This is a genomic window from Xanthomonas sp. SS (assembly GCF_014236835.1).
Classification (GTDB): domain Bacteria; phylum Pseudomonadota; class Gammaproteobacteria; order Xanthomonadales; family Xanthomonadaceae; genus Xanthomonas_A.
In genome coordinates, this window is sequence record NZ_CP051190.1 from 1,486,627 (window position 1) to 1,543,874 (window position 57,248).

The following is a 57,248-nucleotide window of genomic DNA, read 5'->3' on the forward strand; positions in this document are numbered from 1 at the left end:
AGTGCCGACTTGCCGTGCGGCCTGGTTGACTGATCCTGCTTCTCCACCGGGACCACGCGCCGCTTTCCGGGGAAGGTGGTGCGCAGGGTCGGGTCAGGCGGCGTGCGTAGTGATGGGTCCTGTGGCGAGGTGAGGTGCATCGCCATGAGTACTCATGGCCGTGAGGCTGCCTAGAACCTTGCAGCAACTTGTTGCCGCGAGACTCGCCCGAACCCTCGCAGCAACTTCCTGTCGCTAGGCTTCGCCTGGACTCTCGCAAAACCTCTTGTCGCGAGGCTTCGCCCGTACCCTCACCCCAACCCCTCTCCCGATGGGAGAGGGGCTTTATTCGCTTGATGGACTTGTACGCGAGTGTCGGCAGCTGATCCGACGGCTGGTTGTCTTGGTGACAGACGACGGCCAAATCGCCAGTGACTTGTCGATCGATGGCTTCAAGCAGCGCTTCGACGTGGCGGAGCCGCTACCGCGCGCCGCCCCCTGTAGGAGCGGCTTCAGCCGCGACCCTAGCGCCTGGATTCCATCAACGTCGGATCAGGGCGCAATTGCTGGCTTGCGCAACCCAGTAGATTTTGTCGCGCTGAAGCCCAGTTCCCGCGAAGCCACCACGCAAACAGCAGAAAGGCGGCTCGCGCCGCCTTCCGCCGACTCCATCAGCAGACCGCCCGCGTCAGTGCGGCGACGCGGTCGACTTTGACGCGGAGGCGCCCTTCTTGTCCTTCGGATCCGGACGCTCGGCCATCATGTTGTCGCTGCCGAAGTCGGTGTCCACGTCCAGCCAGCGCTGCGTCGGCAGGCCGATCGCGCGGTCGAGGATGGTCGGCAGCAGGCCGGAGGGCAGGCCGCTCTCGCCGTTCCACAGGATCGCCACGCCCAGGTCGCGTTCGGGCACCAGCGCGACCAAGCCGCGATAGCCCTGCACCGCGCCGGCATGGAACACCACCTGGTGGCCGGAGTAATCGAAGATGCGCCAGCCCAGCGCGTAGCTGGCCGAGTTGACCCGCTCGCGGCGCCAGCCCGAGCGCATCTCGCCGGGCGTGGTGATCAGCGGCGCGTGCAGCGTGGCCAGCAGCGGCGCCGGCAACACGTCCGGACGGTGCCCGGTCTGCGCGATCAGCCACTGCGCCATGTCGCTGATGCTGGCGTTGACGCCGGCGGCCGGGGCCAGCCGGTAGTAGGTGGGCTTGGGCATCAGCGACACCCAGCCGTTGCGGCTGCGCACGTGCGGACGCGCCCAGCGCGGGCTGGCCTGGATCCCGGCCAGGCCCATGCTGGCGTCGTTCATGCCCAGCGGCTTGAAGATGCGGCGCTCCACCGACTGCTCGTAGAAGCTGCCGGAGGCGGCGAACACCACGTCGCCGATCAGGCTGAAGGCGACGTTCTGGTAGGCGTAGCAGTCGCCCGGCGCGCACTTGAGCGGCGCGTAGGCGAGCTTGTGGCTGAGCGTGTAGTAGTCGGTATTGGATTCGACGTCGCGGTCGTAGGCGTTGTAGGTCAGGCCGACGCGATGGCTGAGCAGGTCGGCCACGTTCAACTGGCCGGTGGCGACCGGATCGCTGAGCTGGAAGCCGGGCACGTAGTCGACGACCTTGCTGTCCCAGCGCAGCGTGCCGTCGTTGACCAGCAGGCCGGCCATGGTGCCGGCGAAGGCCTTGGACAGCGAGGCCAGGCGGAACACGGTGTGCGCATCGACCGGCTCGGGGCGGTTGACGTCGGTGACGCCGTAGCCGCGCGCGCTGATCACCTGGCCGTTGTGCACGATCGCCACCGCCAGGCCGGGCACGCGTTCGCCGTAGGTGAGCTGCTCGGCCATCGCTTCCAGGCTGGCGACATCGAAGTCCCTGGCCAGCGGCAGCACCTTGCTGTCCGGCAGCGACGCGCGGTACGGCAGCGGCTGGGTCGGCGAGGTGTAGCGCGTGGCTTCGGTGTAGATCGGCGGCGGCAGCGGCTGCGAGGGCGCCGGCGTCTGCGCGGTGGAGGACATTGCAAAGGGCAGCAATACCCCGAGCATCCCGGTTGCCACCGGTCGAAGGAGCCGGTGCCTGCTGTTCTGTTTCATCGCGCGTGTGGCCTGTGAGGTGCTGCCGAAACCGATTCTAGCGCCGCTTTTCGCCATTGCACAAACCGGGAGAAGATGAATGGGCATCGTCTTGATCCTGCTGGTGATTTTGCCGGGCCGACAAGGCCGGCAAGGCGGCGTCCGGAGCGGTTGCCGCAACGGCGCGGCAGGTGCCTGAAACGCATGCAATCGATGTGCCGAAGCCGCTGCGCTCGCCGCGGACAGGCTGAACCGTTGCCGGCGCAGTGACGGCGCGGTAGCGCTGCGGGATCATGGCGCATGCCCGATCCCGACCTTTCCTCGATCCCCGCCGCGCGTACCGCGCCTGCCGCCGCGACCTGGCTGGGCCTGGCCTTCGTGCTGGTCTGGTGCACCGGCTACATCGCTGGCAAGCAGGTGGTGGCGCATGCGGCGCCGTTCACCGCGCTGCTGTGGCGCTTCGGCCTGACCGCGTTGTGCTTCGCGCTGGCCGCCGGTCCCGCACGCTTGAAGGCGCTGCCGTGGCAGGAACTGGCGCGCAGCGCGGTGGCCGGGGTGCTGATGCTGGCCTTGCAGTTCGGCGGGGTCTACGCCGCCTTCGCGCTGGGCACCGGTTCCGGCGTGGCCGCGCTGGTGATCGGGGCGATGCCGCTGCTGGTGGCCTGGGCCAGTCCATGGTGGGGCGGCCAGCGCTTGCGCGCCGCGCAGTGGCTGGGCATGGCGCTGGGTTTCGCCGGCGTCGCCACGGTCGCCGCCGACCGTATCGACGGGGCGACGCCGTGGGGCGGCTGGCTGGCCTTGCTGGTGGGCCTGTTCGGCATCGCCGCCGGCACCCTGTACCAGAAGCGGCATGCCGCGCAGCTCGACCTGCGCGTCGGGCTGGCGGTGCAGAACGCGGCGGCGACGCTGGTGCTGCTGCCGCTGGCGGCGTGGGAAGGCTTCCGCTTCCAGGCCAGCGGCGGTTTCGTCGCGGCGATGGCGTGGCTGGTGCTGGTCAATTCGATCGGCGGCTTCGCGTTGCTGTTCCTGCTGTTGCGGCGCGGCGCCGCCACCCAGGTGGCGAGCCTGTTCTTCCTGATGCCACCGGTGACCGCGGTGTTCGGCCACGTGCTGCTCGGCGAGCACCTGACCGCACTGAAGCTGTGCGGCTTCGCGCTGGCGGCGCTGGGCGTGTGGCTGGCGGGCCGCGCGCGGTGAAGCGCGGGTAGGCCGCCCGCCCGCTGCGCCGGCCGCGCCTCAGCCGTCGCGCAGCGCGCTGTGGCCGCGGATCAGGTCGGCGGCGCGCTCGGCGATCATCATCGTCGGGCCGTTGGTGTTGCCGCTGACCAGGCGCGGCATCACCGATGCATCGACCACGCGCAGGCCTTCCAGCCCGCGCAGGCGCAGCTGCGGATCGACCACGGACCACGCATCGTTGCCCATGCGGCAGGTGCCGATCGGGTGGTAGATGGTCTCGGCCTTGGCGCGGATGTAGGCGACCAGGCCGGCTTCGTCCAGGTCGTCGCGTGCCGGCAGCAGCGGCGCGCCGCGCCAGGGATCGAACGCCGGCTGCTGCAGGATGCGCCGCGCCAGGCGCGCGCATTCCACCAGCATGCGCAGGTCGAAGCCGTCTGGATCGCTGAGGTAGTTCGCCTGGATCCGCGCCGGCGTGCGCGGGTCGGCGTCGTTGAGCGACAGGCGGCCGCGGCTGCGCGGCTGCAGGTGGCAGGCGTGCAGGGTGAAGCCGTCGCCGGGCAGCCGGTTGCGGCCGTGGTCGTCGAGCATCGCCGGCACGAAATGCAGCTGGATGTCGGCGCGCGCATCCGGCGCCAGCGGCGAGCGGATGAAGCCGCCGGCCTCGGCGATGTTGCTGCTGCCGGCGCCGCGGTGGCCGCGCAGGAAATAGTCGAAGGCGATCTTCAACTGGTTGCGGCGGTCGTAGCTGATGCCCGGGCGGGTGCGGTACAGCGTGCACACGTCCAGATGGTCCTGCAGGTTGGCGCCGATCTGCGGCTGGTCCAGGCGCACGGTGATGCCATGGCGCTGCAGTTCGTCGGCCGGGCCGATGCCCGAGAGCATCAGCAATTGCGGCGAGTTCACCGCGCCGGCGCTGAGCAGCACTTCGCGCGCGGCCCGCGCCTGCACTTCGGCTCCGCGTTGCGCGTAGGCCACGCCGACCACGCGTTCGCCCTCGACCAGCAAGCGCAACACCAGCGCGTCGGTGATCACCTGCAGGTTGGCGCGCGCCTGCGCCGGCGCCAGGTAGGCGACCGCCGCCGAGCAGCGCGCGCCGTCCTTCTGGGTGACCTGGTACAGGCCCACGCCCTGTTGCTGCGGGCCGTTGAAATCGCGGTTGTGGGCGAAACCGGCCTGCTCTCCGGCAGCGATGAACACGTCCGAAAGCGGGTTGTGGTAGCGCAGATCGGACACGTGCAGCGGCCCGTCGTCGCCGTGCAGCGCATCGCCGCCGCGGCTGTTGCGTTCGCTGCGCCGGAAATACGGCAACACGCCCTGCCAGTCCCAACCCTCGGCGCCGGCGGCGGCCCAGTCGTCGTAGTCGGCGGGCACGCCGCGCACGTAGCACATCGCATTGATCGAACTGGAGCCGCCCAGCACCTTGCCGCGCGGCCACCACAGGCGCCGATCGTTCAAGGCCGGCTCCGGCGCGGTGAGGTAGTTCCAGTTGATGCGGCGGTTGCCGGCCAGTCGCGCCAGGCCGGCCGGCATGTGGATGAAGGGATTGCGGTCGCGCGGCCCGGCCTCGATCAGCAGCACCTTGCAATCGCGATCCTCGCTGAGCCGGTTGGCCAACACGCAGCCTGCCGAGCCTGCGCCGATGATGATGTAGTCGTACACCCGCGGTCCCCCTGTTTCGTGGCGCCGACGCTAGTCGCCGTGGATAGAGCATATGCTCGGCCGCGCCGCGGGGTGCAGACGCCGCGATGCACATGGGTCTGCGCGTGTCGGCGACGCTGGCGATGTTGCAGTGCATCGGCTACCGTGCGCGCAACCACACGGCGAACGGCGGGCCGATGCAAGCGGAAAACAAGCGCGTCCAGACCGGCGAGCTGCGCGCGGTGCTGCTGTCCTTCGTCTACTTCTTCTGCGTGCTGGCGGCGTACTACGTGATCCGGCCGGTGCGCGAACAGCTGTCGGCCGCGGTGGGCTCGACCCAGCTGCCCTGGTTCTTCATGGCCACCTTCGTCGCCACCTTGCTGCTGACCCCGCTGTTCGCGTGGATGGCGGCGCGCTGGCCACGGCGGATCGTGGTGCCGGCGGTGTACGTGTTCTTTGCGCTGTGCCTGCTCGGCTTCGTGCCGCTGTTCAGCGGCTACGGCGGGCTCAGTCCGCGTGCGCTGGGCATCGTGTTCTTCGTCTGGGTCAGCGTGTTCAACCTGTTCGTGGTGTCGGTGTTCTGGAGTTTCATGGCCGACATCTGGAGCAACGAACAGGCGCGGCGGCTGTTCCCGTTGATCGGCCTGGGCGGCACCGCCGGTGCGGTGGCCGGCCCGCTGCTGACCCGTGGCTTGGTCGGCGTGATCGGCGTGGCGCCGCTGCTGGTGGTGTCGGCGGCGCTGCTGGGCGTGGCGCTGGTGTGCGTGATCCTGCTCGGGCGCTGGGCGCGGGTGCATGGCGCGCGCCGCCACGACGTCGGCCACGAGGCGGCGGTCGGCGGCGGCATGTTCGACGGCCTCAAGCAGATCCTGGCCAATCCGTTCATGCGCGGCATGGCGCTGCTGATGCTGCTGGGCGATTGCATCGGCACGGTCGGCTACATGCTGATGATCGATTACTCCGGCGCCACCTTCCACGACGCGGTCGAGCGCACCCAGTTCGCGGCCAACATCGACACGCTGACCAACGTGTTGCAGGTCGCGGTGCAGATAACCGTGACCCGCTGGCTGCTGATGAAGAAGGGCGCCGGCGCGGTGATCGCGCTGTGGGCGCTGGTCAGCGTGGGCACGCTGGTGGCCACCGCGTTGTCGCCCGATCCGTATGCCTTGGCGGTGTGGATCGTGCCCTGGGTGGTGCTGCCGCTGGTGATCACCCGTTCGCTGACCTACGGCATGGTCGGGCCGGCGCGCGAATCGCTGTACACGCGGGTGCCGCGGCAGCTGCGCTACCAGGGCAAGAATGCGGTGGATACGGCGGTGTGGCGCGCCGGCGACGTGGCCGTGGCCTCGGCAATGAACGGCCTGCGTGCGCTGGGCATGGGCGTGCCCGGTTTCGCCGCGTTTGCCGCGCTGGCGGCGACGGTCTCCGGCGTCATCGGTTGGCGCCTGGCACGTGCGGTCGAAAGCGCCGCGCCCGCTGCAGCGGCAGAGATGCCCCCGACGCGCTGAGCCTGCGCGCAGCAGGCCGCGCGGCCGCGGTGCCGGCCGCTGCGGCAACCGCTATGCTGTGCATCCTCTTTCGCCGATGGACGCGCGCATGACCCTGCTGGCCTCGATCCTGGTATGCCTGGTGGCCTTGCTGCACGTCTACATCCTGGTGCTGGAGATGTTCCTGTGGACCCGGCCGCTGGGCATGAAGGTGTTCCGCAACACGCCGGACAAGGCGCAGCTGACCAAGGTGCTGGCCGCCAACCAGGGCCTGTACAACGGCTTCCTTGCCGCCGGCCTAGGCTGGGGCGCGGCGACGCAGCGCGTGGACGTGATGCTGTTCTTCCTGGGCTGCGTGGTCGTGGCCGGCCTGTACGGCGCGTGGAGCGTCAGCCGCCGCATCCTGTTCGTGCAGGCGCTGCCGGCGGCGCTGGCGATCGCGGCGGTGCTGCTGGCCTATTGAGCCGGCTGCGTGAGCCGGCTGCGCGCCGGCATCGCGGTGCGGCGTCAGCCGTTCGCCGCCTTCGCGCGCGGCGACACCCACATGGCGATGCTGGCGAAGAACACCACCTGTTCGCGCGCGTCGCGGATCTCCACGCTGACCGGCAGTTCGTAGCCGCTGTCGGCGGCCACGATCGCCACGTCCGGCGTCGCCACCGCGTGCATCGTGCCGTTGGCCTTGCTGCGGTATTCGACGCGCATGCCTTTCGGGATCCAGCGCATCGACGGCGGCAGGCTGGCATCGACCATGACCCCGCCGGCCAACTCGGCCAGGTTGCACAGCGCGATCGCATGCACGGTGCCAATGTGGTTGCTGACCCGCCGCCGATGCGCGATGTGCGCCTCGCAGCGGCCCGGCTGCAACACGGTGATGCGCGGGGCGATGCTGGCGAAGTAGGGCGCCTTGAAGCAGACCGCGCGCGCGAACAGCCACTGCCCACCCGGCCAGCGTTGCATACGTTGGTACAGCGACAGCAATCGGCTCATGGTGTGTCCCTCAAATGACGACGGCGGACCGAAGTCCGCCGTCGTGGTGAGCGTGTTACCGAGTGGGTCTCAGGCCGCTTCGCGCGAATGGTCGTCGCCGGCCGTGGCGCGGTGGTAGTAGCTGGCCGAGCGCAGCTCGTCGGCGTCGAAATCGTCCACGCTGATCGTGTCCATGGTGATCTCGCGCAGTTCCTCCAGCTGGCGGCGCTCGTCGGCCGACAGCACGCCTTCGCGCACCGCCTCGTCCAGCTGCGAGGCGAAGTCCAGCGCCTCGATGCCCTTGCTCTTGAGCGCCTTCAGGAACTTGCGCTCGACCGGCTCGGCCAGCACCGCCTTGGTCAGGTAGCTGGCGATGCGGCCGCCCGGGTTGTTCTCGCACGGGGTCAGGAACACGCCCTGGCCGAGGCGGTCGCGGGCTTCGTTCGGCGTCATCAGCAGCGCGGCGACGCGGTGGCCCAGGCGGTCGCCCGGGGCTTCGGCGCGGCGGCCCCACGGGAAGATCAGCGCCCACATCAGCCAGCCCACCGGACGGATCGGGAAGTTGCGCAGCGCCGCCGACAGCGCCAGTTCGATCTTGTGCACGCTGTCGTGGAACGCCCATGCCAGCAGCGGCTGGTCGGTCGCCGGCGCGCCGTCGTCGTGGTAGCGCTTGAGCATCGCGCTGGTCATGTAGATGTGGCTCAGCACGTCGCCCAGGCGGCCGGACAGCGATTCCTTGAACTTCAGCTTGCCGCCGAGCATCAGCATCGACACGTCGGCCATCAGCGCCAGGTTCGCCGAATAGCGGTCCAGCTTGCGGAAGAAGCGGCGGGTGTAGGCGTCGCCGGGCGCGGCGCCGATGCGTGCGGCGGTCAGGCCGAACCACAGCGAGCGCACCGCGTTGGAGATCGCGAAGCCGATATGGCCGAACAGGTTGCGGTCGAACTCGTCGACGCCGGCCTTGTGGTCCGGATTGCCGGCGGCCTTCATTTCCTTCATCACCCACGGATGGCACAGGATCGCGCCCTGGCCGAAGATCAGCAGGCTGCGGGTCATGATGTTGGCGCCTTCCACGGTGATCGCGATCGGCGCGGCCTGCCAACTGCGGCCGGCGAAGTTGCGCGGGCCGAGGATGATGCCCTTGCCGCCGACCACGTCCATCACGTCGCTGATGACTTCGCGGCTCATCGTGGTGCAGTGGTACTTGGCGATCGCCGACGGCACCGACGGCACGTCGCCGCGGTCCACCGCCGCGGCGGTCGCCTGCGCCAGCGCACTGATCGCATAGGCCTTGCCGCCGATCCGCGCCAGCGCCTCTTCCACGCCCTCAAAGCGGCCGACCGACAGGCCGAACTGCTTGCGGATGCGCGCGTAGGCGCCGGTGACGATCGCGCCGTACTTGGCGCCGCCGCTGGCGGTGGAGGGCAGGGTGATCGAACGGCCGACGGCCAGGCACTCGTTGAGCATGTTCCAGCCCTTGCCGACCATGTCCACGCCGCCGATCAGCTGGCTGAGCGGGATGAACACCTCACGGCCGTGGATCGGGCCGTTCTGGAACGGCGAGTTCAGCGGGAAGTGGCGGCGGCCGATCTCCACGCCGGGGGTTTCGCGCGGCAGCAGCGCCAGGGTGATGCCGATGTCCTTGGTGTCGCCGATCAGGCCTTCAGGGTCGTACATGCGGAACGCCAGGCCGACCAGCGTCGCCACCGGCGCCAGGGTGATGTAGCGCTTGTCGAAGGTCAGCTTGACGCCGAGCACATTGGCGCCGTTCCACTCGCCCTTGCAGACGATGCCGTAGTCGGGAATCGAGGTCGCGTCGGAGCCGGCGAACGGGCCGGTCAGGCCGAAGCATGGCACTTCCTGACCCACTGCCAGACGCGGCAGGTAATAGTCCTTCTGTTCCTTGGAACCGTAGTGCAGCAGCAGTTCGCCCGGGCCCAGCGAGTTGGGCACGCCGACGGTGGAGCTGACAACGCTCGAGACCGAGGCGATCTTCTGGATCACCTTGTGGTGGGCCAGCGCGGAGAAACCCAGGCCGCCGTATTCCTTGGGAATGATCATGCCGAAGAACTTGTGCTTCTTGACGAAGCTCCACAGCTCCGGCGGCAGGTCGGCATGGACGTGGGTGATTTCCCAATCGTTGGTCATCCGGCACAGCTCTTCCACCGGGCCGTCGAGGAAGGCCTGCTCCTCGGCGGTCAGCTGCGGCTTCGGATAGTCGAGCAGCTTCTGCCAGTCCGGGTCGCCGGTGAACAGTTCGCCTTCGAAGCCGACCGAGCCGGTTTCCAGCGCGATCCGCTCGGTCTGCGACAGCGGCGGCAGCACCTTGCGGAACACCTTCAGCATCGGCGCGGTGAGCAGCGGCTTGCGCACGAACGGCAACAGCAGCGGCACCGCGACCAGCGCCAGCAGCACGGCGGCGACGATGGTGGCGACGTGGTGGGCGCCGAGCAGCCAGCATGCGACCAGCAGCGTGGCGCTCAGCGCGGCCCAGACGGCGAGCCGCATGCGGTGATAGGCGGCGAAGGCGCCTGCCAGCAACAACACGAGGAAGGGTGCGACGATGCTCATGGGCTTGCTCCGGGGACTTGCTCGGTGACGGCGGACGGTGCGCCGGCGTTAGCCGGTGGCAGTGCATCCAGATAATGCAACACAGTGGCGGTAAACGCGGCGTTGTCGTCGCCGGCCAGCATATGCGTGGCCTCGGGAAGGTGCACATGCTGCGCATGCGGCACCAACGACAGGAATTCTTCGATGGTCTGCGGCGTGACCAGATCGCTGCGCCCGCCGCTGATCAGCAGCACCGGGCAGTGCACCTTGCGCGCGGCCTGCGCGATCGCGTCCTGGTGCTGCTCGCCGTCGCGCGCCAGCTCCTCGACCAGGCGCGGGTCCCAGTGCCAGTACCAGCGGCCGTCGGCGTGCCGACGCAGGACGCTGCGCAGCGCGTCGGGCGACTTGCGCGCGCGCTGCGGCAGATAGGCGGCGATGGCATCGCCGGCGTCGTCCAGCGTGGCGAAGCCGTGCGGATGCGCGGTCATGAAGGCGAGGATGCGTTCGACCCCGGCCGGTTGCCAGCGCGGGGTGATGTCGACCAGCACCATCGCCCGGAACAGGCCCGGCCAGCGCGCCTCGGCCATCAGCCCGAACAGTCCGCCCATCGAGGCGGCGACCAGCACCGGCGCCGGCGCCATTTCGCCGGCGACCACGATCAGGTCGTCGGTGAACTGTTCGCCGCGGTAGGGCAGGGCGGCGGGATTGCGGGTGGAGTCGCCATGGCCGCGCGCGTCGTAGGCGACGCTGCGATAGCCGTGAGCCTGCAATGCCGCGGCGCTGGCCATCCAGGCGTGCCGGGTCTGCCCGAAACCGTGCGCGAACAACAGGCTGCCCGCAGCGCCCGGCTCGGTGACAGTCGCGGCCAGCTGCATGTCGTCCGCGCCAGCGAGCAGGGCGGAGGCCGCAATCGGCATGCTGGAAGGAGAGGAAACCATACGAGCTAGTATGGATGAGCCGGCGGCGATGTCAATACGATGCAGTATGGAAACGAAAAGCCAATGCTGCCGGGCATTTGCGTGCGATTCATCGAGGGCACATACTGCAACCGACTTCCCCGTATGGTTAAATCGACGGATGAACAATGCCTCCGTGTCTACCACCGACGATGCCGCCGCTCCCAGCGGTGGCCGCAACAACCGACTCAGCGCCGAAGATTGGGCGCAGGCCGCACTGGACCTGATCGCCGAACAGGGCGTCAACTCGGTAGCGGTGGAACCGCTGGCACGGCGTCTGGGCGTGACCAAGGGCAGCTTCTACTGGCACTTCCCCTCGCGCGATGCGTTGCTGCAGGCGGCGCTGGAGCGCTGGGAACTGGTCGAGCAGCAACAGGTGTTCGGCAGCCTGGAAGAGGTGCCGGATCCGCGCACCCGGTTGCGCGCGCTGTTCCAGCTGGTCGCGCACGAGGTCAAGCCGCACATCATCTACAGCGAATTGCTGAAGGCGCTGGACCATCCGGCGGTGCGTCCGGTCATCGACCGGGTCTCGCAGCGGCGCATGGAGTACCTGATCGCCTCGTTCCGCCAGGCCGGCCTCAGCCGCACCGATGCCCAGCACCGCGCCCGCCTGGCCTACGCGGCCTACGTCGGTTTCCTGCAGTTGTCGCTGCAGTTGCACCAGCCCAAGCAGGCGCGCGAGGAGTTCGAGGCCTATGTCGAACACGTGATCGTGACCCTGATCCCCGGCTGATGTTCCAGGAACTGACCCGCTCCAGCGTGCACGAGCAAGTGCGCCGGCATCTCGCCCAGGGCGACTATCGGCGTGCCGATGCGCTGTGCGAACAGGTACTGGCCACGGCGGCGGACGATGTGACGCTGCGGCGCATGCACGCGACGCTGCTGACGGAGAGCGGCGAGATCGCGCGCGCGGCCGAGGCCTGGGCGCTAGTTGTCGCCGCCGAACCGAACCTGGAGGCGTGCAGCCGGCTGGGCATCTGCCTGGCCCACCTGGGCGAGCATGCGCAGGCGTTGCCGGCGTTCGAACAGGCCTTGCGGCTGTCGGCGGACGCGTTCCTGGTGCGGCTGTGCTACGCCGAGAGCCTGGATGCAGTGGGACGCGGCGACGACGCCTTGCCGATGTACTTCGCCGCGGTGCATGCCGCGCAGGCCAAGGGCCGCTGGCTCAATCAGCACAGCACCGCGCCGGAGTTGCGGCCGCGGGTGATCGCGGCGATGGCGCGGATCGACCAGGGACGGCACGCCTTGTTCGCGGCGGCGGTACAGCCGCTGATCGACCGTTTCGGCGAAGCGGCGCTGCGCCGGGTGACGGCCGCGCTGCGGATCTATCTGGGGCTGCAGCCGCGCCCTGCCGACGACGGCCAGCGCCCCACCTTCCTGTATGTGCCCGATCTGGATCCCTCGCCGTATCTGGACGCGTCGCGTTTCCCCTGGTACGCGCGGCTGCAGGCCGCCACCGAGGGCATCTGCAACGAACTGCGGCAGGTGCTGGCCTCGCGCCAGGCGGTGCAACCGTTCCTGGATTTCAGCAACGGCGCCACGCCGCAGGACTACCTCAGCGCCAAGCACGGCGATGGCGCCTGGGATGCCTATTTCTTCTACCGGCACGGCGTTGCGCATGCCGAGAACCTGCAGCGTTGCCCGGTCACCACGGCGGCGCTGGCGCATGTGCCGTTGACCAAGATCGATCTGCACGCGCCGGAGGTGCTGTTCTCGATCCTGGCGCCAGGCACCACGATCAAGCCGCACTACGGGGTCAGCAACTCGCGCGTTGTCACCCATCTGCCGCTGATCGTGCCGCCGGAGTGCGCGCTGGAGGTCGCCGGCATCACCCACCACTGGCAAGTCGGGCAGCTGGTCACCTTCAACGACACCTGCCTGCACCAGGCCTGGAACCACAGCGAGCAGCTGCGGGTGGTGATGATCCTGGACACTTGGCATCCGGACCTGGAAGAGGCCGAGACGCTGGCGCTGCGGCAGCTGATCGAGACGATCGGCGCGTTCAACCTGCGCGCGGGCCTGTAGCCGGCGCAGCCGTCCAGCCGCGTGCGGCCCGGTTCGCGCACGCACTACCGGGCCGGCGCGTGCCGCTCAGCGCTTGAACATCAGGTAGGTGGACAGGATGTACTTGTCGTTGGAGACCGGCGGATTGCCGACGTGCTGGTACATCCAGTAAGGCGGGAACATCAGCAGCCTGCCGGTGCGCGGCACGGTCTCCACGTCCAGGTCGCAGAAGCGCGTGGTGCCGCCTTCGGCGACGTCGTTGAGGTACCACAGGAACACCAGGTAGCGTTCGGACACCTCGTCGATCGAATCGAAGTGCGGCTGGAAACGGTCGCTGCCGCCGACCTGGTATTTCTTCAGGATCAGCCGGTCGATGGTGGGGCGGTACGGGATCGACAGGGTCAGCCCGAGGTCCTGGTTGTAGCGCGCCAGGTAGTGCTCGATCTTGTCCAGGAAGAATCCCAGGAACGCCGGGTCGGCGAGCTTGCCGACATCCAGTTCGGTCCAGTTGCTGTCGCCGAGCACCGCACGGCTGTTGCTGCCGTTGCGCTGGTGATGCGCGCGCGAGGCCTCGAAGCCGTCGATCAGCTGGCGGCAGAACGCCTCGGGCAGCGCATCGTCGTAGCTGCGGATGTAGTCGCTCAGCGCTTTCATGGCGCAGGCATCTCCAGGTCGTAGTTCCAATGCGCGGCCACCGGTTGCAGGATCGGCAGCGCGCCGGCCAGCCACGGCGCGTAGGCGTGCCAGCGGTCCACCGCGCGCCGGTTCACCGGTTCCACCACCTGCGAATAGCTGGGCGTGCTGATGTAGCCCTTGCGCGCGGCGTGCTCGCTGAAGCCGGCCAGGAATTCGGGTTGCGCGATGCCGAGGAAGCCGCCGATGCGCTGCACCTGCGCGGGGAAATCGGCAACCGTTTCCTCGTACTTGAGGACCAACAGGTCCGGCTGCAGCAGCGCCTGATGGTGGATCCAGAAACGCATCGCGTTGACGTAGCTCTTGGCCAGGCGCTCCAGGCTGGAGCACAGCACCATGAACGCCGGGGAGCGGAAGTTCTGCATGTAGCAGCTCAGCAGCACGTCGCAAGGGTGGCGCAGGGCGAGGATGATCTTGGCGTTCGGGAACAGGCGCACGATCATCGGCAGGCGCAGCATGTTGAGCGGATTCTTGTCGACCAACTGCTGGCCCGGCGCCAGCGCGATGACCTTGGCGATCTCCGACCAGTACACCTGGCGCATCGCCTCCACCTGCGCCGCGTCCAGCGCGCCCAGATCGTAGGGGTAGCGCTTGCCCTGCGCTTCCATCCACTCGATGCAGCGCTGCAAGGTGGCGCGTTCGTCCATCGATGCGTAACCCGGGTGCGCGTCGAGCATCTGCTCGAGCATGGTGGTGCCCGAGCGCGGGAAGCCGACGATGAACACCGGCGAGGCGTCGCTGCCGGGCGCATCGCCGCGCGCGTCGGCATAGCGCGCCTGTGCGTCGTCCAGCCACAGGCTGGAGACCTGCAGCGGTTCTTCGTTGGAGTAGGCGATCTCCGGCACGCTATCGGCTGCGAGCTTGAAGTGGATGGCGTGCGCTTTCTCCAGCATGGCCATCGCGGCGGCGGGATGGCCTTGCTTGTCCTCGATGCCGGCGAGCGCGAAATAGGCGATGGCCTGGACCTGGATTTGCGGCTGCAGCTCTAGCAGGTTCTCGATTGCATGGCGTGCCGCGGCATAGTCCTTGCGGCGCTGCGCCAGCGACGCTTCCAGTTGCAGGATCTCCACGCGCGTCTGCCGGTCGTGCTGTTGCTGCGGCATGGATGCGGCCTGCGCCAACAGCGCAGTGGCCTGCTCGACGCGGTTGGTGCGTTCGTGCAACTGCGCCAGGCGGATGACGTTGGACAGCGACGGGGCCTGTCCGGGCCGGCTCTGCGTGAGCAGCGCTTCGGCTTCGTCGGTCCGGCCGACCTGGATCAAGGCGGTGGCCAGTTCCTCGCGCAGGTTGTCCGGCAGTTGCGGCCAGATCGCCGGCGGCGGCAGCAACGCCGCCGCGCGCTGGGCGTCGCCGCACTCGAAGCAGGCGATCGCGGCATAGATGCGTGCCTCGGGCTGGCTGGGGTCCAGGTCCACGGCATCCAGAAATCGGTGGCGGGCATGGGCGATGTCACCCTTGTCCAGCAATACCAGGCCGTAATCGACCAGGTAGTGATATGTCTGCGGCGCAAGCGCCAGGGCTTGCCGATAGGCGTGTTCGGCCGGGGCGTGCTCGCCGAGCGTACGCAGGGTCAGGCCGAGATTGGCCCAATGCGCGGATTCGTGCGGCTGCAGTTCGGTCAATCGCTGGTAGATGGAGGCAGCGCCGGCGGTATCGCCCGCATGCTGCAGCGACATCGCCAACAGCGTGTTCCAGGAAGGATCGCCAGGAGCGTTGGCCAGCGCCTTGTGACAGAGGTCGGCGGCCATGTCGGCCTGACCCTGGTCGATCAATTGGATGGCGTATTGCAGTTGCGGTGAGTTCATTCGGATCTGCCAATGAAAAGGGCCGCGCGAATGGTTCGCGCGGCCCCGTCTTCAAATCAAGAGCGTCGTTGCCGTGCTCAGAAGTTCATGCTGTAGCGAGCCCACAGGTAGCGGCCCACAGTGTCGAAGCTGTTGACGTCCGTGTTCGCGTTGAGCACGTTGTTCTGGTACATCATCGGCGGCTGCTTGTCGAACACGTTGTCCAGGCCCACTTCCACCTTCGAATTGAACCACGGCAGCGCGTAATTCATGCTGACGCTGTGCAGGAAGTAAGAGCCGAAGTTGGTCACAACACCACAATACTGAGGTGCGTTTACGGGGTCGCAAGCAGCGTCAGAACTCTGAATGTTGAAAGGACCAACGTAACGGATACGCCAGCTAGCGCCCAGATCGCCCTTCTGCCAATTGACGAACAAGCGGCCGCGCACCCGCGAATACAGGCCGTAGCTCTTGTTATAGGTGCCGGCGATGTGAGTCACGTCGCCACTCGGATCAGCCGGATTGGTCTTGTTATCGTAGCGTGCGATATAGGTGCCATCCAGGCCGAAGGTGTAGCTACCCGACGCGGTATCCGGCAGGCGGTAGCGCAGCGCCAGATCCCAACCCTTGGTGTCCAGGCGGCCCAGGTTGACGATGGGTTCGCGGATGAAGTTGACCTGGCCATCCGAGAAGCGGTTGATGAAACCGCAGAAGGGGCTGTTGCCGTCGGCGTAACAGATGTCGGTCACGATCTGCGCATCCGCACGGTTGATCGTGTCGTTCAGATACAGGCGCCAGTAGTCAAGGCTGGCAGAGAAGCCCGGGAGCCATTCCGGGTCATACACGACGCCCCAGTCGAACGATTTGCCTTGTTCCGGCTTGAGATCGAAGCCGGCAGCCGCCGAGCCAGACCACACGCCATTGCTCTGCGAGTTCGGGGGAGGCGCGATGCCAGTGCCGGGGATCGCCGTCGCACCGGTGGGCGCGCCGCATGCGGCTTCGTGGTCGCGTGGCGCGCCCGCGGCGCCATAGCCCGTGCACTTGTCGGCGAGGTTCGGCGCATCACCGCTCGGACCTGCATACAGGTTGTCGATGGTCGGGGCGCGGAACACTTCGGCCACCGTGCCGCGCAGCAGCAGGTTCTCGATCGGGCGCCACTCCAGCTGGATCTTGCTGTTGGTGGTGTTGCCGAAGGTGTTGTAGTCCGAATAGCGCGTACCCAGGGTCAGCGCCAGCAGGTGCGCGAACGGGACTTCCGACAACAGCGGGACGTACAGTTCGCCGTAGACTTCCTTGACGTTGTACTTGCCGCTCAGCGGGGTGCCGCAGGCCTCTTGCGAGATGAAGCAGCTGCCGTCCGGATTGGCGAGCGCAATGTAGTCCACCGAGTTCTTCTGGTACTCCTCGCGCCAGGAGACGCCGACCGCCAGCTGCGCGGCGCCGGCCGGCAGCGTGAACAGCTCGCCGTTGGCATTGGCTTCGAAGCTGCGCATCTGGTACGTGGTGGAGTAGGTCGGACGCGCTTCGTAATCCTTCAGCGTCGAGATCGTCTGCGGATCGTTGATGTTGAAGATGTTGAGCGGGGTACAGCCGGAAATCACATTGCCGGCGCTGCCGCACTTGACCACGCCATCGGTGTCCTGGAACGACGGGCCCAGCGCGTCGCGCAGGCCGGCGTAGTACACATAGCCGTAGCTGGTGTTCTCGCGGGTGTAGTGGCCGTAGTTCATCGCCGCGTCCCACTTCCAGGACGTGTCGCCGACGAAGCCTTCCAGGCCGGCGACGACTTGGTCGGTGACGGTGCTGTAGTAAGAACGGCGCTGGCCCAGCGAGGTGAAGCGGGTCAGGAACGATTGGCCGCCCGCATTGGCGCTGAACTCGGTGCCGAAGGGGTTGTAATAGTTGTCGGCAGAAATCACCACCTTGTCGTTGCGGGCATCGAAGGGCAACGCGGCGATGGCGAAGTTCGAGCTGGTCTTGTTGTGGTAGACCTGGGCAAACGCGTTGATGCTGTCGGTGATCTGGTAGTTGGCCAGAAAGAACGCATTGGTGCGCTCCTGCGGCGTCATGATCAGGTTGGTGGCCTGATAGTTGAAGGCGTCGCGCGAACCGGAATAGCAGCGGTAATCGCCTTGCGACGCGCCGCTGGCGCCCGGGGTCAGAGTGACGGAGCCGCAGCCGTATTGCGTGGCCAGGGCGGGGGGCAGTGAGATACGCCCGCCGGGGGTGCGGCTGGAGCCGAGAACAGTCACCGAGCCGCTGTACAGGTAGGTGGCGTCCTTGGAGTACTTGCGGTTCGCCGAGGAGATGCCGTCGAACTTGTTGTAGTTCAGGCCCGCCATGATGTTGCCGCGGTCGCCGACCTGGCCGAAGGTGATCGAGCCGCCGTTGCGCGCGCCGTCGCTCAGGTGGGTGGCCTGGCCGTAGTCGACGCTGACCGAGAGACCTTCGAAGTCCTTGCGCATGATGAAGTTGACCACGCCGGCGACGGCATCGGAGCCGTACACGGCCGAGGCGCCGCTGGTCAGCACTTCGATGCGCTCCACCGCGCTGGCGGGGATCGAGTTGACGTCGTTGTTGGCGACGCGGCGGCCGTTGACCAGCAGCAGCGTGCGCTCATCGCCCAGGCCGCGCAGGTCGACCGTGGACTTGCCGTCGCCGCCGCCGTTGTTGACCGCCGGGGAGGCGGGTGCGCCGGACATCGCCGGCAGCTCCTGCACCAGTTCGCCGAGGGTCAGCTTGCCGGTCTGCTCGATCGCGGCGCGATCGATCACCACCACCGGGCTGGCGGTTTCGGTCTCGACGCGGGCAACGCGCGAGCCGGTCACCTGGATCGTGTCCAGGGTCTTGGAGGGGTCGCTGGAAGAGCTGTCCTGGGCAACCGCTGCGCCCGTGCTGAGCAGGGCGGTGGTGCCAGCGGCGAGCGCGAACGTGATGGCGTCGCGCAGGCGATGGGTCTTGCAATTCATTGGCTCTCTCTCCGAATGAGATGTGGTGTCAACTGAAGGTTGTCCAGCGGTGGCGTCGAAAGGCGACGCCAAAATCCGCAGGGTGAACCGATAGTAACTGCGTCTTCAGAGAAATTAAAGAGTTGTTAATAAGATCGACATAAGTGTGATGCAAGTATCACTAATTTGCTCCCGCCGGACAAAAAAAAAGCCCCACAAGGGGGCGTTTTTCCGCAGCAACTCCTTTTCCGAACAAGGAGTTGCTGGTTACAAGTCCTGTTCGTAGCGCACGTAGGGGATGGTGCCTTCCTCGGTGCTGATGTTGTTCGGGGCGAACGGGTTCTTGCCGCGGGTGATCACGTTCTCGGCGCCGACGGTCAGCTGGCCGCTCCACGGAGTGCGCCAGGTCAGGCCCACGCCGAGCCCGGACCACTTGCCCGGCTGGCCCGGCGCGTCGACGACGCGGCCGATGACGTTGGCGCTGAACGAGCCGTAGCCGCCGCCGATGCTCAGGCTCTTGCTGTCCCATTGGTCGACCAGCGCCTGCGAGGCATCGGCGATCGGGACCAAGCGCGCACGCGCATAGGTGCCGCCGATCGAGACGAAGCCTTCGCGGCCGATGTTCTGCTGCGCGAACACGGTCAGGTCGTTCTGCTCCATGCGCAGCGCGGGCGTCTTGTTGGGTCCCGCCAGCCACGCCGGCATGTTCTCGCGGCCAGTGCCTGCCGACAGCGACACGCGCCCGCCGGGGCGGTTGAAGGTGGTGGTCGCGGCAACGTGGTGGCCGACATCGTTGTCTTCGTCGCCGAGGCTGGCAAGCATGCAATGGCTGGCCAGCCCGCTGATGCTGCTGCCGCTGGCGCTGTTGCACAGCAGGCCAAGCGAGTCGCCGGAGGACAGGCCGAAGGCGGCGTCGAGCGAGTTGCGGCCGAAGTGCCAGCGCGCGCCGGCCGCCTGTTCGCCGGTCGGCTCCAGGTACAGCAGCGCCTCGACCTTGCCGCTGCCCTTGTTCCAGATCGGCAGCACGGTGCGGTCCGCGGGCTTGCTCTGCGCATGCGCGCCCGTGGTCGCCGCAAGGGCGATCAGCAGGGCAAGTGGCAGGCGCAGTAGGGCTCGCATCGGCAGTGTGTGACTCTCGGGCGGGGACTAAAGTTCCCGCCGTTCAGGGTGAACGATACTAGTGGGTTTATGTTTCTTTAACAAGTCGAGCTCCCCGGTCCTAGCCCTCGCCCCTGGCTATTGCAAGCGCTCCGAGGGCGCCGGTTCAGCCGAGGTTACGGCGAACAATACGCCGAATTCCGTCAAGGGGAAGTCATAGTGTCGGCCGCAGAACTCGCACCGTATCTCAACTTGGCCGGTTGCCTCGGCGGCGGCGCGCGCTTCTTCCTCACCCAGCGAGCGCAGCATGGCCGCCACCCGCTCGCGCGAGCAGGAGCAGCCGAAGCGCAGCGGCTTGGTGCCCAGCAGCTCCGGCGCTTCCTCGTGGAACAGCCGGTGCAGCAGGGTTTCGGCCGGCAGGGCCAGCAGTTCGGCTTCGCTTACCGTCTCGAACAAGGCGCCGGCGCGGTTCCAGCCGTCCTCGTCGCCGCTGTCCCCGGGCAGTTTCTGCAGCAGCAGGCCGGCCGCCTGGTGGCCGTCGGCGGCCAGGATCAGTCGCGTCGGCAATTGTTCGGACTGGCGGAAATAGTCTTCGAAGGCCTCGCCCAGTTCGGCCGCCGACAGCGCCACCAGGCTCTGGTAGCGCTGCGGCTCGCGCGGGTCCAGGCCGGGATTTTCGATGGTGATCGCCAGCAGCGCGCCGTCGCCGAGCGCGCGCAGGTCGCGCGGGGCGTCGCTGCCCTCGCCCAACTGGACGATGCCGCGCAGGGTGCCGGCCGCGGTGCATTCGGCGAACAGGGTGCGCAGCGCGCCCTGGCTGCGCAGTTGCACCGACAGGCGCCCGTCGACCTTGGTGTGGCCGGTGAACAGGGCCGCGGCGACGCAGGCCTCGCCCAGCAACTCGGTCGCCGCGGCGGGATAGCTGGCCGGCGCGAGGATGTCGCGCCAGGTGGACTCCAGGCGCACGTGCACGCCGCGCACGCCGGCGCTGGGCAGCAGGAAGCGGGTCAGGTGATCGTGATCGGAAGAACTCATCGCGGCCTCGCTGCGCATGGGAAGATGGCGACCGCAGGATAGTGGGTCATCTCGGTGGACAAAGTCGAAGAAGGCATAGCAATGGGGGCGCCGCGGGGCGTTGCAAGTGGCGCGGCGGTGCCGCGGCGCAGGCGTTGGCTGCGCTGGCTGCTGGCGGCGCCGCTGTTGTTCGCGCTGGCGAGCACGTCGCAGGTGATCATGCTGCGCTTCGTCGATCCACCGTTCTCGGCGATGATGCTCGAGCGCCAACTCGGCGCCTGGGGCGAGGGCGACTGGTCGTTCCGCGTCGCCTACGACTGGCGCGACAGCGCGCAGATCGCCCCGAGCCTGCCGATTTCGCTGGTGGCCGCCGAGGACCAGCGTTTCCCGAGTCACCACGGCTTCGATCTGGAGGCGATCGAGAAGGCGCGCGACCACAATGCGCGCGGCGGGCGCCTGCGCGGCGCCAGCACGATCAGCCAGCAGGTGGCCAAGAACGTGTTCCTGTGGCAGGGCCGCAGCTGGCTGCGCAAGGGCTTGGAGGCCTGGTACACGGTGCTGATCGAGGCGCTGTGGTCGAAGCAGCGGATCCTGGAGGTGTATGCCAACGTCGCCGAGTTCGGCGACGGGGTGTACGGCGCGCAGGCGGCGGCGCGCAGTTTCTGGGGCAAGGATGCGGCGCAACTGAGTCCGGCGCAGAGCGCGCTGCTGGCGGCGGTGCTGCCGGCGCCGCAGCGCTACGCCGCCGCGCGCCCGGGGCCGTACGTACAGCGCCGCGCCAACTGGATCCAGCGGCAGACCCGGCAGCTCGGCGGCCCTGCCTATCTGCAGTAGCCTTAGGAACATTTGAGCTACTGCGCGTGCGACGTTGGCCGCGATACGGCGTTTTGTAGCGGATGCGCTGCGTTTAGCCCCTCTCCCATCGGGAGAGGGGTTGGGGTGAGGGTACGGCGCGAAGCGTCTCGCGGATTTGAGTATGCGAGGCTTCGCCCGTACCCTCATCCGCCCCTGCGCGCCACCTTCCCCAAAAAGGGGGCCATGGTCCCGAGGGGAGAAGGAACAGCCGTTGCCGGTGGGAGGAGGGAGCGACTCCGGATTCTCTTCATGCGGCGCACTGCCGCTGGTGAACGCGCAGGCCGCTCCGTACCATCGGCACATGGAACCCGAGCGCCTGACCGTCGTCGTCACTGCCTTCAACGAGGCGCAGACCCTGCCGCTGCTGCAGCCGCGGATCCTCGCCGCGCTCGATGGCCTGGACGATGTGGAGGGGCGGGTGCTGTATGTGGACGACGGCAGCCGCGATGCGACCTGGGAGGTGATCCTGGCGCTGGCCGCGGCCGATCCGCGAATCGGGGCGCTGCGCCTGTCGCGCAATTTCGGCAAGGAGCTGGCGCTGACCGCAGGCCTGGATTTCGTCGAGCGCGGCGCGGCGATGCTGCTGGACGCCGACGGCCAGGATCCGCCGGAGCTGATCGGGGAATTCGTCGCGCAGTGGCGCGCCGGCTACGACGACATCTACGGAACCCGCATCGCGCGCGACGGCGAAGGCTGGCTCAAGCGCGGCACCGCGTCGCTGTTCTACCGGGTGATCGGGCGCCTGTCGAAGACACCGATTCCGGCCGACACCGGCGATTTCCGCCTGCTGTCGCCGCGCGCGCTCTCCGCGTTGGCGCAGTTGCGCGAGCGCCATCGTTTCATGAAGGGCCTGTTCGGCTGGGTCGGTTTCCGCCAGATGGCGTTGCCGTACCGGCGCGCGCCGCGCCTGGCCGGGCGCAGCAAGTTCGGCCTGTGGCGGTTGTGGAACTTCGCGCTGGAAGGCATCACCAGTTTTTCCACCGCGCCGCTGCGGGTGGCGACCTATCTGGGTCTGGCGACCGCGGTGGCCGCGTTCGTGTTCGGCACCTGGATCGTGATCAAGGCGGCGCTGTGGGGCGATCCGGTCGCCGGCTGGCCGACGATGATGGCGGTGATCCTGTTCCTGGGCGGCGCGCAGCTGATCGCGCTGGGCCTGATCGGCGAATACCTGGGCCGGCTGTACGAGGAATCCAAGCAGCGGCCGCTGTATCTGGTCGACACCTGGCGTGCACCGGGCGGAGGAGTATCCTCGGCCGTACGATCAAGCGAACCGGGAGGCAGCGATGCGTACGGTACGACAGTTGTTGGGCGACAAGGGCGGTGAGATCCACGCGGTGTCGCCGGATGCGGCGGTGGTCGATGCGCTGCGGCTGATGGCCGACAAGGGCATCGGCGCAGTGCTGGTGATGCAGGACGGGCGTCTGGCCGGCATCCTCTCCGAGCGCGACTATGCGCGCAAGGTGGTGCTGCAGGACCGCTCTTCGGCGACCACGCCGGTGCGCGACATCATGAGCGCGAAGGTATACACGGTGGACCCGTCGCAGAGCGTGCAGCAATGCATGGAGCTGATGACCGGCCAGCGCATCCGCCATCTGCCGGTGGTGCAGGCCGGCGCGGTGGTCGGGGTGATCTCGATCGGCGACCTGGTCAAGGCGGTGATCGAGGAACAGCAGCAGGAACTCGATCAGCTGCAGCGATACATCACTAGCTAGCCGGGATTCGGGATTTGGGATTTGGGATTCGTAAAAGCAGAAGCCGGCTGACGTGCTTTTGACTTTTCGAATCCCCAATCCCGGCTTTCCACAGCCGAATGGCTGGTCATCCCCAATCCCGGCTACTTGGCATAATGCCCGCCGCAATCGGCGTCCTTGCCTGGGCCGGTTTCCAGCGTGGCGAGCAGGGCGGCCGGCGGGGCGATGCTGCCCAGCGCCAGGGCGATCGCGCCGCGCATGCCCAGGGCCTTGAAGTCGGGGCGGAAGGTCGGATCCTTGAAGGTGCCGCCGACGCGCAGCGGCGAGCGCAGCGACAGGATGCTGCGGTCCTTCGGGCGCGCCTTCAGCAGCAGGTCCAGTTTCTCGTCGCCCAGGTCGATGTCGCCGCTGCCGATCAGCAACGTGTCGGTGCTGTCGAAGGCCAGTGCGCGCGACTGCATCAGCCCGTCCCTGACCGCGAAATCGCCGAACGCGCAGCGCACCGGAATCTCGCGGTCCTTGGTGACCAGGAATTTCAGCGATTCGGCGATGTCCAGTCCGGCCAGTTCCATGATCAGGTTGCTGATGTGGCCCTTGCCCATGCCGATGGCGACGCTGCCGTCGGCGCTGCCGAGCATCTGCGCGATTGAGTTGCCGGTTCCGGCGAGCGCGATCTCGCCGCCGATCGCGCCGGAGGCTTCCTTGGCCAGCTGCCCGTCCGGGAACAGCTTTTCCAGCCGCATGCCGCGCACCGAGATCTGCGCGCGGGTGGCGATGGTGGGCTTGCGCGCGTCCATGCGGATGTCGGAGCGGATGTTGCCGCCGGCCACGCCGAAGTCGAGCGGCTGCAGCAGCAGCACGCCGTCGTTGAGCTTCAGGTGCGCGTCCATGTCGTCCAGCGGCAGCGTCTGCGCGTTGATCCGCTGCGCTTTCCAGCGCACGTCGGCGTCCATCGCGCGCAGCTTGCCGAGGTCGTACGGGGTGGAGGGCAGCACCTTGCTGTCGGCGGCGAGCTTGGCCGCCTGCGCCTTCTGTTCGGCATTGGCGGTTTCGCCGGCGCCAGTGCGCGGCGGCGCGCCGACGAAGCCGGCCAGGTCGTCGAAGTCCAGGCGCCGCGAACGCAGGTCGGCGCGCAGGAACGGGCGTTGCCCGGCGGTGTCGATCTGCACGGTGCCGGCCAGGTCGCTGTCGCCGGCGCGGCCGCTGAATTCTTCGTAGCGCCAGATTTCGCCGTTGCGCTTGAGCCGGCCGTCGAGTTGGTACGGCGGGGTGGAGGGAATGGCGATGCCGAGCAGCGGATACAGGTGTTGCATGTCGGTACCGGCCAGGCTCAGCTGCAGGTCGAACACGCGCAGCTGGAACGGATTGGTCAACGTGCCGCGCATGTGCGCGCGGGTGCTGCCGGCGCTGCCGCGCAGGTCGATCTTGAACGGATGGTCGCTTTCGCTCAGTTCCAGCGGCGAGGCGGTGCTGCCCTTGAGCGTGAACGGGTTGCCGCGCCAGCGGCCATCGCCGGCGACCGCGATCGGCGGTGCGGCGTCGCCGCGGCGGCGCTGCGAGGTCAGGCTGTCCACGCTGACGTCGATGTCGGTGCGACCGGGGATGTCCTGGAAACGCAGCCGTCCCTGCTGCACCAGCATGCGGCCCAAGACCACCTGCGTCCCGCCATCGTTGCTGCCGAAGTTCCAGTTGCCCGGTTGCCCGTTCGGTCCGGTCTCGAGCAGCAGGTTCGGCTGGGTCAGGCGGATCTCCGGAATGCGCACCTTGCCGCGCAGCAACGGCCACAGCGACAGGTCGATCTCGGCACGCTGCGCGCTGGCCATCTGCGCTTGTTTCGACCAGTCCGCGTTGGCGAAGCGCAGGCGATCGCCGCGGATGGTGACGGTGCTGCCGAGGTCGACGTCGAGATTGCCGTCGATGTGGAATGCGCGGCCGGTCTTGGCCTGCACGGCGCGCTCCACCGGGCCTTTGAACCAGTTCCAGTCGAATATCAGAATGACGACCAGCAGCACCAGCACCAGTGCGCCGAGGACCAGCGGCCAACGCCGCAAGCGGCCGTCGGGGCGGCGCCAGGGCCAGGAACGGCGCCGGCCACGTGACACAGAAGTGGGTTCGCGATCCATCTCGCCATACTAGGCGGCGTGCGTGCACAGGGTGCGAAAGGGTGCCCTCCAGCAAACCGGTCTACAGCACTTGCCCGGTCACCGCGACGAAATGGCAGACGCTGCCGGCGAGCACGAACAGGTGCCAGATCGCATGGAAGTAGCGCACCGTGTCGCGCTGGTAGAAGTAGGTGCCCAGCGTGTAGAACAGGCCGCCGGCCAGCAGCCAGCACAGGGTCGGCACATCGACCGAGTGCAGCAGCGGCTCGATCGCCACCACGATCAGCCAGCCCATGGCCAGGTAGAGGATGGTCGACAGCAGCCGGAAGCGGCCGGTGAAGAACAGCTTGAAGATCACCCCGGCCAGGGCGATGGTCCAGATCGCTGCGAACAGGCCCCAGCCCCAGGGGCCGCGCAGGCCGATCAGGGTGAACGGCGTGTAGGTGCCGGCGATCAGCACGTAGATCGCGCAGTGGTCCAGCACCTGCAGCCGCGCCTTGGCGCCGGGATGCGGAATGGCGTGATAAAGCGTGGAGGCGGTGTACAGCAGCAGCAAGGCGACCCCGAACACGATGGCGCCGGCCAGTTGCCAGCCGTCGCCGTAGATCGCGGCCAGGGTGATGAGCACCGAGCTGCCGGCCAGTGCGGCGACTGCGCCCAGGCCGTGGGTCAGCGCGCTGGCGAGTTCGTCGCGCCAGTCCGTCGAAGGCGGCGCGTCTGCGTTCATGAGCGAAGAGCGCGGGTCTGCTTCCATGGCCCGAAACGGTACCGCAATTGCGAGCGGTTCGCATCCGTTGCGATGCAGCAATTGGCGCGCGGTTCACGCCGCGCGCTTGCGGCGTCAGTTTCTGGCGTCAGTCGAGCGCGACGCTGTGCGCGTGCTCGCGGGTCGCGGCGAAGCGCACGTCCGGCGCGCGTTCCTGCGCCAACTGCAGGTTGACCCGGGTCGGCGCCAGGTAGACCAGCTCGCCGGCGCCGTCGATGCCGAGGTTCATCGCGTTCTTCTCGCGGAATTCCTCCAGCTTCTTGGCGTTGTCGCAGTGCACCCAGCGCGCGGTGACCACGCCGACCGGCTCGAAGCTGGCATCCACGCCGTATTCGTCCTTGAGCCGGTAGGCGACCACTTCGAACTGCAGCACGCCGACCGCGCCCAGGATCAGGTCGTTGCTCATCAGCGGGCGGAAGAACTGGGTGGCGCCTTCCTCGGACAGCTGCGCCAGGCCCTTCTGAAGTTGCTTGAGCTTGAGCGGGTCGCGCAGCCGCGCGCGGCGGAACAGTTCCGGGGCGAAGTTGGGAATGCCGGTGAACGACAGCGCCTCGCCCTCGGTGAAGGTGTCGCCGATGGAGATGGTGCCGTGGTTGTGGATGCCGATGACGTCGCCGGGGTAGGCTTCGGCGGCGATCTCGCGGTCGCTGGCCATGAAGGTCAGCGCGTTGGCCAGCTTGGTGTCCTTGCCGGTGCGCACATGCAGGGTCTTCATGCCGGCGCTGAAGCGGCCCGAGCAGATGCGCATGAACGCGACCCGGTCGCGGTGCTGCGGATCCATGTTGGCCTGGATCTTGAACACGAAACCGGTCAGCTTTTCCTCGGTCGGCTGCACCGGGCGGCCGGTGGTGGCATGCGCCTGCGGCGGCGGCGCATGCTCGGCGAAGAAGTCCAGCAACGGCTGCACGCCGAAGTTGTTGACGCCGGAGCCGAAGAACACCGGGGTCTGCTTGCCGGCGCGGTAGGCGTCCAGGTCGAACGCATGGCTGGCGCCCTGCACCAGCTCCAGTTCCTCGCGCAGTTCGGCCAGCATCTGCGCGCCGATCCGCTCGGCCAGGCCGGGCGCGTCCAGCGACGGGAAGATGGTCGAGTCCTGGCGGGTGAAGTTGCGGCCCTGTTCGTACAGATGCACTTCGCCGCTGATCAGGTGCACCACGCCCTTCAGGCGCTGGCCCATGCCGATCGGCCAGGTCACCGGCGCGCACTGGATGCCGAGCACGGTCTCCACTTCGTCGAGCAGGTCGATCGGTTCCTTGCCTTCGCGGTCGAGCTTGTTGATGAAGGTCATGATCGGCGTGTCGCGCAGCCGGCACACTTCCATCAGCTTGATGGTGCGTTCTTCCACGCCCTTGGCCACGTCGATCACCATCAGCGCCGAGTCCACCGCGGTCAGCACGCGGTAGGTGTCCTCGCCGAAGTCGGCGTGGCCGGGGGTGTCGAGCAGGTTGATGATCTTGCCTTCGTACGGGAACTGCATCACCGACGAGGTCACCGAGATGCCGCGCTCCTTTTCCAGCGCCATCCAGTCGGAGGTCGCATGGCGCGCGGCCTTGCGGCCCTTGACCGAACCGGCCATCTGGATCGCACCGCCGAACAGCAGCAGCTTTTCGGTCAGCGTGGTCTTGCCGGCGTCGGGGTGGGAAATGATGGCGAAGGTGCGGCGGCGCGCAGCTTCCTGGGCAACATCGGACATGGCAACGGCGCCCACTGGGCGATCACGGCTACAGGGAAGAGCGCAATTATAGCGCCGCGGCGCCGGGCACGGGTCGCGCGCCGTCCGCGGCGTCCTCGCTGCGCGGCAATTTGAGTTCGCCGAGCGCGCCGGCCATGCGGAACGGGATCGACGCCAGGCGCATGCCGCGGTTGACCTGTACCGCGAAGTGCAGGTGCGGCGCGGTGCTCAGGCCGGTGTTGCCGGACAGCGCGAGGCGTTGTCCGGCGGCGACGCGCTGGCCTGCATGCACCGCCACGCCGTGCGGCGCCAGGTGCGCATACAGCGCCATGCTGCCGTCGGCGTGCAGAATGCGCACGAAGTTGGCGCGGCCGCCGAAGGTCTCGCGGTCCAGTCCGGCCTCGGCGAAACCCGCTTCCACCTGCATCACAGTGCCGGCGCGCGCGGCCAGGACCGGGGTGCCTTCGGCCAGGGCGAAATCCAGCGCGTAGTAGTTCTGCGCGTCGTGGTGGCTGAAGTGGCCGCCCGCGCCCTGGTCCACGCGCACCGGCGCCGCAGCAAACGGCAACTGGTACAAGGCGTCCTGCGGTTTGGCGGCCGGGTCGCCGGGTACGGCCTCCAGCACCAGGTCGAACGGGCTGGCGTAGCGCGGGTCGCTGGCGTACAGCCGCGACAGCAGGGCGCTGCCGCGGGCAGGCAGCATCGCGCGCAGCGGCAGTGCCGGGACCGCGGCGAGGTTGTCGGCGTGGCGGGAGCGCAGTTGCACCTGCAGCGGCCCGTCCAGGCGGTTGTCGGCCCAGGCCTGTTGCCGTGGAGCTTGGCCATCCAGGCGCAACTGCGCCAGCGGCAGCTCGGCGCTCGCCGGCGTCGGCGGCGGTTCGGGCGCCGCAGCGCGCTGCGGATCGGCCACGTGGTCGCCGTAGTGGGCGATGCCGTTGGCGTCCTTCCACGCATATAGCGTTCCGGCTGCGCCTGGGGTGGACGCGACACCCAGCGCACAGGCGATCAGCAGCGGCCAGCGCGGCGCGGCGCGGAACGCAGCGACGTCGTGGACGGTGGCGGGGGCCGGGCACTGGCCGGGCATCGGAGCTCCTGGCGCCGGCGTGGGGGAGCGCCGTGGCGGTGCGGAGTATGCGGCAGTCGCGATCCCGGCTTCCTTATATCGCTCCATCCGAATAAAGAGATTTGACATCGCCGAAAAACGCTGGCATCGTGGGGTCACCATCGAGACCGGCGGAGGGACAGGCCCTTTGATGCCGGGGCAGCCAGCGGACGCGCAAGCGACCGTGTAGGTGCCAAATCCTGCGGGGACCACCGCGTCCGCCGAAAGATGGTTCGATTCGTGCCTTCCGCACGTCGAACGCGAGCTCCGCGAAGCTCGATGGCCGTTCCTCCCCGGATACCGCCATGAGCCTCGTGAATACGCCAAACCGCCCCCTTGCTGTGAATGTGCCGCTGGACCGCTATGCCGCCGCCGTTGCGCCGGCCGCCGATGGCGTGATCGCGATGCGCGGCGAAGTGGCGGTGGCGCTGCCGCTGCGCCACGCCGGCGTGCAGCTGTTGCGCCTGCGCTACGAACTGAGCGGCCCGGTGGACGCGCCGGTGGTGTTCGTCGCTGGCGGCATCTCCGCGCATCGCCATCTCGCCGCCAACGCGAGCTTCCCCGACAAGGGCTGGGCCGAAGGCCTGGTCGGGCCGGGGCGGGCGCTGGACCCGAGCCAGCGGCGGCTGCTGGCATACGATTTCATCGGCGCCGACGGCAGCCTGGACGCGCCGATCGACAGCGCCGATCAGGCCGATGCGATCGCCGCGCTGCTGGATGCGCTGGGCATCGCCCAACTGCACGGCTTCGTCGGCTATTCCTACGGCGCGCTGGTCGGACTGCAACTGGCGGTGCGGCATCCGCAGCGCTTGCTGAAGCTGGTCGCGGTCAGCGGCGCGCACCGCGCGCATCCGTATGCTGCGGCGTGGCGCGCGCTGCAGCGCCGCGCGGTGGCGCTGGGCCAGTTGCAGTGCGCCGAGAGCCACGGGCTGTCGCTGGCGCGGCAGTTCGCGATGCTCAGCTACCGCACCCCGGAAGAGTTCGGCGAGCGCTTCGATGCGCCGCCGGAAGTGATCAACGGCCGCGTCCGCGTCGCCGCCGAGGACTACCTGGATGCCGCCGGCGCGCAGTACGTGGCGCGCACCCAGGTCAACGCCTATCTGCGCCTGTCCGAATCCATCGACCTGCACCGCATCGACCCGGCCGCCGTCGCCGTGCCCACCGTGGTGGTCGCGGTCGAAGGCGACCGCCTGGTGCCGCTGGCCGACCTGGTCACCCTGGTCGAAGGGCTGGGCCCGCGCGGCAGCCTGCGCGTGCTGCGTTCGCCGTACGGCCACGACGCCTTCCTGAAAGAAACCGACCGCATCGACGCGATCCTCGCCACCGCCCTTCGCCCCACCGGAGCTACCGCATGAGCACTGCCCACGACAACGATCTGCCCTGTAGCGCCGCCACCGCCGCGGTGCGCGCCGGCATCGATCGCGATACCGCCTACGGTGCGGTGACCCCGCCGATCGTGCTGTCGTCGAACTTCAGCTTCGACGGCTTCGGCAACAAGCGCCAGTACGACTACACCCGTAGCGGCAATCCGACCCGCGACCTGCTCGGCGAAGCGCTGGCGGAGCTGGAAGGCGGCGCCGGCGGCGTGATCACCGCCACCGGCATGGGCGCGATCAACCTGGTGCTGAACGCGCTGCTGCAGCCGGGCGACAAGCTGGTGGTGCCGCACGACGCGTACGGCGGCAGCTGGCGCCTGTTCAACGCGCTGGCCAAGAAGGGCCATTTCGAGCTGATCACCGCCGACCTGACCGACCCGCGCTCGCTGGCCGATGCGCTGGCGCAGTCGCCGCAGCTGGTGCTGATCGAAACTCCGTCCAATCCGCTGCTGCGCATCACCGATCTGCGCTTCGTCATCGATGCCGCGCACAAGGCCGGCGCGCTGGCGGTGGTCGACAACACCTTCCTGTCGCCGGCGCTGCAGAAGCCCATCGCCTTCGGCGCCGATCTGGTCATCCATTCCACCACCAAGTACGTCAATGGCCACAGCGACGTGGTCGGCGGCGCGGTGATCGCCGCCACCGCCGAACTGCACCAGCAGTTGGTGTGGTGGGCCAACGCGCTGGGCCTGACCGGGTCGCCGTTCGATGCGTTCCTGACCCTGCGCGGCCTGCGCACGCTGGATGCGCGGCTGCGCGTGCACCAGGAAAATGCGCAGGCGGTGGTGGCGCTGCTCGACGGGCATGCCGCGGTCAACCAGGTCTATTACCCGGGCCTGGCCACGCATCCGGGGCATGCGGTGGCGGCGCGGCAGCAGACCGGTTTCGGCGCGATGATCAGCTTCGAGCTGGCCGGCGGCGAGGCCGAGGTGCGCGCCTTCGTCGATGGCCTGCGCTATTTCACCCTGGCCGAGTCGCTGGGCGGGGTGGAGAGCCTGATTGCGCATCCGGCGTCGATGACGCACGCGGCGATGACTGCCGAAGCGCGCGCCAACGCCGGCATCAGCGATGGCCTGCTGCGGTTGTCGGTAGGCATCGAGTCCAGCGAGGACCTGATCGCCGACCTGCAGGCCGGTCTGCTGCGTGCGCAGCAGGCGGGCGAGGCGGTGGCGCGCAAACGGGTGGACGCGTGAACAGCAGCGTCGCTGACGCAATAGCGCCGGCGCCGGCGCGGGCGGCCGATGCCGCACTGCCGCGGCTCGGTCTGCTCGGTACCGGCACGGTCGGACGCGCCTTCGTCGCGCGCTACCAGGTGTTGCAGCAGCGTCGCCCGGGCTTGCCGGCGTTCGCCTGGCTGGCCAATTCGCGCATCCTGCAGGAATGCGGGCAAGCACCGGCGCAGGCACTGGCCGTAGCCAATGCCGCCGCGCGTGGCGACAGCGCGCCGCAACCGGCCGACCTGCGTGCCGGCGACATCGTGGTCGATGCCACCGCCAGCGAAGCGGTGGCGCAGCGGCATGCCGAGTGGCTGTCGCGCGGGGTGCATGTGGTGACCGCGAACAAGCTCGGCCAGGGCGCGGCGTTGGCGCGCGCCGAACAGATTCATGCCGCGCGGCATGCCGCCGGCGCGCACTACGGCGACAGCGCCACGGTCGGCGCGGGCCTGCCGTTGCTGAGCAGCCTGCGCGCGCTGTCTGCCGGCGGCGACCATATCCACGCGGTGGAAGGCGTGCTGTCCGGCTCGATGGCGTGGCTGCTGCATCGCTACGACGGCAGCCGCGCGTTCTCCGACTGCGTGCGCGAGGCCGCAGCGGCGGGCTATACCGAGCCGGATCCGCGCGAGGACCTGTCCGGCGAGGACGTGCGCCGCAAGCTGCTGATCCTGGCGCGCGCGGCCGGGCTGTCGCTGCGCGCCGAGCAGGTGCAGGTCGATTCGCTGCTGCCGGCGGCGCTGGCCGCGGCGGCACCGCGCGACGTGGATGCGGCGTTGTCGGCGCTGGATGCGCCGCTGGCGGCGCGTTTGGCGCAGGCGCGCGCGAACGGTGCCTGCCTGCGTTTCGTCGGCCGCTTCGATGCGCATGGCGCGTCGGTGGGACTGCGTGAACTGCCGATGGCGCATCCGTTGGCCAGCGGCGCCGGCACCGACAACCGCGTCGCCATCCACAGCGACCGCTACCTGCAGCAGCCGTTGCTGATCCAGGGGCCGGGCGCCGGTGCCGAAGTGACCGCGGCGGCCTTGCTCGACGACGTGCTGCGCATCGCGGTGCGCTGAGGCGCCGGCATCCGCTGCGCCGCTACGGCGCCGCGTTCGGTGCGGCGCTCGGCGCGGCCAGCGCCTGCAGCAGCGCGGCGTTGAAGCGTTGCGGCGCTTCGACCTGCGGCGAGTGGCCCAGGTCGGCGAATTCGACCAGCGTCGCGCCGGGAATCGCCGCCGCGGCACGCTTGCCCAGCGCCGGATAGTCGCCCAGGGTCCTGGCCAGCGCCGGCGGCGCCAGGTCCTTGCCAATCGCGGTGCGGTCGCGCTGGCCGATGAACAGCGTGGTCGGCACGCGGAGTTGCGCGAACTGCTGCACCACCGGCTGGTTGAACACCATGTCCGAGGTCAGCGCCTGGTTCCAGGCCACGCGTTCGTGGCCGGGGCCGGCATACAGCCCAGCCTGCATCGTCACCCAGCGGTCGTACTCGGGCTTCCAGTGCCCGCCGTAGTAGACGTTCTGCTGGTACTGCTTGATCGAAGCGGCATCGGTCTTGCGTTCCTTCGCGTACCAGTCGTCGACGCTGCGCCACGGCACCCCGGCCGCCTTCCAGTCCTCCAGCCCGATCGGGTTGACCAGCAGCAGCCGGCTCACGTCCTGCGGATACTGCAGGGCGTAATGCGCGGCGAGCATGCCGCCCATCGAATGGCCGACGAACACCGCCCGGGTGACCCCGGCGTGTTGCAGCAGCGCATGGGTGTTGGCCGCCAGTTGTGCGAAGGAGAACTGGTAGGCCTGCGGCTTGCTCGACTTGCAGAAGCCGATCTGGTCCGGCGCGATCACCCGGTAGCCTGCGGCGACCAGCGCGGCGATCGCCGACTCCCAGGTCGCCGCGCAGAAGTTCTTGCCGTGCAGCAGCACGACCGTTTGGCCGTTCGGCGTGCCGGTCGCGGCCACGTCCAGGTAGGCCATCTGCAACGGCTGGCGCTGCGAGGCGAAGTCGTAGCGCGCGACCGGATACGGATAGTCGAAGCCTTCCAATTGCGCGCCATAGCGCGGCGCGGGCGTGGCGGCGTGGCAGGGCGGCAGCAGGAGCGCGGCGGCGAGCGCGGCAAGGAGCGAGTGTCGGCGCATGCGGGCTGGAGCGAGTGCGGGGATGCCGCGACTCTAGCCCGGGCCATGCACGGGCCGCGTCAACGCGCTTCAGCAGCGCGAGTGCACCAGGTTCAGGCAGGCGTGGTGCTGCATGCGCTCGGCCGGCTCCTGCAGTGCCGCCAACACCTGCTCGGCCTGCGTGCCCAGCACCGGCCGGTACGCGGCCCAGCCGTTGCGACCCTTGGCCTTGGCCTGGTACAGCGCGCGGTCGGCGAGGATCAGCAGCTGCTCCCAGCCCAGGCGGCTGTCGGGATCGTGCACGAACGGAAATTCGGCCAGGCCGATCGAGCAGGTGACCTGGCTGTGGCGGCCGTGCTCGAGCGCGAAGCTGTGCGCGGCGATCGAGCGGCACAGGCGCTCGGCGGCCACGGTCAGGTTCTCGCGCGGCGCCGAGCGCAGCACCAGCAGGAATTCCTCGCCGCCCCAGCGCACCACGTAGTCGCTTTCGCGGGTCAGCTTGACCAGCAGCTGCGCCATCTGCTGCAGCACCGCGTCGCCGGTGTGGTGGCCACCGCTGTCGTTGATCGCCTTGAAATGGTCGATGTCGATCAGCGCGAACAGCATGCCCGAGGACAGCATGTCCTGGTCGTTGGCGGCCATGCGCCGGTACAGCGCGATGTCGCTGGGGATGTGCAGCGACAGGTAGCGGCGATTGCGCAGTTGGGTCAGGTCGTCGGTGAAGCTGGCTTCCTGCAGGCGCTGGTTGGCCGCCTGCAGCGCCTCGGTGCGTTGGCGCACCTGCCGTTCCAGCGTCGCGCGCTGGCGCTGGTTGACCACGCGCGCGATGCCAAGCAGCGCCAGCGCCAGCGCCAGCACGCCCAACCCCAGCAGCAGCTTGTAGAACAGCGTCTCCTGGAAGCGCAGCCGGATCCGCAGCGGCAACCGCGCCGGCGCCTGCGCCCAGACGCCGGCGTTGTTGCTGCCGCTGACCTCGAACACATAGTCGCCGCCGGGCAGGTTGGTATAGCTGGCCACGCGCTGGCGGATGTCGTCCAGGCTGCGCCACTGGGTGTCGTAGCCGACCAGGCGGTAGCGCAGTTCCACGTTCTCCGGGGCCTGGAACGAGGCCGCGGTGAACTCGAAATCCAGGTCGCGCGCCTGCGCCGGCAGCGGCGTGTCGCGCAGCGCCTGCGGCGCCATCCAGCGACCCTGCGCGCGGATCCTTTCCACCACCGGCTGCGGCGCGACCGGATTCTTGACGATGCCGGCGGTGTCCATGGTCACCACGCCGTCGCGGCTGGGCAGCCACAGCGTGCCGTTGTCGATGAAGCCCTTGCCGTTGCCGGCGCCGTTGCAGCACAGGCCCTGCACGCCGCCGTGGCGCTGGCCGCGCTCGTTGAGCAGCAGTTCGGCCTGCAGTGGCGTGCTCGGCACCTCGATGCGCTTGAGCAGGCTCGCCAGCGGCATCCGGTATACGCCGCGCAGGCCGGCCACCCACAGGCTGCCATGGCCGTCGTCGGCGATGAAGAACGCGGCGTTGGCCGGCAGCCCGTCGTGTTCGTCGAACATGGTCCAGCGCTTGCCGTCGAACACCCACAGCTGGTCGGACAGGGTGCCGATCACCCACTGCCCGCCGGGCAGTTCGTGGATCGCGGTGACGTCGGCGTCGGCCAGTGCCGAGCCGGCCTCGGCGAGCGGCAGCAGGCGTTCGCCGCGCAGTTCGTACAGGCCGGCCTGGGAGCCGATCAGCAGGCGGCCGGCGCGGGTTTCGTGGATCAGGCGCACGCGCGGGTCGCGCAGGCCCTCGTCGTTGCCGTAGCGCTGCAGGCGCGCGCCGTCGCTGCGGAACAGGCCATCGCTGGTGGCGAACCACAGCCGCTGCGCGCGATCGCGGACGATGCCGCTGACCTGCAGTTCGTGCAGGGGTGCCAGCAGCGGCGGCTCGCTGGCGCGCCCGTCGCGGTACAGCAGCGCGCCGCGGCGGGTGCCGATCCACAGTTGGCCGGGTTCGGCGAGCAGGGTGTAGGGAACATCGGCGGGCAGTTGCTCGCGGCGCAGCACCTGCTGATAGCGGCCGGCGCGCAGCCGCTCCAGGCCGTTGCCGGTGCCGACCCACAGCGAGCCATCGGGATCGCGCGCCAGTGTCCACACCAGCGGGTCGCTCAGGCCTTCGTAGCTGCTGTAGCGACGGGTCCAGCCGTTCCACAGCCGGGTCGCGCCCTTCCAGCGGCTGCCCAGCCACAGGTTGCGCTCGCGGTCCTCGAAGATCGCGCTGGCGCCGGCGTCCTGGTCGCTTTCCGTGTATCGCTCGACGATGTCGCCGTCGCGCACGCGCAGCAGATAGCCGGGCAGGCCCACCCACAGGTTGCCGTCGCTGTCCTGGAACAGCGCTTCCACCGCGCGCCGGGTCACCGCCGGGTCGCCAGGCAGCCGCTGCCAGCGGCCGTCGCGGCGGAACAGCAGGCCGTCGCGGCTGCCGGCCCACAGCCGTCCCTGCGCGTCCAGCAGTTGCCGCACCGGCGCGGCGTGCGCGTCGGCCGGCAGCGGCAGCGGTTCCTCGTCGCCTTCGGCAAAGCGCAGCACGGCGCCGCGCGTGCCGACCCACAACTCGCCGCCGCGCGGCAGCAGCGCATAGGCGCCGTCGGCGATGCGATGACGCAGGCGCAGGCTGTCGCCGACCACGGCGTAGACGCCGTCCTGCGCGGCGACCAGCACCGTGCCTTGCGCGTCGACCGCGATCGCTTCGATGTTCAGCAGCGCGGCTTGCGGATCCTGCGGCAGCAGGTTGCTGAAGCGGCCGTCGCGGTAGCGCGACAGGCCGCGGTAGGTGCCGATCCACAGGTCGCCGCGCGGGTCCACCTGCAGGGCCTTGATCCACGGGCCAGGCAGGTTGGCCGGGGCTTTCTCGCCGAAGGTGGTCATGCGCACGCCGTCGAAGCGCGCCAGCCCGCCCATCGTGCCGATCCACAGATAGCCCTGCCGGTCCTGCGCGAAGGCCTGCACGCTCAGCTGCGGCAGCCCTTGTTCCAGGCCCCAGCCTTGGCGTTCGTAGTGGTTGAACTGCTTGTCCGGCTGCAACGCGGCCGCCGTCGGCACGAGCGAGATCCACGCTGCAAAGAGCATGGCCAGCTTTAGCGCACAGGTGCACCAGGAAGCGGGGTGGGACTGCAAGGGCATTCCAGTGCCGGCTCGGCGGATCGTCAGTGTCGCTATCGGCGCAGGCGCGCCGATCTTTATCCGTACCGCAACAAAAGCCTGCGCGGCGTCGTCGATCGCGACGGCCGCAAGGCCTGTCATCCAGGCAGGACCGACCCGCGGGGCGCGGTGGCGCGCAGCCCATGCCGCGTCGCCGTGCCGGCGTTGCGCTCGGTCCGACTGCGCGCGCCGACGTGGCCCAGGCATGCGCCGCAGCGGTACGATCCGCTCGGACATGGACGGCACGCCGGCAGCATCATCTCAGCACTCGATCACGTTCACTGCGAGCCCGCCGCGGCTGGTTTCCTTGTACTTGTCCTGCATGTCGCGGCCGGTGTCGCGCATGGTCCGGATCACCTTGTCCAGCGATACCTTGTGCTTGCCGTCGCCGCGCATGGCCATGCGGCTGGCGTTGATCGCCTTCACCGCGCCCATCGCATTGCGCTCGATGCACGGGATCTGCACCAGCCCGCCGATCGGGTCGCAGGTCAGGCCGAGGTTGTGTTCCATGCCGATCTCTGCGGCGTTCTCGATCTGCCCCGGCTTGCCGCCGAGCGCGGCGACCAGGCCGCCGGCGGCCATCGAGCAGGCCACGCCGACTTCGCCCTGGCAACCGACTTCGGCGCCGGAGATGGAGGCGTTTTCCTTGTACAGGATGCCGATCGCCGCGGCGGTCAACAGGAAGTCGAAGATGCGCTGCTCGTCGCTGCCCGGGCAGAAACGGTCGAAGTAGTGCAGCACCGACGGAATGATCCCGGCGGCGCCGTTGGTCGGTGCGGTGACCACGCGCCCGCCGGCGGCGTTCTCTTCGTTGACCGCCAGTGCGTACAGGTTGACCCAGTCCAGCGTGGTCAGCGGATCGCGCATCGCCGCTTCCGGCTTGGACGACAGCTCGCGGTACAGCGCCGGCGCGCGGCGCGATACGTGCAGGCCGCCGGGCAGCGTGCCTTCCTCGCGGATGCCGCGCGCCACGCAGGCCTGCATCGCGTTCCACAGTTCGCGCAGGCCGTCGCGGATCTCGTCCTCGCTGCGCCAGCACTTCTCGTTCTCGAACATCAGCGCGGCGATGCTCAGGCCGCTGCGCGCGGCCTGCGCCAGCAGCTCGTCGCCGCTCTTGAACGGGTACGGCAGCGGCGTTTCGTCGGCGACGATGCGGTCGTCGGCAGCGTCGTCCTGGTTGACCACGAAGCCGCCGCCGACCGAGTAGTAGTCGCGCGTGGCGATCACTTCGTCGTCGGCGGCGTAGGCGGTGAAGCGCATGCCGTTGGTGTGGTATGGCAGCTTCTGGCGCTTGTTCAGCGCCAGGTCGCGCTTCTCGTCGAAGGCGATGCTGTGCTGGCCCATCAGGTTGATACGCTTGCTGCCGCGGATGCGCTCCAGCGTGCTCGGAATGATGTCCGGGTCGATCAGGTTCGGACGCTGGCCTTCCAGGCCCAGCAGCACCGCCTTGTCGGTGCCGTGGCCGCGCCCGGTCAGTGCCAGCGAGCCGAACACTTCGGCGCGGATCCGCACCACCTCGCCGAGCCGGCCCGGATCCAGCAGCCAGCGGTGCACGAAGCGCTCGGCCGCACGCATCGGCCCCACGGTGTGCGAGGAACTCGGCCCGATGCCGATCTTGAACAGGTCGAAGGTGCTGACAGCCATACGTGCCGGAGAGGTGGAAGGCCAAAGACCGTCTATTCTATGCCCCTGGCGCATTGCGCACGCCCGCAACGCAGCATCGGAGCCGCGGCCATGTCCCTGACCCTGTACCAGCGCGACGACTGCCACCTGTGCGACCAGGCCCTGCTGGTCTTGGCGCAGGCGCGCGTGGGCGACCTGGAAAGCGTTTTCATCGACGGCGACCCGGCATTGGAGGCGCGCTACGGCGAGCGGGTGCCGGTGCTGCGCGACGCCGGCGGGCGCGAGCTGGGGTGGCCGTTCGATGTGCGTCGGGTGGCGGACTGGCTGACGCTGCAGGACTGAGCAGTTCCGATTCAAGCGGCGCGCAGGCGACGCGCTGCGGCGATGATCCGCAGTCGAGCGATTCCGCGTTGCGGCGAAGCTACGCCTTGCGATCGGCCTGTTGCCAGACGGCAGACGCGACGCCGTGCAGATCCTCGCTTGCTGGCGATGCGTGCGCTTGCCATGCGAAATAGCAGATCACCGTGCCGTCGCTGTCCGGGCGGGGGCGCCGAATGCATGCAGGCCTTGCGCAATACGCGCAGCGAGGCCAGGTTTCGCGGGTACGCGGTGGCGATAGCGTGCTGCAGGCCCAGTTCCTGCCACGCATCGGCCAAAGGCATGCGCCTCGCCGCGCGCTGCGCCCGTCCAGGCACAAAAAAAGCGGCGGACCCGACGAGGGAATCCGCCGCCCAGTGGCCGCGTGCCGCAGCGGCCGGTGGCGAATCACTTCGCCTTGAACACGACCTTGGTGCTGATCGCGGTTTCGTTGGGAATGGTCTTGGTATCGGCCCAGTCGCCGCCGCCGACGCCGAAGTCCAGGCGCTTGACGGTGGCCTTGCCGGCCAGCACCGGCTGCGCGCCGGGGGTCCAGGTGAAGGTCAGGGTCACCGGCTTGTACACGCCGCGCAGTTCCAGAATGCCGTCGGCGGCGTACTGGTTGTTGCCCAGCGAACGGAACTTGTCGGCGCGGTAGTGGGCGGTGGCGAACTTGGCCACGTTGAAGAAGTCAGGTCCCTGCAAAGTGGAGTCGCGGTCGCCATTGCCGCTCTTGGCGCCGGCCAGCGGAATCGCCACGTCGAGCTTGGCGCTGGCCAGGTTGGCCGGGTCGAAGCTGAGCTTGGTGTCGAAGCCGGGGAACTGGCCGGTGAACACTTCGCCGTCGTACTTGCTGGCGAACACCAGGCTCGAGCCCGGCGCCTGCACGTAATCGGCGGCGAACGCGGGGGCGGCGGCGAGCATCGCCACCAGGCTGGCGGCAACGGCGGCGGGGGAGGCGAAACGGGACGACATGATGGAACTCCTCAGGATTTGGGGGTTAGCCAGCCGCGCGGCAACATCCGCGCCAGGGTGGCATCGCGTTGGAACAGGTGGTGGTAGAAGGCGGCGCCGGCATGCGCCAGCACCACCGCGATCAGGATCCAGAAGCCCCATTCGTGCAGCGCATGCGACAGGTCGCGCAGGTGCGCGTCGGGCGCGCTGAGCTTGGGCACGGCGACCAGGCCGAACCAGCGGAACGGACGCAGGCCGCTGGTCGAGTCGTACAGCCAGCCGGACAGCGGCATGGCGAAGATCAGCACGTACAGCAGCACATGGGTGGCGCTGGCGATGCGTTCCTGCCAGCTAGGCGTGCCCGGCACCGGCTTGGGCGCGCCGGCATACAGGCGCCAGCCCAGGCGCGCGATCACCAGCGCCAGCACGGTCAGGCCGAGCGACTTGTGCGCGGTGTACACCCAGAAGTACTTGGGCGTCTTCGGCAGCTCGCCCATGGTCAGGCCGACCACGCCCAGCAGCAGGATCAAGGCGGCGATCAGCCAATGCAGGGTCTGGCTGACGCCGCCCCAACGCTCGGCGGTGTTCTTGGCGGTCATGGCGTGGGTTCCTGGCTGGGGCTGGGCGGCGGAGTGGGGGTGTCGGCGGCGGGCGTATCCGCCGGCGGCGGGTCGGCGTCGGCGCGGCCGTCGCGGGTGGCCTCGGCCTCGATGCGCAGTTCGACCGTGGCGCCGATCACCGACGGCCAGGCGGCGATGCCGAAGTCGGCGCGCTGCAGCGTGGTGGTGGCGGAAAAGCCCACGGTGCGGCGGAACGGCGGCAGCGGATGCCGCTTCAGCGCGTTGAGGGTCACGTCCAGCGCGATCTCGCGGCTGACCCCGTGCAGGGTCAGCGTGCCGAACACCTTGGCGTGGGTGGCGTCGATCGGTTCGATCCGGGTGGAGACGAAGCGCGCCTCGGGGAAATGCTCGCCGTCGACCAGGTTGTGCGCCAGCGCGGCGCGGTTCCATTTGTCGTCGCCCAGGTCCAGGCGCTGCAGCGGCACCCGCGCGTCCAGCCGCGCGCTGCGCCAGTCGTCCGGGTCGAACACCAGCGTGCCGGTGCTGCCGGACACGGTGCCCAGCGCCTTGGAGAAGCCGGCGTGCTCGATCGCGAACAGCACGCGGGTGTGCACCGGGTCCAGCGCGTACTGCGCCGGGGCGGCCAGTGCGGCGGTCGGCAGGGTCAGCAGCAGGGCGATCAGGCAGCGCTGGAGCATGGGTGGGCCAGGCAGAAGGAGTAGCCGGGATTCTAGGCGCAGTCCGTGGCGCTTGCGCCAGCGCGCGGCGCAATGGTTCGTTGCGTGACGCGGCGGGTGGGATTTTGCGGCCCCCCGCGGTATAAGAACGCTGCCGCATCAAGGCGGCACGGAGCGGTCGCGCTGTCTGCGGCCGGCCCCGGCAGTGCGCCGGTGTTCATCCGCCGCCGATCGTTCACTGCCGCCGGAGCCGATGTCGATGCAAATTCCATGTCCTCGACGCCTGCGCCGCGGCTGGACGCTCGCCTGGCTGCTGCTGTTGCTGGCCGGTTGCTGCGCCAGTGCGCTGGCGGCGGTGCCGGAGCTGCCGCGGTTCCGCGTGCTGGGCGCCGAGCATGGGCTGCCGTCCAGCGAGATCTCGCGGCTGGCGCTGGACCGCGACGGCTACCTGTGGATCGCCAGCGGCGATGGCCTGGCCCGCTACGACGGGCGCGAATTCCGCATCTGGCGCCACGACCCGGACGATCCGCAGTCGCTGCGCTGCAACTACGTGCAGGAACTGCACATCGATGCGCGCAACCGGGTGTGGGTCGCCTGCGAAGGCGGTGGCCTGAGCATGCTCGATGTCGCGCGCCGCGGGTTCCGCCATTTCAACATGGCCACGCAACCGGCGATGCGCAGCGACGAGGTGTTCGCGATCGCCAGCCGCGGCGACGAGGTAGTGTTCGGCACCTATGCCGGCGGGCTGTATCGGGTGCCCGCGGACGGGCGCGTGCAGCGCATCCAGGCCGGCGACAGCGAGGTCGATGCGATGCTCGACGGCGCGATCGTCGGCCTGGGCTTCGATGCGGCCGGGGTGCTGTGGATCGGCACCTTCAAGGGCATGGTGCGCTACGACGGCAAGCGCGCCAGCGCCTACCGCCTGCCCGGTCCCACGGATGCGCCGCAGAAGGTCGCGGCGGTGATCGCGCTGTCCGACGGCCTGTGGGTCAGCACCAACAGCGAGCTGTACCGGCTTGGCCACGATGGCCGCTGGCAGCGTGCCGACTGGACCGGCGCGTTGCAGCGCGGGGTGCTGTGCATGGCCGAGGACGGCAACGGCGGCTATTGGCTCGGCAACGGCCAGGGGCTGTGGCACAAGCCGGCCGACGGCGCGTTGCGGCGCATCGCCGAGGGCGAGGCGGCGGTGGCCGGCGCCAACGTGGTTGTGAGCATGCTGCGCGACAAGGAGGGCGGACTGTGGGTGTCGTTGCCGACCCGCGGCCTGGGCTACCTGCGCCCGGGCTGGCGGCGGCTGGCGGTGCTGGGGCCGGCGCACGGCCTGGCGCCGGACCTGTATGCCGGCCTGGCGCCGGCCCGCGACGGCGGCGTGTGGCTGGCCGGGACCGGTGGCAATGTGTACCGGCTGCAGCCGGCCAGCGGCGAGCTGAGCAAGCCGCAGTGGACACCCAGCCTGCCCGGCGTGCGCGTGCTGTCGGTACTGGAAGACACGGCCGGCGACCTGTGGCTGGGCAGCAGCGCCCAGCTGCTGCGCGGCCCTGCTCAAGGCGGCGCGCTGAAAAGCTGGGGGCGTGCGTCGGCGGCCGACGCGACCCCCGACATCGGCGTCAACAGCTGGTTGCGCCAGCGCGCCGACGGCACCTTGTGGGTGGCCGCGCCCGGGTTCGGCGTGCAGGTGCGCGCGCTCGCCGACGGCCACGTGCTGGACAACATCCACGGTCCGCAACGCGGCCTGGCCGCCGCCGCCGATATCGCTGCGTTCGACCTGGCGCCGGACGGCACGCCGTGGCTGGCCGCCGAGCGCTTGCACTATTGGGATACCGCCGCCGGGCAGTTCCGCGCCCCGCCGGAGTTCGCCGGCGAACGGGTGCAGTCGTTCGCCTTCGCCGATGCGCAGACCCTGTGGCTGCATCGCCTGTCCGGGCTCGAGCTGTGGCGCCGCGAGGGCGGGCACTGGCAGCAGGCGCATCGCTATGCGGCGGCCGAAGGCGTACCGCCGACCGAGTCGCAGGGCCTGGTCGTCGATCAGCAGGGACGCGCCTGGCTGGGTACGCGCCGCGGCCTGTTCCGGATCGATCCGCGGCACACGCCCGCGGTACGCGCGTTCGGCACCCGCAACGGATTGAGCAGCCAGGAAGTGGTCAAGCGCGGGCTGTTGATGGCGGCCGACGGGGTGCTGGTGGCGGCCGCCGCCGATGGCAGCGTGGCGCTGCTGGATACGCGGCTGCCGGACCCGCCGCAGGTGCCGCTGACGCTGAGCGTGGAGAGCGTGCAGGTGCGCCGCGGCGAGCGGCTGCTGGCGCTGCCGGTGAGCGGCGGTTTCGCCCTGCAGCCGGACGATCGCGATCTGCGCGTGGTGGCGCGGCTGCTGTCGTTCGTCGATCCGGAAGGCATCGTCTACCGTTTCCGCCTGCCCGGCTACGATCGCGACTGGGTCGCGGTCGGCGCCACCGGCGAGCGCACGCTGCCGCAGTTGCCGGCCGGCGCGCAGGTGCTCGAAGTACAGGCGCGCACCCGCAACGGCGCCTGGTCGCCGACGCTGCGGCTGCCGTTCCGGGTGTATCCGCCGTGGTGGCGCAGCGTCTGGGGCATCGCCGGGCTGCTCGCCGCCGCCGCGCTGCTGGTGCTGGCCTCACTGCGCGCCTACCGCCGCCGCCTGCGCCGCCAGCATTCCTGGCAACTGGCGCTGCACAAGCAGGAAGTGGCCGAGCAGGCGTCGCTGGCCAAGACCCGTTTCCTGGCCACGCTGGGGCACGAGGTGCGCACGCCGATGACCGGCGTGCTGGGCATGAGCGAACTGCTGCTGGCCACGCCGCTGGATCCCAAGCAGCGCGGCTATACCGAATCGATCCGCCGCGCCGGCACGCACCTGCTGCACCTGGTCAACGATGCGCTGGACCTGGCGCGGATCGAGGCCGGGCGCCTGCAACTGGACCTGCAGCCGTTCGCGTTGCAGGCGCTGATCGCCGACGTGGTGAACCTGATGGCGCCGCTGGCGCAGGCGCGCGGCCTGCGCTTCGAATGCCACGACACCTTGCCGGGCGCGGTGACGGTCAACGGCGACGCGGTGCGGGTGCGGCAGATCCTGCTCAATCTGATCGGCAATGCGATCAAGTTCACCGCCAGCGGTTCGGTGACCTTGCACGTGTCGCCGCTGCACAGCGGACACGGGCTGTGCGTGGAGGTCGCCGACACCGGCCCGGGCATCAGCGCCGAGCAGCAGGCGCGGCTGTTCCAGCGTTTCGAGCAGGGCGAAGGCCCGCGCACCGCCGCCCGCTACGGCGGCAGCGGTCTGGGTCTGGCGATCAGCCAGGAACTGGCGATGGCGATGGGCGGGCGCATCCAGGTCGACAGCCGGCTCGGGCACGGCGCGCGCTTCCGGGTGACGCTGCCGCTGCGCTGGCAGGCGCGGCCTGCCGAGGCGGCGACGGTGGTGCCGTTGCCGGCGCGGGTCCAGGCGCCGCTGCGGATCCTGCTGGTCGAGGACGAACCGACCGTGGCCCAGGTGATGGCCGAACTGCTGCGCAGCCGCGGCCATCATGTGGCCTGCGCGGCGCATGGCCTGGAAGCGTTGACCGAAGTGACCCAGGGCACGTTCGACCTGGGCCTGCTGGACCTGGACCTGCCGGCGCTGGACGGCCTGGCGCTGGCGCGGCAATTGCGCGCGCTCGGCTACGACTTCCCGCTGATCGCGGTCACCGCGCGTTCCGACGGCGAGGCCGAGGCCGCCGCCAAGGCGGCCGGTTTCGCCTGCTTCGTGCGTAAGCCAGTCACCGGCGACATGTTGGCCGAGGCGATCGGGGCAGTGATGGATGTTGAAGCCGGGACTCGGGACGCGGGACCGGGGACGCGCGAAGCGTAAAGTCTCGCCGGACGGCGCAGTGGATTCGCAGGCAACGCGTGCGACGCTTCGAGTCCCGAGTCCCGAGTCCCGAGTCCCGAGTCCCGCGCCCACCATCCGTCTGTTGCCAGCGGCGGCGCTTATCGCCGACGATGGCGGCGGGCATCGGGGGACACGGCGCCCATGCACAAGGGGACGAGGATGCGGTCGAGACGGATCTTGGGATGGCTACTGCTGCTGTGGTCGACGGCGCTCGTGGCGGCGGTGCCGCCGACCCCGCAGCCGCGCCAGTTGACCGTGGCCGACGGGTTGCCGTCCAACAGCATCAACGGCTTCGCCGAAGACCAGCTCGGCTACCTGTGGCTGGCCAGCAGCGACGGCCTGGCGCGCTTCGACGGGCGCGGCTACCGCATCTGGCGGATCGAGGACGGGCTGCGCGACAACAAGATCTGGACCGTGCACGTGGATGCGCAGAACCGGGTCTGGTTCGGCACCCAGAACGCTGGCCTGGGCATGCTCTCGGCCGACCGGCGCACGTTCCGCTATTACGACCGCAGTAACTACCCACAGATCGGCGGCGCCACGGTCTGGGCGATCGCGTCCACTCCCGACGGCAGCCTCTGGTTCGGCACCGCCAACGGCGGCCTGGACCGGCTGCAGGCGGACGGCAAACTGAGCCGCTACATGCCGATGCCGGGCGACGAGCGCAGCCTGCCATCGCCGGTGGTGACCTCGCTGGCGACTACGCCCGACGGCACGCTGTGGGTGGGGACGCGCGGCGGCGTGGCGCGCTGGACCGGGCACGATTTCGAACGGCTGCCGGCCTCGGCGCTGCCGCGGCCGGAAGTGCAGGGCCTGACCCCCGAGCGCGACGGCTCGCTGTGGGTGGCCAGCCAGGGCGGTGTGCGCCTGCTGCGCACCGACGGCAGCGCGGTGGCGCCGTACTGGCGCAACATGCCGAGCGAGAGCGTGCTGGGGATGCTGGTCCACGACCGCCACGGCAATCGCTGGTTCGACACCATGGACGGCCTGGGCCGCGAGGGCGATGTCGGGCAGATCCGCAACGTGCCGCTGTACAGCAATTCCGCGCATGGCTTGGTCAAGCCCAATTGGTCGCTGGCGTTCGAGGACCGCGAAGGCGATCTGTGGTTCGCCAGCTTCAATGCCGGCCTGTGGTATCTGCCGGCCAACTGGCGGCAGTTCTCGGTGCTGTCGTACCGGGTCGACGATCCGGACTCGATGGGCAATCCCTACGTCATGGCGACTGCCGCATCGCGCGATGGCGGGGTCTGGTTGACGGGCACGCGCGGCATGCTGGACAAGCTGGATCCCGGCACCGGTGCGGTGCGCCACCACATCACCGCGCTGTTCGGCCGCGAATGGTCGCGCGTGCTGGGCGAGGATGCGCAGGGCCGGGTGTGGGCGGCGGCCGCGGCGACGGTGTTGCGTTACGACCCGGTCAGCGGCGAGGTGCGGCGCTGGGGCAAGCAGGATGGCGCCGATGCGCCGATACCCGGTGAAATCGACCGGCTGGTGCTCAGCGGCGACGGCCGCCTGTGGTTGTTCGGCGAGTTCGGCGGCGCCCAGGTCCGCGACCTGGACGGGCACGTGCTGCGCAACATCGCCCCGGGCGCCGACGGGCTGCCGTCGGAGCTGACCGTGGACGATGCCCGGCCGGGCCCGCTGGGCCAGCCCTGGGTGCTCGGCCAATACGGGGTGCTGGCCTGGGACGCGACCAGCGAGCGCTTCGTGCCGGTGCCGGGCGCGCCGACGCGGCCGCTGAGCGCCTTCACCATCACCGACGGCAACGTGGTGTGGCTGGCCAGCCTCGGCCGCCTGGAACGCTATCTGTGGGACGGCGAGCGGCTGAGCCTGCTCGACCGCATCGACGCCGAGCAGGAGTTCCCGTCGCTGGCGCCGAACGGCATCGTGGTCGATGCCAGCGGCGTGGCCTGGTTGAGCAGCGTGCGCGGCCTGATCCGGGTCGATCCGGCGAGCAAGGCGATACGCTCCTACGGCGTGCGCGACGGCCTGCCCAACCAGGAATTCCGCGCCCAGACCCTGATCCAGGCGCGCAGCGGGCAGATCCTCGGCGGCACCCCGGACGGGGTGGTGCTGTTCGAGCCGTCGCAGGTGGTGCCGTCGCGGCGGCAGCCGCCGCTGGTGATCGAACGCATCGGCGTGCGCCGCGGCGAGCGCGCGCTGGATCTGCTGCATGCCGGCAGCATCGCGCTGCAGGAAGGCGACCGCGACCTGCATGTGGTCGCGCGCCTGCTGTCGTTCTCCGACACCGACGCCAACACCTACCGGTTCCGGCTCAGCGGCTACGACCCGGACTGGGTGGATGTCGGCGCTAGCGGCGAGCGCCTGTTCTCGCGGCTGCCATCGGGCCACTACACCCTGGAAATGCAGGCGCGCACCGCCGACAAGGTGTGGTCGAAGGTGACCACGCTGCGCTTTCGCGTGTTGCCGCCGTGGTGGCGCAGCCCCTGGGGCATGGCCGGGCTGGCCTTGCTGGCGCTGCTGGCATTGTGGCTGGCGTCCTATCTGTACCGGCGGCGCCTGCGCCGGCGCAATGCCTGGCAACTGGCGCTGCACAAGCAGGAGCTGGCCGAGCAGGCCTCGCTGGCCAAGACCCGCTTCCTAGCCACGCTGGGCCACGAGGTGCGCACGCCGATGACCGGCGTGTTGGGCATGAGCGAACTGCTGCTGGCCACGCCGCTGGATCCCAAGCAGCGCGGCTATACCGACTCGATCCGCCGCGCCGGTGCGCACCTGCTGCGCCTGGTCAACGATGCGCTGGACCTGGCGCGGATCGAGGCCGGCCGCTTGGAACTGGACCAGCAGCCGTTCGACCTGATCCAGCTGATCGGCGAACTGGAGGCGATGATGGCGCCGATGGCGCACAGCCGCGGCCTGGCCTTCGCCCTGGACAACGCGATGCCCGCGGCGGTGACCGCCAGCGGCGATGCGACCCGGGTGCGGCAGATCCTGCTGAACCTGCTCAACAACGCGATCAAGTTCACCGATCACGGCGGGGTGACGCTGCGCGTCGCGCCGCTGCACGACAGCCGAGGTGTGCGTTTCGAGGTCGCCGATACCGGCCCGGGCATCAACGCCGAGCAGCAGGCGCGGCTGTTCCAACGCTTCGAACAGGCCGACGGCCCGCGCACCGCCGCCCGCTACGGCGGCAGTGGCCTGGGCCTGGCGATCTGCCAGGAACTGGCGGTGGCGATGGGCGGCCGCGTGGAACTGCACAGCAAGCTCGGCGTCGGCACCCGCTTCATCGTCGACCTGCCGCTGCCGTGGACCCCGCAAGCGCTGCATCCGGCTGCACGCAGCGAACGCGAGGCCCTGGCGGCGACGCAGCCGCTGCGCATCCTGCTGGTCGAGGACGACCCCACTGTTGCCGAAGTCGTCAGTGGCCTGCTCAGCGCGCGCGGGCACCACATCACCCATGCCGCGCATGCGCTGGCGGCGCTGACCGAAGCGGCCGGCAACCGCTTCGACGTGGCTTTGCTGGACCTGGACCTGCCCGGCCTGGACGGCCTGGCGCTGGCGCGGCAGCTGCGCGTGTTCGGCTACGAGATGCCGCTGATCGCAGTCACCGCCCGCGCCGACGCCGACGCCGAACCGCAGGCCCGCGCGGCCGGCTTCGACGGCTTCCTGCGCAAGCCGGTGACGGGAGACATGCTGGCCGAGGCGATCGAGGCAGTGCTTGGGGGCCGGGAATAGGGAATGGAGAAACGGGAATAGGGAAAAGCAGGGCGCCGCGAGCGTGTAGTGTCAGAGGCGAGGGAGGCAGATTTTGTTTTTCGATTCCCCATTCCCGATTCTCCATTCCCAGCCTCCCAGCTATTCAGCCACTTCCTCCACCTTGTCCGGATGCGGCCGCGTATCCGGCAGTTGCCAGAAGATCAGGGTCGAGGTCAGGGTGATCGCGCCGACGCAGACGAAGGTCGCGTGCAGCGCGGCGGTGGCGCCGTGGCTGTCGCCGAGGTGGTCGTTGAAGGCCGCCAGCAGGCTGCCCGCGGCGGCGGCGCCGAAGCCGGTGGCCAGCATCATCACCATCGACAGCAGGCTGTTGCCGGCGCTGGCCTGGTCGCGGTCCAGGTCGCGCAGGGTCACTGTGTTCATGACCGTGAACTGCAACGAATTGACCGCGCCGAACAGCGCGAGCTGCAACAGCCGCCAGCCCAGCGGCTGGCCGGCGTCGAACAGCATGAAGCTGGCCATCGCCACGCCGACCAGCACGGTGTTGGTCATCAGCACCCGGCGATAGCCGTAGCGCTCCACCAGTTTCACCGCTGCGCGCTTGGCGGCCATGCCGGCCAGCGCCACCGGGATCATCATCAGGCCCGCGCGCATCGGACTCATGCCCAGGCCGACCTGCAGCAGCAGCGGGATCAGGAACGGCATGCTGCCGCTGCCCACGCGCGCGAACAGGTTGCCGAGGATGCCGATGCGGAAACTGATCACCTTGAACAGGTGCAGCGGGAACAGCGCCGCCGGCGCGTTGGCCGCGTGCAGCCAGTAGCCGATCAGCGCGGCCAGGCCGGCGATGGCCAGCAGCATCACGAACGCATGGCGCAGGCCCAGCTCGGAAATCCCGTCCAGCGCCAGCGACAGCGCGATCATGCCGAACGCCAGCATCGCGTAGCCGATCAGGTCGAAGCGGGTGCGCTGCTCGCCGTGGAAATCCGGCATCACCTTCAGCGCCGCGGCGAAGCCGATCGCGCCGATCGGCAGGTTGATCAGGAACACCCAGTGCCACGACGCCACCTGCACCAGCCAGCCGCCGAGGGTCGGCCCGACCAGCGGCCCGATCAGCGCCGGGATCGCGATGAAGCTCATCGCGCTCAGGAACTGCTCGCGCGACACCGAGCGCATCACCGCCAGGCGCCCAACCGGCAGCAGCATCGCCCCGCCGATGCCTTGCAGCACGCGCGCGGCGACCAGGTAGGGCAGGCGCGGCGCCGCCGCGCACAGCAGCGAGCCGAGGGTGAACAGCACGATCGCGGCCAGGAAGGTGCGGCGCGTGCCGTAGCGGTCGGCGATCCAGCCCGAGGCGGGAATGAACATCGCCACCGCCAGCGCATAGCTGAACACCACCGACTGCATCTGCAGCGGGCTTTCGCCCAGGCTGCGCGCCATCGCCGGCAGCGCGGTGTTGACGATGGTCGCGTCCAGCATCTGCATGAAGATGGCCAGCGACACCAGCCACAGCAGCGGCCGGAAACTGCGGTAGTTCGGAACGGAGATCGGATCGGGGGAGGGCGCGGACATCGGCACGCACGGCAACGCGAGGGGTGCATAGGATCGCGCAGATCGCGTGGCGGCGTCGTGCAGCAGCGGGCGGTTGTGGTGTGCGGCGAACACGGCAGTCTTGCTGCGATGGCGGATCGAGGCGTGTCGCGCGGGGTGCTGTCTTCGGTTCTGCCGGGGGACTTCAGTACCAAAGTTGTCCGAACCCGTCGGGTCCACTGCTTCGTTCGTCGCGGCTGAAGCCGCTCCTACAGGAGCTTGCGGCGAGTTGGCTGGGTGCACAGGGGCTTCAGCACCGACCGATGCCCGCAGTCGTCGGGTCCACCACTTCGTTCGTCGCGGCTGAAGCCGCTCCTACAGGGGACTTGCGGCAAGCCGGCTGGGTGCACTGTAGGAGGGGCTTCAGCCCCGACCGGTGTCCGCAGCGGTCGGGTTCACCACTTCGTTCGTCGCGGCTGAAGCCGCTCCTACAGGAGCTTGCAGCAAGCCGGCTGGGTGCACTGTGGGAGGGACTTCAGTCCCGACTGCAGGATGGCCGAAGCGCGTGTTGCGCCACTTCTCGCATCCGAGGGACGCAAGGCGCCCAGCGGGTGCGCCGGCTCGGTGTGCGGCGCTATGCCTGCCCGCGACGGCTGTGCCGCTGCACGGCGGCGACCAGGGCGCCGACGTGCTCGGGCTGCATGTCCGGCGACAGCCCGTGGCCGAGGTTGAACACGTGGCCGTCCGCCGAGCCGTTGCCGTCGGCATAGCTGCGCAGCACGCGTTGCACCTCACGTTCGATCGCCGCCGGCGACCCGTACAGCGTCGCCGGGTCCAGATTGCCCTGCAACGCGACGCGGCCGCCGGTGCGGCGCGCGGCATCGGCCAGGTCGATGGTCCAGTCCACGCCCAGGCCTTCGGCGCCGGAGGCGGCCAGTTCTTCCAGATACGGTGCGTTGCCCTTGCCGAACAGGATCAGCGGGGTGCGCTCGGCGCCGTCACCGCGCGGCAGTTCGCGGGCGATGCGCTGCAGGTAGGGCAGCGAGAACTCGCGGTACATCGCCGGGCTGAGCACGCCGCCCCAGGTGTCGAATACCTGCAGAGCCTGCGCGCCGGCCGCGCGCTGCGCCGCCAGGTAGGCGATCACCGCGTCGGTGTTGACCGACAGCAACTGGTGCAGCGCCGCCGGTTCGTTCAAGGCCAGCGCCTTGATCCGCGCGTAGTTGTCGCTGCCGCCGCCCTCGACCATGTAGCAGGCCAAGGTCCACGGGCTGCCGGAGAAGCCGATCAGCGGCACGCTGCCGTCCAGTTCGCGGCGGATCACCCGCACCGCGTCCATCACGTAGCGCAGCTCGGTCTCCATGTCCGGCACGCCGAGCCGGGCGATCGCCGCCGCGTCGCGCACCGGGTGCTTGAACTTCGGGCCTTCGCCTTCGACGAAATACAGCTCCAGGCCCATCGCATCGGGGATGGTGAGGATGTCGGAGAACAGGATCGCCGCGTCCAGCGGGAACCGTGCCAGCGGCTGCAGGGTCACTTCGCAGGCCAGGTCCGGCGTCTTGGCCATGGCCAGGAAGCTGCCGGCGCGGGCGCGGGTGGCGCGGTACTCGGGCAGGTAGCGCCCGGCCTGGCGCATCAGCCACACGGGGGTCTGGTCCACGGGCTCGCGGCGCAGGGCGCGCAGCAGACGGTCGTTCTTGAGCATGGGGGTTTCCTTAGCGCGGGGCGTCGGCGCCGCGAATGAACATGACCTGGAAGCCGCGCTTGATTTGCGCATCGCGGGCTTTCTCGAAGGCGGCGTGGGCCTCGTCCTGCAGCAGGTATTGCTCGCGCTTGAGCTGCGCGCGGCCGCCGATCTGGCCGCTCTCGCGCAACAGTTCCCAGCTGCCGAACAGGTCCGGTTGCAGGGTCAGCTGGATGTAGCGGGGCGGCTCGTTGCCGCCGGGGCGTTGCTGTAGGAAGACGCGCATGGGCCGATTGTACCCATCGCAGGTCGCCGCGGCGTCGGCGCCGGCCGCGCGTTAGGGGATGGGCAGGGAAGCGGGTTGCGCGTTTGGGCCATGGTCGGCGGGTGGCCGCGGCCGCAGGCGGGACGCGTGCATGTGCTGGCGCGTTGAACCATGGACGACGCGCGACGTCCCGGGGCGAGCGCGTCTTGGCGCAGGCCGGCGCCCCGGGCACCGTGCAGGGCACGCGCACATGCTGGCTGGGTGCACTGGTGGGGAGGGGCTTCGGTCCCGACGCTGTCAGACGTCGTCAGGGCCATCACTTCGCTCGTCGCGACTGAAATCGCCCCCACAGGGACTTGCGGCGAGCCGGCCGCCGAGGTCGGATGGATGCCTCGGCGCGGCAGGCTGTGCTACGCCGCGGCCCGCACTGCGGCGTCCAGCACCGCCAGCACCGCGGCCTCGTCCACGTCCGGCACCACCTCGGCCCGGCCGATGCCGCGCCACAGCACCAGCCGCAGGCGCCCGGCGATGTTCTTCTTGTCCAGCCGCATCCGCGCCAGCAGGGCGTGCGGCGCCAGTCCGGCCGGCAGCGCGGTGGGCAGGCCGTAGTCGGCCAGCAGCGCGCGCAGCCGTTCGCTGTCCTGCGCCGTGGACATACCCAGCTGCGCCGACAGTTCGGCCGCCAGCACCATGCCCACCGCCACCGCTTCGCCGTGGTTGAGGTTGGCGTTGCCGGGCGCGCCGTAGCCCTGTTCGGTCTCGATCGCGTGGCCGAAGGTGTGGCCGAGGTTGAGCAGGGCGCGCTCGCCCTTCTCCAGCGGGTCGCGGGCCACGATCTCGGCCTTGTGTTCGCAGCTGCGCGCGATCGCCTGCGCCAGCGCGGCCGGTTCGGCGCCCAGCAGCGCATGGCGTTCGGCGTGCAGCCATTCGAAGAACAGCGGGTCGCGGATCGCGCCGTACTTGATCACCTCGGCCAGGCCGGCGCGCAGTTCGCGCGGCGGCAGGCTGCGCAGGGTGGCGGTGTCGGCCAGTACCGCGCGCGGCGGATGGAACGCGCCGACCAGGTTCTTGCCCTGGGCGATGTCCACCGCGGTCTTGCCGCCGACCGAGGAATCGACCATCGCCAGCAGCGTGGTCGGCAGCTGCACGCAGTCCACCCCGCGCATCCAGCACGCGGCGGCGAAGCCGGCCAGGTCGCCGACCACGCCGCCGCCCAGCGCCAGTACGCAGGCGTCGCGGGTGGCGCCGAGTTCGGCCAGCGCGGCGATCGCCGCGCCGAAATTGTCCAGGGTCTTGGAGGCCTCGCCGGCGGGGATGGTGAAGGCGCCGATCCGCAACTCCGGGCGCGCCGTCAGCAGCGCCTGGCGCACCTGGGCGGCGTACAGCGGGGCCACGTTGCTGTCGCTGAGCAGCAGCACATGGCGGCCGCGCACGTGCTCGGCCAGGCGCGCGCCGTCGTCGAGCAGGCCGGGGCCGATGCGGATGGTGTAGGCCGGGTCGCCTTCGACCGCGACGCTGCGTTGGGGAACAGTCATGCAATGGGGTCCGGAAGTTTCCACGACGCGGCCAGGCGCACGACCAGCTGCGCGGTGGCTTCGGCGGGATTGAGGTGGTCGGTGTCCAGGATCAGGTCGGCGACTTCGCGGTACAGCGGCTCGCGCACCGCGTGCAGCTCGTGCAGCACCCGTTCGCGGTCGCCACGCTGCAGCAGCGGGCGGCTGCGGTCGCGTTGCAGGCGCTGCAGCTGCGAGGCCACGCTGACCCGCAGGTAGACCACGAAGCCGTGCTCGCGCATCTCGTGGCGGCTGTCGGCGTCGAGCACGGCGCCGCCGCCGGTGGAAATGAGGTGGCCGGGGGTGCTGAGCACGCTTTCCAGGACGCTGCGCTCGTGCTCGCGGAAGCCGGCTTCGCCGGCATGCTCGAACAGCGAGGCGATGCTCGCGCCGGTGCGTTCGACGATGGCCTGGTCGCTATCGACGAAGACAAGGCTGAAGCGCTCGGCCAGGCGGCGGCCGATGACGCTCTTGCCGGCTCCCATCGGGCCGACCAGCACGAGATTGGGGGCGGGATTCATCCGCCGATGCTAGCAGACGCGCCGCGTGCGCAGGCCAGTCGCGCATGCTTGCACGCATTGCGCCGAGTGCATGCCGTGGCGCTTGCGGCGCGAGCGCGCCTCGGCGCTGGCCGGCGCGTCTCCGCCTAGCGCGGCGTTGGCGGCCAGTCAGCTGGGACGCACGCATGACGGTCGCGTTGCGCGTCCGCGCAGCCTACGCACGGCATGTGCCGCACGGTGCTGTGGGCCGCGGCCGCGGCTGGCGTGCACAAGACCGATCGCGACGCCAGGTCCAGGCCAACAAGGACCGCCACCAAGGCAGCCCCGCGCTGCCGCGTGCGTCGCGCCGTGCATGGCGCGACAATGGGGCATCGTCTGCCGAGTGCTTGCCGCCATGCCCGATCTCTACGCCGAAGCCCTGTCCACGTTCGCCGACCTGTTCGCGGAGGCGCGGACCAGCGACGAGGCCGAATACAACGCCATGGTCGTGGCCTCGGCCACGCTGGAGGCGCGCCCATCCTCGCGGGTGGTGCTGCTGAAGTCCTACGACGCGCGCGGCTTCGTGTTCTACACCCACCTGGACAGCCAGAAGGGCCGCGAGCTGCAGGCCAACCCGCAGGCCTCGCTGCTGTTCCTGTGGCGGCGCATGCGCGAGGACGGCGTGCAGGTGCGCATCGACGGCGAGGTGCAACTGGTCGCCGCGGCCGAGGCCGATGCGTATTTCGCCTCGCGCCCGCGCATGAGCCAGATCGGCGCGTGGGCGTCGGCGCAGTCGCGCACCTTGCAGTCGCGCGAGGAATTCGAAGAGCGCGTGGCCAAGGCCGAGGCCAGCTTCGAAGGCCGCGAGGTGCCGCGTCCGGACGGCTGGGGCGGGTTCCGCGTGGTGCCGCGCAGCTTCGAGTTCTGGTACGGCGGCAAGTACCGCCTGCACGAGCGCTGGCACTACGCCGCCGACGCCGCCGGCCACTGGTCCAAGCGGATGCTGTTCCCGTGACCAAGGAGTTTTCGATACGCGCCGCCGCTGCCGCCGACCTGCGCGCCTGGGCGGCGCTGCGGATGGCGCTGTGGCCGGACGAGCGCGATGCCTTCGGCGGAGTGGCCGAAGCGCTGCAGCGTGAGGACGCGGCCAATTTCCTGGCCTTCGCCGGCGACGGTCAGGCGATCGGGTTCGCCGACGTCACCCTGCGCCAGGACTACGTCAACGGTACCGACAGTTCGCCGGTGGGGTTTCTGGAAGGCTGGTACGTGGCGCCGGAATGGCGCGGCCACGGCATCGGCCGCGCGCTGCTGCGCGAGGTGCGCGAGTGGACCCGCGCGCAGGGCTGCAGCGAGCTGGCCTCCGATGCGCTGATCGACGATGCCGCGGCGCAGGCCGCGCACCATGCGTGCGGATTCGAGGAAACCGAGCGCGTGGTGTATTTCCGCATGCCGGTCGAGGACTGACATGGGTCCGCAGCGCATCGTCTGCCTGACCGAGGAGCCCACCGAGACGCTGTACGCGCTCGGCGAGCAGGCGCGCATCGTCGGCATCAGCGGCTTCACCGTGCGTCCGCCGCAGGCGCGCCGCGACAAGCCCAAGGTCAGCGCCTTCACCAGCGCCAAGATCGGCGAGATCCTCAAGCTGCAGCCGGATCTGGCGATCGGCTTTTCCGACATCCAGGCCGAGATCGCCGCCGAGCTGGTGCGCAACGGCGTGGAAGTGTGGATCGCCAACCACCGCAGCGTCGACGGCATCCTCGACTACGTCCGCCGGCTCGGCGCGCTGGTCGGCGTCGGGGCGCGTGCCGAGGCCTACGCCGACGAGCTGCAGCGCGGGCTGGACATGCTCGCGGCGCAGGCGGCGGCGCTGCCGCGGCGGCCGAAGGTGTATTTCGAGGAATGGGACGAGCCGATCATCACCGGCATCCGCTGGGTCGCCGAACTGGTGCGCATCGCCGGCGGCGACGACGTGTTTCCGGAGCTGTCGGTGGAACCGCTGGCCAAGGCGCGGATCCTGGCCAACGGCGACGAAGTGGTGCGGCGCGCGCCGGACATCATCCTCGGCTCGTGGTGCGGCAAGCGCTTCCGCCCGGAGCGCGTGGCCGCACGGCCGGGCTGGGCGGCGATCCCGGCGGTGCGCGACGGCCAGCTGTTCGAGATCAAGTCGCCGCTGATCCTGCAGCCCGGCCCGGCGGCATTGACCGACGGTGTACGCGCGATCGCCGCCATCGTGCAGGCCTGGGCGCAGCGCCAGTAGCCGCGCCCGCGCAGTTCAGCGCGGCGCCGTCGGCTGGGTGCGCCCGGCGATGCCCAGGCCGAGCAGCGCCAGCAGCGCCGCCACCGCGAAGGTGGACAGGTACGCGGCAACCACCGACCGGGTCAGCAACGCCGCGAACAGCGAGCCGCCCACCGCCAGCGTGGTCGCCACCGCGATCGCCTCGCTCAGTTGCAGCGCCGAACTGTTCTTGCCCTGTTCGGCCGGCGGCGACAGGGTCAGGGTCAGCACCGACAGGGTCGGATAGATCAGGCCCATGCCCAGGCCGGTGGCGGTCCAGCCGCCGATCGCGATCGCCGCGGGCAGCGCCGGCCACAGCGCCAGCGCGGTGATCGCCACGCCCAGCGTCATCAGGGCACAGCCCACGCGCAGCCGCCGCAGGCGGGTGCCGTCGCGGCCATAGTGGCCCTGGTACCAGGAGCCGGCGAACCAGCCCAGCGCGCCGACGCTCAACGCCACCCCGGCCCAGGTCGGCGACAGCCCGCGTTCGCGCGACAGCAGCAGCGGCAGGAACGCCTCGCAGCCGAAGAACGCCGAGCCGGCGATGCCGCGCAGCGCGATCACGCTGGGCAGCCCGCGTGCCGCGCGCAGGGTGCCCCGCGGCAGCAGCCGCCACGCGCAGGCCAGCAGCAGTGCCAGCGCCGGCAGTACCGTGGCCGCCGCCCAGGCGCCGCGCTGCTGGCCGCCCAGGTACAGCAGGCAGATCCCGGCCGCGGCGCCGATCGACCACAGCAACGACGCCGCACTGGAACGTGTCGCCGTCGCCACGCGCGGCAGGCTGCGCAATGCCGGCTGCAGCAGCGCCGCCGACGGCAGCGCCAGCAGCGGCACCGCCAGGAACACCCAGCGCCAGCCGACGTGTTCGACGATCAGCCCGCTGATGCTCGGCCCGATCAGCGACGGCACCACCCAGCCTGCGGAGAACGCGGCGAAGATGCGCGGCCGCAGCGCCTGCGGGTACAGCCGCGCGACCAGCACATACAGCGCCACCGAGATCGCGCCGGCGCCCAGGCCCTGCACCAGCCGCCCGGCCAGTAGCATCGGCATCGACAGCGCGAAGCCGGCCAGCAGCAGGCCGCACACGAAGCACAGCAGGCCGGCCCACAGCGGCGCCGCCGGACCGCGCAGATCGCTCCAGCGCCCGGCCACGGTCATGCCGATCGCGCTGGTGGCCAGGGTGCCGCCGAACGCCAGCGCGTACAGCCGCAAGCCGTCCAGCTCGCGCGCCACGGTCGGCATCGCGGTGGCCACCGCCAGCGCTTCGAAGGCGATCAGCGAGACCAGCGCGACCATGCCCAGCGTGGTCGCGCGATAGCGCGGTGCCAGTACCGAATCGGC

44 protein-coding genes and 1 riboswitch (1 of these 45 running past the window's edge) are annotated in these 57,248 nt (G+C 69.6%); of the genes, 17 read left to right on the plus strand and 27 right to left on the minus strand.

All coding sequences use genetic code 11. The annotated features are described in order from the left end of the window. Positions 1–667: 667 nt before the first annotated feature. Both HEP74_RS06190 and HEP74_RS06195 read right to left on the minus strand, forming a co-directional pair. The gene (locus tag HEP74_RS06190) at positions 668–2,056 is read right to left on the minus strand and encodes a serine hydrolase domain-containing protein (RefSeq protein ID WP_185815662.1); all 1,389 of its coding nucleotides are present in this window, start codon (positions 2,054–2,056) and stop codon (positions 668–670) included. Positions 2,057–2,093: 37 nt separating this feature from the next. Continuing rightward, positions 2,094–2,330 carry a hypothetical protein gene (locus HEP74_RS06195; RefSeq protein WP_185815663.1) on the minus strand — a complete coding sequence of 79 codons (237 nt, stop codon included), beginning with the start codon at positions 2,328–2,330 and terminating at the stop codon, positions 2,094–2,096. 5 nt (positions 2,331–2,335) lie between these two features. Between HEP74_RS06195 and HEP74_RS06200 the strand changes: the two genes are divergently transcribed. Then, a complete protein-coding gene (locus HEP74_RS06200) occupies positions 2,336–3,232 on the plus strand; it encodes a DMT family transporter (RefSeq protein ID WP_185815664.1) in 897 nt (298 codons plus the stop codon). A 39-nt stretch (positions 3,233–3,271) separates the two neighbouring features. Here the strand turns inward: HEP74_RS06200 and HEP74_RS06205 are convergent, their stop codons facing one another. After that, positions 3,272–4,870 (minus strand): GMC family oxidoreductase, encoded by a 1,599-nt coding sequence (locus HEP74_RS06205; protein WP_185815665.1) that lies wholly within the window; start codon positions 4,868–4,870, stop codon positions 3,272–3,274. A gap of 92 nt (positions 4,871–4,962) precedes the next feature. Between HEP74_RS06205 and HEP74_RS06210 the strand changes: the two genes are divergently transcribed. Both HEP74_RS06210 and HEP74_RS06215 read left to right on the plus strand, forming a co-directional pair. Continuing rightward, positions 4,963–6,357 (plus strand): MFS transporter, encoded by a 1,395-nt coding sequence (locus HEP74_RS06210; RefSeq protein ID WP_185816523.1) that lies wholly within the window; start codon positions 4,963–4,965, stop codon positions 6,355–6,357. 88 nt (positions 6,358–6,445) lie between these two features. Further along, positions 6,446–6,799: a DUF1304 domain-containing protein gene (locus HEP74_RS06215; protein WP_185815666.1), complete on the plus strand. Its 354-nt coding sequence runs from the start codon at positions 6,446–6,448 to the stop codon at positions 6,797–6,799. Positions 6,800–6,843: 44 nt separating this feature from the next. Here HEP74_RS06215 and HEP74_RS06220 read toward each other — a convergent pair whose 3' ends face one another. The 3 genes from HEP74_RS06220 to HEP74_RS06230 all read right to left on the minus strand — a co-directional run bounded on the left by HEP74_RS06220 (position 6,844) and on the right by HEP74_RS06230 (position 10,790). Further along, positions 6,844–7,323: a hotdog fold domain-containing protein gene (locus tag HEP74_RS06220; protein WP_185815667.1), complete on the minus strand. Its 480-nt coding sequence runs from the start codon at positions 7,321–7,323 to the stop codon at positions 6,844–6,846. A 69-nt stretch (positions 7,324–7,392) separates the two neighbouring features. Continuing rightward, complete coding sequence (locus HEP74_RS06225) at positions 7,393–9,873, minus strand: acyl-CoA dehydrogenase (RefSeq protein ID WP_185815668.1); 2,481 nt, start codon at positions 9,871–9,873, stop codon at positions 7,393–7,395. After that, the gene (locus HEP74_RS06230) at positions 9,870–10,790 is read right to left on the minus strand and encodes an alpha/beta fold hydrolase (RefSeq protein WP_185815669.1); all 921 of its coding nucleotides are present in this window, start codon (positions 10,788–10,790) and stop codon (positions 9,870–9,872) included. The genes HEP74_RS06225 and HEP74_RS06230 overlap by 4 nt, the downstream gene beginning before the upstream one ends. A gap of 139 nt (positions 10,791–10,929) precedes the next feature. On the opposite strand from HEP74_RS06230, the gene HEP74_RS06235 reads away from it, so the two are divergent. Next, positions 10,930–11,541 (plus strand): TetR/AcrR family transcriptional regulator, encoded by a 612-nt coding sequence (locus HEP74_RS06235; protein ID WP_185815670.1) that lies wholly within the window; start codon positions 10,930–10,932, stop codon positions 11,539–11,541. Beyond that, positions 11,541–12,833 (plus strand): aspartyl/asparaginyl beta-hydroxylase domain-containing protein, encoded by a 1,293-nt coding sequence (locus tag HEP74_RS06240; RefSeq protein WP_185815671.1) that lies wholly within the window; start codon positions 11,541–11,543, stop codon positions 12,831–12,833. Before HEP74_RS06235 ends, HEP74_RS06240 begins: the two co-directional genes overlap by 1 nt. Before the next feature lie 66 nt (positions 12,834–12,899). On the opposite strand, the gene HEP74_RS06245 is transcribed toward HEP74_RS06240, so the two are convergent. From HEP74_RS06245 to hslO, 5 genes are all read right to left on the minus strand, one after another. Then, positions 12,900–13,466 (minus strand): 2OG-Fe(II) oxygenase, encoded by a 567-nt coding sequence (locus HEP74_RS06245; RefSeq protein WP_185815672.1) that lies wholly within the window; start codon positions 13,464–13,466, stop codon positions 12,900–12,902. Continuing rightward, positions 13,463–15,310, minus strand: coding sequence for a tetratricopeptide repeat-containing sulfotransferase family protein (locus HEP74_RS06250; RefSeq protein ID WP_185815673.1), 1,848 nt, complete (start codon positions 15,308–15,310; stop codon positions 13,463–13,465). Before HEP74_RS06250 ends, HEP74_RS06245 begins: the two co-directional genes overlap by 4 nt. Before the next feature lie 77 nt (positions 15,311–15,387). Continuing rightward, positions 15,388–18,258: a TonB-dependent receptor plug domain-containing protein gene (locus tag HEP74_RS06255; protein WP_185815674.1), complete on the minus strand. Its 2,871-nt coding sequence runs from the start codon at positions 18,256–18,258 to the stop codon at positions 15,388–15,390. 246 nt (positions 18,259–18,504) lie between these two features. Next, a complete protein-coding gene (locus HEP74_RS06260) occupies positions 18,505–19,356 on the minus strand; it encodes an XOO1806 family protein (protein ID WP_185815675.1) in 852 nt (283 codons plus the stop codon). 117 nt (positions 19,357–19,473) lie between these two features. Further along, the gene (gene hslO, locus HEP74_RS06265; protein WP_185815676.1) at positions 19,474–20,388 is read right to left on the minus strand and encodes an Hsp33 family molecular chaperone HslO; all 915 of its coding nucleotides are present in this window, start codon (positions 20,386–20,388) and stop codon (positions 19,474–19,476) included. 63 nt (positions 20,389–20,451) lie between these two features. Here hslO and mtgA point away from each other — a divergent pair, with 63 nt between their 5' ends. The 3 genes from mtgA (at position 20,452) to HEP74_RS06280 (ending at position 22,916) form a co-directional block, all read left to right on the plus strand. After that, positions 20,452–21,183, plus strand: coding sequence for a monofunctional biosynthetic peptidoglycan transglycosylase (mtgA, locus tag HEP74_RS06270; protein WP_185815677.1), 732 nt, complete (start codon positions 20,452–20,454; stop codon positions 21,181–21,183). 322 nt (positions 21,184–21,505) lie between these two features. Continuing rightward, a complete protein-coding gene (locus HEP74_RS06275; RefSeq protein ID WP_185815678.1) occupies positions 21,506–22,528 on the plus strand; it encodes a glycosyltransferase family 2 protein in 1,023 nt (340 codons plus the stop codon). Continuing rightward, on the plus strand, positions 22,488–22,916 hold the full coding sequence (locus tag HEP74_RS06280) for a CBS domain-containing protein (RefSeq protein ID WP_185815679.1): 429 nt from the start codon (positions 22,488–22,490) through the stop codon (positions 22,914–22,916). The genes HEP74_RS06275 and HEP74_RS06280 overlap by 41 nt, the downstream gene beginning before the upstream one ends. A 122-nt stretch (positions 22,917–23,038) precedes the next feature. Here the strand turns inward: HEP74_RS06280 and HEP74_RS06285 are convergent, their stop codons facing one another. From HEP74_RS06285 to HEP74_RS06300, 4 genes are all read right to left on the minus strand, one after another. After that, positions 23,039–25,018: an AsmA family protein gene (locus HEP74_RS06285; RefSeq protein WP_185815680.1), complete on the minus strand. Its 1,980-nt coding sequence runs from the start codon at positions 25,016–25,018 to the stop codon at positions 23,039–23,041. A gap of 61 nt (positions 25,019–25,079) precedes the next feature. Further along, entirely contained in the window at positions 25,080–25,724 is a 645-nt protein-coding gene (gene trhA, locus HEP74_RS06290) for a PAQR family membrane homeostasis protein TrhA (protein WP_185815681.1), read from the minus strand. 127 nt (positions 25,725–25,851) lie between these two features. Beyond that, positions 25,852–27,456 carry a peptide chain release factor 3 gene (locus tag HEP74_RS06295; protein ID WP_185815682.1) on the minus strand — a complete coding sequence of 535 codons (1,605 nt, stop codon included), beginning with the start codon at positions 27,454–27,456 and terminating at the stop codon, positions 25,852–25,854. A gap of 46 nt (positions 27,457–27,502) precedes the next feature. Next, positions 27,503–28,519, minus strand: a complete 1,017-nt coding sequence (locus HEP74_RS06300) for a M23 family metallopeptidase (protein WP_255427901.1) — start codon at positions 28,517–28,519, stop codon at positions 27,503–27,505. Between the two features lie 134 nt (positions 28,520–28,653). Further along, a riboswitch (SAM riboswitch) is annotated at positions 28,654–28,772 on the plus strand. Positions 28,773–28,842: 70 nt separating this feature from the next. Between HEP74_RS06300 and metX the strand changes: the two genes are divergently transcribed. From metX to HEP74_RS06315, 3 genes are read left to right on the plus strand one after another with little or no spacing between them, the layout of a single operon-like run. Next, complete coding sequence (gene metX / locus HEP74_RS06305; RefSeq protein ID WP_185815683.1) at positions 28,843–29,892, plus strand: homoserine O-succinyltransferase MetX; 1,050 nt, start codon at positions 28,843–28,845, stop codon at positions 29,890–29,892. After that, complete coding sequence (locus HEP74_RS06310; protein WP_185815684.1) at positions 29,889–31,106, plus strand: O-succinylhomoserine (thiol)-lyase; 1,218 nt, start codon at positions 29,889–29,891, stop codon at positions 31,104–31,106. Before metX ends, HEP74_RS06310 begins: the two co-directional genes overlap by 4 nt. A gap of 20 nt (positions 31,107–31,126) precedes the next feature. Then, positions 31,127–32,185, plus strand: coding sequence for a homoserine dehydrogenase family protein (locus tag HEP74_RS06315; protein WP_185816525.1), 1,059 nt, complete (start codon positions 31,127–31,129; stop codon positions 32,183–32,185). Positions 32,186–32,207: 22 nt separating this feature from the next. On the opposite strand, the gene HEP74_RS06320 is transcribed toward HEP74_RS06315, so the two are convergent. From HEP74_RS06320 to HEP74_RS06330, 3 genes are all read right to left on the minus strand, one after another. Then, positions 32,208–33,242 (minus strand): alpha/beta fold hydrolase, encoded by a 1,035-nt coding sequence (locus HEP74_RS06320; protein ID WP_185815685.1) that lies wholly within the window; start codon positions 33,240–33,242, stop codon positions 32,208–32,210. A 69-nt stretch (positions 33,243–33,311) separates the two neighbouring features. Next, positions 33,312–36,299, minus strand: a complete 2,988-nt coding sequence (locus tag HEP74_RS06325) for a ligand-binding sensor domain-containing diguanylate cyclase (protein WP_255427902.1) — start codon at positions 36,297–36,299, stop codon at positions 33,312–33,314. A gap of 360 nt (positions 36,300–36,659) precedes the next feature. Beyond that, complete coding sequence (locus tag HEP74_RS06330; RefSeq protein ID WP_185815687.1) at positions 36,660–38,042, minus strand: L-serine ammonia-lyase; 1,383 nt, start codon at positions 38,040–38,042, stop codon at positions 36,660–36,662. 90 nt (positions 38,043–38,132) lie between these two features. On the opposite strand from HEP74_RS06330, the gene HEP74_RS06335 reads away from it, so the two are divergent. Then, positions 38,133–38,363, plus strand: coding sequence for a glutaredoxin family protein (locus HEP74_RS06335; protein WP_185815688.1), 231 nt, complete (start codon positions 38,133–38,135; stop codon positions 38,361–38,363). Positions 38,364–38,786: 423 nt separating this feature from the next. Here HEP74_RS06335 and HEP74_RS06340 read toward each other — a convergent pair whose 3' ends face one another. The 3 genes from HEP74_RS06340 to HEP74_RS06350 are packed head-to-tail and all read right to left on the minus strand — an operon-like array spanning position 38,787 to position 40,590. Beyond that, positions 38,787–39,353, minus strand: coding sequence for a YceI family protein (locus HEP74_RS06340; RefSeq protein ID WP_185815689.1), 567 nt, complete (start codon positions 39,351–39,353; stop codon positions 38,787–38,789). An 11-nt stretch (positions 39,354–39,364) separates the two neighbouring features. Beyond that, positions 39,365–39,931 (minus strand): cytochrome b, encoded by a 567-nt coding sequence (locus HEP74_RS06345; RefSeq protein WP_185815690.1) that lies wholly within the window; start codon positions 39,929–39,931, stop codon positions 39,365–39,367. Continuing rightward, entirely contained in the window at positions 39,928–40,590 is a 663-nt protein-coding gene (locus HEP74_RS06350; protein ID WP_185815691.1) for a YceI family protein, read from the minus strand. Before HEP74_RS06350 ends, HEP74_RS06345 begins: the two co-directional genes overlap by 4 nt. A gap of 238 nt (positions 40,591–40,828) precedes the next feature. Here HEP74_RS06350 and HEP74_RS06355 point away from each other — a divergent pair, with 238 nt between their 5' ends. Beyond that, positions 40,829–44,431 (plus strand): hybrid sensor histidine kinase/response regulator, encoded by a 3,603-nt coding sequence (locus HEP74_RS06355; protein ID WP_185815692.1) that lies wholly within the window; start codon positions 40,829–40,831, stop codon positions 44,429–44,431. A 198-nt stretch (positions 44,432–44,629) separates the two neighbouring features. Further along, the gene (locus HEP74_RS06360) at positions 44,630–48,145 is read left to right on the plus strand and encodes a hybrid sensor histidine kinase/response regulator (RefSeq protein WP_185815693.1); all 3,516 of its coding nucleotides are present in this window, start codon (positions 44,630–44,632) and stop codon (positions 48,143–48,145) included. 120 nt (positions 48,146–48,265) lie between these two features. Here the strand turns inward: HEP74_RS06360 and HEP74_RS06365 are convergent, their stop codons facing one another. The 5 genes from HEP74_RS06365 to HEP74_RS06385 all read right to left on the minus strand — a co-directional run bounded on the left by HEP74_RS06365 (position 48,266) and on the right by HEP74_RS06385 (position 53,677). Beyond that, positions 48,266–49,696: a multidrug transporter subunit MdtD gene (locus tag HEP74_RS06365; protein ID WP_185815694.1), complete on the minus strand. Its 1,431-nt coding sequence runs from the start codon at positions 49,694–49,696 to the stop codon at positions 48,266–48,268. Between the two features lie 592 nt (positions 49,697–50,288). Beyond that, positions 50,289–51,359: a uroporphyrinogen decarboxylase gene (hemE, locus tag HEP74_RS06370; protein WP_185815695.1), complete on the minus strand. Its 1,071-nt coding sequence runs from the start codon at positions 51,357–51,359 to the stop codon at positions 50,289–50,291. Between the two features lie 10 nt (positions 51,360–51,369). Next, positions 51,370–51,624, minus strand: coding sequence for a WGR domain-containing protein (locus tag HEP74_RS06375; RefSeq protein WP_185815696.1), 255 nt, complete (start codon positions 51,622–51,624; stop codon positions 51,370–51,372). Positions 51,625–52,013: 389 nt separating this feature from the next. Further along, on the minus strand, positions 52,014–53,138 hold the full coding sequence (aroB, locus tag HEP74_RS06380) for a 3-dehydroquinate synthase (RefSeq protein ID WP_185815697.1): 1,125 nt from the start codon (positions 53,136–53,138) through the stop codon (positions 52,014–52,016). Next, positions 53,135–53,677, minus strand: a complete 543-nt coding sequence (locus HEP74_RS06385; RefSeq protein WP_185815698.1) for a shikimate kinase — start codon at positions 53,675–53,677, stop codon at positions 53,135–53,137. Before HEP74_RS06385 ends, aroB begins: the two co-directional genes overlap by 4 nt. 373 nt (positions 53,678–54,050) lie before the next feature. Between HEP74_RS06385 and pdxH the strand changes: the two genes are divergently transcribed. Genes pdxH through HEP74_RS06400 form a run of 3 tightly spaced genes read left to right on the plus strand, consistent with a single transcriptional unit; the run spans position 54,051 to position 55,892 of the window. Continuing rightward, on the plus strand, positions 54,051–54,650 hold the full coding sequence (gene pdxH / locus HEP74_RS06390) for a pyridoxamine 5'-phosphate oxidase (protein ID WP_185815699.1): 600 nt from the start codon (positions 54,051–54,053) through the stop codon (positions 54,648–54,650). Continuing rightward, positions 54,647–55,099, plus strand: a complete 453-nt coding sequence (gene aac(6'), locus HEP74_RS06395) for an aminoglycoside 6'-N-acetyltransferase (protein ID WP_255424018.1) — start codon at positions 54,647–54,649, stop codon at positions 55,097–55,099. The genes pdxH and aac(6') overlap by 4 nt, the downstream gene beginning before the upstream one ends. Before the next feature lies 1 nt (position 55,100). Next, complete coding sequence (locus HEP74_RS06400) at positions 55,101–55,892, plus strand: cobalamin-binding protein (protein ID WP_185815700.1); 792 nt, start codon at positions 55,101–55,103, stop codon at positions 55,890–55,892. A 15-nt stretch (positions 55,893–55,907) separates the two neighbouring features. Here the strand turns inward: HEP74_RS06400 and HEP74_RS06405 are convergent, their stop codons facing one another. Then, positions 55,908–57,248, minus strand: the 3' portion of a protein-coding gene (locus HEP74_RS06405) for an MFS transporter (protein ID WP_185815701.1). 84 nt of this gene lie beyond the right edge of the window; the window shows 1,341 of its 1,425 coding nt (coding positions 85–1,425); its start codon lies beyond the right edge, outside the window; its stop codon occupies positions 55,908–55,910.

Bases quoted from the DNA above. Each gene is read 5' to 3' on its own strand.
- HEP74_RS06190 (WP_185815662.1), bottom strand. From the start codon at position 2,056: ATGAAACAGAACAGCAGGCACCGGCTCCTTCGACCGGTGGCAACCGGG.
- HEP74_RS06195 (WP_185815663.1), bottom strand. From the start codon at position 2,330: ATGATCCCGCAGCGCTACCGCGCCGTCACTGCGCCGGCAACGGTTCAG.
- HEP74_RS06200 (WP_185815664.1), top strand. From the start codon at position 2,336: ATGCCCGATCCCGACCTTTCCTCGATCCCCGCCGCGCGTACCGCGCCT.
- HEP74_RS06210 (WP_185816523.1), top strand. From the start codon at position 4,963: ATGGGTCTGCGCGTGTCGGCGACGCTGGCGATGTTGCAGTGCATCGGC.
- HEP74_RS06215 (WP_185815666.1), top strand. From the start codon at position 6,446: ATGACCCTGCTGGCCTCGATCCTGGTATGCCTGGTGGCCTTGCTGCAC.
- HEP74_RS06220 (WP_185815667.1), bottom strand. From the start codon at position 7,323: ATGAGCCGATTGCTGTCGCTGTACCAACGTATGCAACGCTGGCCGGGT.
- HEP74_RS06225 (WP_185815668.1), bottom strand. From the start codon at position 9,873: ATGAGCATCGTCGCACCCTTCCTCGTGTTGTTGCTGGCAGGCGCCTTC.
- HEP74_RS06230 (WP_185815669.1), bottom strand. From the start codon at position 10,790: ATGGTTTCCTCTCCTTCCAGCATGCCGATTGCGGCCTCCGCCCTGCTC.
- HEP74_RS06235 (WP_185815670.1), top strand. From the start codon at position 10,930: ATGAACAATGCCTCCGTGTCTACCACCGACGATGCCGCCGCTCCCAGC.
- HEP74_RS06240 (WP_185815671.1), top strand. From the start codon at position 11,541: ATGTTCCAGGAACTGACCCGCTCCAGCGTGCACGAGCAAGTGCGCCGG.
- HEP74_RS06245 (WP_185815672.1), bottom strand. From the start codon at position 13,466: ATGAAAGCGCTGAGCGACTACATCCGCAGCTACGACGATGCGCTGCCC.
- HEP74_RS06250 (WP_185815673.1), bottom strand. From the start codon at position 15,310: ATGAACTCACCGCAACTGCAATACGCCATCCAATTGATCGACCAGGGT.
- HEP74_RS06255 (WP_185815674.1), bottom strand. From the start codon at position 18,258: ATGAATTGCAAGACCCATCGCCTGCGCGACGCCATCACGTTCGCGCTC.
- HEP74_RS06260 (WP_185815675.1), bottom strand. From the start codon at position 19,356: ATGCGAGCCCTACTGCGCCTGCCACTTGCCCTGCTGATCGCCCTTGCG.
- hslO (WP_185815676.1), bottom strand. From the start codon at position 20,388: ATGCGCAGCGAGGCCGCGATGAGTTCTTCCGATCACGATCACCTGACC.
- mtgA (WP_185815677.1), top strand. From the start codon at position 20,452: ATGGGGGCGCCGCGGGGCGTTGCAAGTGGCGCGGCGGTGCCGCGGCGC.
- HEP74_RS06275 (WP_185815678.1), top strand. From the start codon at position 21,506: ATGGAACCCGAGCGCCTGACCGTCGTCGTCACTGCCTTCAACGAGGCG.
- HEP74_RS06280 (WP_185815679.1), top strand. From the start codon at position 22,488: ATGCGTACGGTACGACAGTTGTTGGGCGACAAGGGCGGTGAGATCCAC.
- HEP74_RS06285 (WP_185815680.1), bottom strand. From the start codon at position 25,018: ATGGATCGCGAACCCACTTCTGTGTCACGTGGCCGGCGCCGTTCCTGG.
- trhA (WP_185815681.1), bottom strand. From the start codon at position 25,724: ATGAACGCAGACGCGCCGCCTTCGACGGACTGGCGCGACGAACTCGCC.
- HEP74_RS06295 (WP_185815682.1), bottom strand. From the start codon at position 27,456: ATGTCCGATGTTGCCCAGGAAGCTGCGCGCCGCCGCACCTTCGCCATC.
- HEP74_RS06300 (WP_255427901.1), bottom strand. From the start codon at position 28,519: ATGCCCGGCCAGTGCCCGGCCCCCGCCACCGTCCACGACGTCGCTGCG.
- metX (WP_185815683.1), top strand. From the start codon at position 28,843: ATGAGCCTCGTGAATACGCCAAACCGCCCCCTTGCTGTGAATGTGCCG.
- HEP74_RS06310 (WP_185815684.1), top strand. From the start codon at position 29,889: ATGAGCACTGCCCACGACAACGATCTGCCCTGTAGCGCCGCCACCGCC.
- HEP74_RS06320 (WP_185815685.1), bottom strand. From the start codon at position 33,242: ATGCGCCGACACTCGCTCCTTGCCGCGCTCGCCGCCGCGCTCCTGCTG.
- HEP74_RS06330 (WP_185815687.1), bottom strand. From the start codon at position 38,042: ATGGCTGTCAGCACCTTCGACCTGTTCAAGATCGGCATCGGGCCGAGT.
- HEP74_RS06335 (WP_185815688.1), top strand. From the start codon at position 38,133: ATGTCCCTGACCCTGTACCAGCGCGACGACTGCCACCTGTGCGACCAG.
- HEP74_RS06340 (WP_185815689.1), bottom strand. From the start codon at position 39,353: ATGTCGTCCCGTTTCGCCTCCCCCGCCGCCGTTGCCGCCAGCCTGGTG.
- HEP74_RS06345 (WP_185815690.1), bottom strand. From the start codon at position 39,931: ATGACCGCCAAGAACACCGCCGAGCGTTGGGGCGGCGTCAGCCAGACC.
- HEP74_RS06350 (WP_185815691.1), bottom strand. From the start codon at position 40,590: ATGCTCCAGCGCTGCCTGATCGCCCTGCTGCTGACCCTGCCGACCGCC.
- HEP74_RS06355 (WP_185815692.1), top strand. From the start codon at position 40,829: ATGCAAATTCCATGTCCTCGACGCCTGCGCCGCGGCTGGACGCTCGCC.
- HEP74_RS06365 (WP_185815694.1), bottom strand. From the start codon at position 49,696: ATGTCCGCGCCCTCCCCCGATCCGATCTCCGTTCCGAACTACCGCAGT.
- hemE (WP_185815695.1), bottom strand. From the start codon at position 51,359: ATGCTCAAGAACGACCGTCTGCTGCGCGCCCTGCGCCGCGAGCCCGTG.
- HEP74_RS06375 (WP_185815696.1), bottom strand. From the start codon at position 51,624: ATGCGCGTCTTCCTACAGCAACGCCCCGGCGGCAACGAGCCGCCCCGC.
- aroB (WP_185815697.1), bottom strand. From the start codon at position 53,138: ATGACTGTTCCCCAACGCAGCGTCGCGGTCGAAGGCGACCCGGCCTAC.
- HEP74_RS06385 (WP_185815698.1), bottom strand. From the start codon at position 53,677: ATGAATCCCGCCCCCAATCTCGTGCTGGTCGGCCCGATGGGAGCCGGC.
- pdxH (WP_185815699.1), top strand. From the start codon at position 54,051: ATGCCCGATCTCTACGCCGAAGCCCTGTCCACGTTCGCCGACCTGTTC.
- HEP74_RS06400 (WP_185815700.1), top strand. From the start codon at position 55,101: ATGGGTCCGCAGCGCATCGTCTGCCTGACCGAGGAGCCCACCGAGACG.